The organism is Tardiphaga sp. 866_E4_N1_4, from assembly GCF_052076075.1.
GTDB lineage: Bacteria > Pseudomonadota > Alphaproteobacteria > Rhizobiales > Xanthobacteraceae > Tardiphaga > Tardiphaga robiniae.
This window is the reverse complement of record NZ_CP197242.1, coordinates 6,079,655-6,136,380: the sequence shown is the minus strand read 5'-3', so window position 1 is coordinate 6,136,380 and position 56,726 is coordinate 6,079,655. Positions and strand designations below refer to the sequence as shown.

Genomic DNA, 56,726 nt, shown 5'->3' with positions numbered 1-56,726 from the left:
GCTGCGGCCCGTAGGTCGCCAGTATCGTTTGATAGACGAGTATCCCGATTGCGAAGGTGCTTATCAGCACGATCGAGTCACCGTCCGGCCCGTCGAGGACGGGCCGGACCGCAATCCGGTCAACAATTAGTGCGAGCAGGACTACCGCTACGACCGCCGCCGGGAGGGACAGGAGGTAAGGAAGGCCGAAATAGGAGGTCAGGATGGCGGCGACAAAGCCGCCGATCATATAGAATTCGCCGTGCGAGAAATTAATCACGTGCAGCACGCCGAATATCAGCGTCAGGCCCAGCGCCAGTAACGCATACGCCATCCCGACCGAAAGGCCGTTCGCCATCTGTTGGAAGATAAGAGTGCTCACGCTAATTCCCCGTCCTTACGATCGCGCGTCAGGATTTCACTTCCACGACCTTGCCATCGCGCACTTCGACCCGGACGACGCTGTCGCCGGAGGCCTGGCCTGAGGCGTCGAACCGCACGGTGCCTCGCGGGGTTTCCCAAGTGCCTGCACGGATGGTCTCGGCGACCTTATTCGTATCCTTGTCACTGCCCGTCGCTTTGATCGCGTTAGCGGTGACCCAGACCGTCTCGAAGCCCAGGACCTCGACCTTGCCGGGCGTCTCGCCATACTTCTTCTCGTATGCGGCCACGAACTTTTGGTTGAGCTCGTTCTTGAGCGTCGGGCTGTAAACGTCCTCCGAAAACACGCCTTCCGCTGCCGCGCCGCCGATCTTGGGGGTGTCGTTGTTGAGCAAACCAGGCGTGATACAGCGCTTGGGATTGTATCCGAGGTCCTTCATGCCACGCAGGATGTTGCCCGACTGCTCCGGATTGCTCGCGACGATGCAGACCAGATCCGCCCCCGATCCGCGCAGGTTGCTCGCCATCGCCGAGAAGTCACTCTGCGTCATGGAGAAGAGGTCCGAATAGACCAGCTTGTCGCCGAATAGGGCCTTGAAGTTCGCGACGTTCAGCCTGCCGTAATCGTTGTTCTCGGCGACAAGTGCCACCTTCGAAGGCGCGACAGTATCAACGAGATATCGATCGAACGATTTTGCATCCATTGCCGAGGTCGTGTTCAGGCGGAAGATGTTTCCACCGCCTTGCTTGGTCACATCAGGATGCTTCGGCACCGCCAGCATGAGGAGCGCATCCTCCGACTTAATCACCGGAATTACGGCCAACGCGACCGTGCTGCTGATCTCGCCGACGACGAACTTCACATCATCCTGTGTCAGCAGCTTCTGGACGGCCGAAACACCTTCGACCGGTGCGTAATTTGTGTCGTAGGCGACCAGCGAAACCGGGCGGCCCAGGATGCCACCCGCCGCATTCAACATGTCGACAGCGATATTACTGCCCTGCACGCCTTGCTTTCCGATTACGGATTTCGTCGGATAGATCACGCCGATCTTCACAGGCTTTCCGGACTGTGCGCACGCTTTCATCGGGTAACCTGCCGTCAGAAAGGCACCGACAGCCAACGCAGCAAGCCCTCTACGAGAAACTACCATTTCAATCTCCCTAAACATTCTTATTGCGGGACGCTCTTCGCTCCCGTGTCGCTCGATTTACTAGTCGTCAAAAATCGCAACGGCTCGTGTCCAACCCGCCGAAGCGGCGCGAATTTTCACCGGGAAACAGGCAATGCGAAAACCGGATGGCGGCAGCTTCTCGAGGTTATGGAGCTTCTCGATGTGGCAGTATGCGCGCTCGCGTCCAGCCTTGTGGCCTTCCCACACCAGACCGTAATCCTGTGTCTCTGCGACGCGCTTGGCCGTATATTCGAACGGCGCATCCCAGCTCCAGGCATCCGTACCGGTGATCTTGACCCCTCGCTCGGTCAAGAACAACGTCGCCTCCCGTCCTACACCACAACCGGCTGACACGTAGTCAGCCTGTCCGAGACACTCACCCGCGCGCGTATTGACTACAACAATGTCCAAGGGCTGAAGGTCGTGACCGATGCGCCGCAGTTCGGTTTCAACATCGTCCACTGTGGCAACGTAGCCGTCGGCCAGCGACCTGAAGTCGAGCTTCACCCCACGCTGGAAGCACCATTCGAGCGGCACCTCGTCGATGGTGAGAGACTTCTCTCCACCATCCTTCAGCGCATGGTTCATTGTTGGATGAAAATGATAAGGCGCATCGAGATGCGTCCCGTTGTGCGTGGTGAGCTCAACCTTCTCCATCGCCCAAGCAGCCCCGTCTGGAAGCTTGCTGTTGTCGAGGTCGGGAAAGAACGCCTGCATCCGGTCGATCGTCATCGAATGATCGAGATATGCGATGCGCGGCCGCGCGAACGGGGGGTCACTCGCCACATCGTTCTCGATAGGCACCGATATATCCAACACCCGCATCTGGCCGTTTCCCGTGTTTCCCTGCCCTCCCCATTACTCATGCTAGACCGCCCCGTCAAGCGCTTGCTTGAAACAGTTGCTTGACTGAATTGGTATGTTCGGCGATGGTCGGTCATGAGCACGAAAACAAATGAACTTACCGCCCAGCTGCCTGCCGACACGGCCGACAGACTTCTCGATGCTGCCGAGAGGCTCTTTGCAGAACGGGGCTTCAACGGCGTATCGACCCGGGCAATCACGGAAGCAGCCGGGGTGAACAATGCTGCTGCGCACTATCACTTTGGCTCGAAGGCTGCTCTCATCTCTGCGGTCTTCGAAAGGCGTCTGGGTCCAATCAACCGCCACCGAGAAGAACTGATTGCTGAGGTGCTGAACGCTGGCGGCTCCGCCCCGGATATCTCGACGATCCTGAAGGCGTTCATCGGTCCCACGCTGGGAATCGGCAACTCACCTGGAGAACAGAGTTTCAAAATTCTGGCAGCACGCTCCTCGATGGATCCATCACCAGAAGTCAGAAAAACAGTGTTCAGTTTCTACCACTCCGTCGGAAAGGCTTTCATCGACGCAGTCACCAAGGCTTGCTCGCATATCGATCGGAAAGAACTTGCCTGGCGCCTCGCCTGTGTCTACGGCGCAATGCTGTACATCCGCGGCGACAACGGCCGCATCCAGGAGATTCTGGGGGATGACATCTCATTTTCCGATCCGGACGAAGCCCTCGAACACGTGATTCCGTTTCTCACCGCCGGGCTGTCGCTGCCCCCTGTGAAATCCGCACATCCTACAAAGCCAGTCCGAACTCCGAAGAAGCCACGCTAGGAAAGCGCAGTTGGCGGTCTCCGCCCCTATCAGGGACTCATCATGCATCCTAACGATCCTTCACTGCGATCCTTCATCGACGTCTCGCCCGATTCAGACTTTTCGATCCAGAATCTCCCTTACGGAGTCTTCTCAACAGAAACCTCGCCCTCGCCGCGGGTGTGCGTTGCTATTGGCGATTTCGTTCTCGATCTCCACGCACTGCAAACCGCAGGCTTGATCGGCCCCGTTGACGTCTTTTCCGAACCGACGATCAACGCTTTCATGAGATTGGGTCCCGGCATCTGGTCTGCGACGCGAGCCCGGATCAGCGAACTTTTGCGCCACGATAATCCTGTCCTTCGTGACGACGCGAGCCTGAGAGCCCGCGCCCTCTTCGCCCGCAACGAGGCAAGATTACATCTTCCAATCCGGGTGTCCGGCTTCACCGACTTCTATTCATCGCGCGAGCACGCCACCAATGTCGGTATGATGTTCCGCGACAAGGAGAACGCGCTGTCACCCAACTGGCTACATATTCCGATCGGCTACAATGGCAGAGCATCGACAGTCGTTGTGAGCGGGACCGAAATCAGGCGGCCAAATGGCCAGACGAAACGTCCTTCCGCCTCGGCACCGAGCCACGGCCCCTGCCTACGGCTGGACTTCGAACTCGAGATTGGAACGGTGATCGGACAACCGTCCGCCATGGGCACCACTTTGAGTGAACAACAGGCTGAGGCGATGATATTCGGCTTCGTCCTACTTAACGACTGGAGCGCGCGCGACATCCAGCAGTGGGAGTATGTGCCGCTCGGTCCATTCCAGGCGAAGGCATTCGCCACTTCAGTGGGACCGTGGGTGGTGACTCGGGAAGCGCTGGAGCCATTTCGTGTTCGTGGACCAACGCAGTCCCCCGAGCCACTTCCATATCTGCATCAAAACGGTGCCAACAACTATGATATTGCTCTCGACGTGACGCTTCGAGGATCCGAAATGAAGGATCCTGCAAATATCTGCAGCACGAACTTCAAACACATGTATTGGTCACCCATCCAGCAGCTTGTGCATCACGCGTCCTCCGGATGTGCCATGGAAGTCGGCGACTTGCTCGGCTCCGGCACGATCAGCGGTCCCGGCCCTAACGAGCGTGGCAGTATGTTGGAACTCAGTTGGAACGGCACCGCCCCCATCAAACTTGCCCCTTCGGTCGAGCGATCTTTCCTTGTTGACGGAGATTCGCTCACCATCCGGGGACATTGCTCCGGCGAGGGCTATAGGATCGGGTTTGGCGAAGTTGAAGGCACCATTGTTCCAAGTATGTAGGGTGAGGATGGGCCGTTGGCCGGGTATCCATTCGACAATTTACTACAATGCATACCGAGCCAGCAATACCGCTGTCACCAAATTGACACCGGATGGGAACATTCGAAGTCGGTGATTTTGCTTCCCGCGGTGTTTATGCACTAGCTGAGAACTCAGCTTTATCTACCCGGATAATGTCTCCGAGCGTGCTGTAAACGGGCCCGGCAAGCCGCGCGAGCGGACGGAGACTCTCGGTATCGATCTTGCCGTTCTTGAACAGATTATCGCGGATATGAAAAAGCTTGATCTCACCGACGATGAACTGTGAACCGGATCGACCGAAATTGACAGCTTGATCCAAAACACACTCGAGACTGATCGGCGAAGAAGCGATGCGACGCGGTGCCACGATGTCTGATGCTTCGCTGGGGATTCCGAGCACGTTCATCTCATCGATGTCCACGGGAAAATCAGCCGCGGACTGGTGCATCGGATTGAGCAAGCTCTCATCGACGATATTGACGACAAACTGTCCGGTCGCCTGGATATTCGCCGCTGTGTCTTTTAGAGCACCATTCCGCAATCCGCAATTAAACCCGATCATCGGTGGGTCCGCCGAGACAAATGTAAAGCAGCTGAACGGAGCCACATTCGATTGGCCTGCCGACGATATAGTCGAAACCCAGGCGATTGGCCTGGGCACAACGACGCCCGTGAGAAGCTTATATGCGGTGGCTTTGGTCAGACTTTCGGATTTGATCTTCACCTCGTTGCCTCCCTGGCTGCGGTCAGTTCTTCTGACCTGTCTTCGCCTTCGCAATGAGTTTCTCGAAAAGACTCTTGACGATCTCGATATCGCCTTCGCCGGTGAAGAAATGATCCGAGGCAGCGCCGCACTGAGGTGCCGCCTTATATCCTGCACCGTTCACTTCCTCGAGCGCCGCCCGGATGAAACCGACGACGTCGAAGGGCAACGGGCTGTCGGTCGAGATCACGCGCAACGGGCCGAACTTCTGGCGAGGTTCGACGCCGCCGCAGATCGCCGCCCAGGTGTCAAGATCGATGGTTAGGCAAAATCCCGTCTGGTCGCGGATCACGCAGGCATAGTGCGATTCACTGGCCTCGATGGCATGCAAGGCGAGGGAAAGTTGCTCGGGGGCAAGATCGATCAACCAGTACGACTCTGGCCATACCTTGACAGTTTGCTCCGCCCAAACGGAAACGGGATCGCGTGGCATCTTTACCTCAGATCATTGCGGTTGAAGGGAACGGATTGGAAACGGAGCGGATCGGCCTGGGATGCCCGAGCAGCTCGGGAGAATTGACGGCTCCGCGAAGCGCGTAAGCGAAATGCAAAACAGCCTCGTCGAGCAACGCCGCACTCTCTGGGGCGATCTTCAGAACGTCTTCTTCAATCTGAAGATGGGTCGCATTAACGAATACAGCCTGAACGATATGGCGCGCGCCCATCGATTGCAGAACGGGCCGGAGCGCATAGTCCAACGCCAGCACATGAGCCGGACTCCCCCCTGTGGCGAGAGGCAAAACGACCTTTCCAGCCAAGCCAAACTGCGGGAGAACGTCGAGAAACGACTTCAAAAGGCCAGAGAACGACGCCTTAAAAATCGGCGTCGCGATAACGACCCCTTCCGCACCCTGCATGAACTCAACCGCTTGCTTGAAAGAGGGATTCTCGGATTCTCCACGCAATAGAGACGCAGGATCGAGCTGAGCCAGCCGGATGTGCTGTGCAGGATCGGTGCGACCGAGCCGGTGAAGCACATGATCGACAAGGCTCGCGGTTTTCGAGACCGGCGATGGACTCCCCGAGACACCAACGATCGACGCACTGCTTGGAAGTCCAGGATATGAGAAGGTCATCAGGAAGCCCTCCGTTTGGTAATGCTAGCCGATTTCCCCGCCCCTTCCCAAAACACGACGCGACGGTGTGCGATCCGCACAACAAGGCTCGCAAGAGATCCCATAAACGCAAGCGTCAGGATGCACACAAACATGGTCGGCACATCAAAGTTGAGCGAAGACGCCTGGATAAGACTGCCAAGACCTTGCTGGGCCGCAACGAACTCGCCGACCACGGCTCCGAGTAGCGCGAGTACTAGACCCACCTGCAATCCGGCAAATATCGCGCCTGCCGCCGACGGCAGTTTGACGTCCAGAAAGATCTTCCATCTCGGCGCCGAAAAGGCCCGATACAGATCGACGAGGTCGCCTCGCGCAGCCTGCATTCCTGTCAGCGCGTTAACGAAGACGGGAAAGAAGCAAATCAGCGCGACAAGGACGACTTTCGATGCGAGGCCAAAACCGAACCAGACGATCAACAGGGGCGCAAGCGCCACCTTTGGCATCGACTGCAGAGCGACGACGAATGGATACACGCACCGCTCAACGGTCCGCGACTCCGCCACAACACAGGCAAAGATCAGAGCGACGGCGCTCCCCAAAACAAATCCCAGCACCATCTCGAGCGCTGTTGCTGTCAGATGCGGCATGATCGTTCCGGTCGAGAACAGTATCCATGCCGCAGTAGCCACCGCGCCGGGTTTCGGAATGAGATAGGACGGAACCATCGCTGTCGCCGTGATCAACTCCCAAGCACCGAGGAAAGCGACCAAGGTCAGAAGCGGGCTCAACCAATTATTGAGACGTTCGTTCATGGAAAACCTACCGGAGTTTGCCATCGACGCGGAAAAACTCGCGGAGATGAGAGTAAATTTCAGCAAAGCGCGGAGACGTCACAACATTCGATAGACGCGGTCGCTCAAGATCGACGTCAAGAACTTCGACGACTCGACCGGGTCGATCCGAGAGAACGATGATCTTGTCTGCCAGCATCACCGCTTCCTGGATCGAATGCGTGATGAAGAGAACCGATTTACGCGTTTCCATCCAGATGGTCTGCAGTTCGGCAGCCATCCGTTCGCGTGTCATGGCATCCAGGGCGGAGAACGGCTCGTCCATCAACAGCAGTTGTGGATCGTTGATCAGGCCCCGCACGATACCGACGCGCTGTTGCATGCCGCCGGACAACTCATTCGGATAGCGGTCGCTAAATTGCTCGAGACCGGCGAGCCGAAGCAGCGACATCGCGCGATCTCGATGGTCCGACGTCGATTTTCCGAGCGCGCGAATGGGAACGAGAACGTTCTGCAGCACGTTTTTCCAAGGTAGCAAGGTCGCTTGTTGGAACACGATACCGACTTCGGCCTGCGGCCCCCGGATCGGTTTGCCGTTCAACATGACCTCGCCTTCACTCGGCGACAGCAAGCCCGACACGATCTTCAGCAACGTTGATTTTCCGCACCCGGAGGGGCCGAGGACGGCGACGAATTGATTTTCGCCTACGGTCATATCGAGACCGTCGAGTGCCTTCACTTCTCCGCTGCTGCCGAGATATGTGACACCAAGCCGATCAATCGTGAGCTTCGGCGTGACGGCGGCGGGACATGTTTCAACCACGCGTATTGAACGGGCCATCACTTGAGCGCTTTCGCTTGGGCTTCGACTTCCTTGATGTCGAAGCGGTTGTAGGCGGGCACGAGGGCGTTGGTGAAAAGGGTGTCAAGCGGAATGGCGGTGTTGGTGACCTCATTTCCCGCCTTCAGCGCCGCGATGAGTTGGTTCCAATCATCTTCGCTGAACGCGCCAAATTTGTCAGTCGTGCCTCGTCCCGAAGGCAGCAAGTTCTTCATGCGAACTTCGAGGACCTGGACCTCAGCCTTCAGATTGTCTTCCTCCGTACCGGTCTTGGGCTTCAACTCCGGATAGTTCGCCCAATACGAGCGAACACAGGCAGGAAGGTTTGCGTTGCAGGCAACGATTCCTTTTGCCAGGGCACGACCGAAGCCTTCAAGTTGCGTTGCATTCTTCGTCAGCTTTTCTTCGGTGACCTGAATGCCGTGGCTGGACAGGTTCTGCGTCTTCGGGGGGACTTCGAGACGGCGAATAACCGTGCCGGACTGTTCAAGCCTGACATGCGCAGTATCGAAGAGATTCAGAACATCAATCTGCCCGCTTCGGAGTGCTTCGAATGCAGCGACGCCCGTGCCGACAGCCTGGAGCTTGACGTCGGACCACGCAACGCCTGCATCGCTCAGAATGGCGCGGGTCATGAAAATATTGCCGGAGCCTAATGCTAGCTCACCGATCGTCTTGCCCTTGAGATCGGAAAGGCTCTTGATCGGACTGTTCGCCGGGACGACAAATTCCCAAATGGATCGCGGCAGGAAGTTGTAGACAAACCGAAGTGGAAAGTTTGGCTTTCCCGGCTGTCTAGAGATCACCAGCGGCTCGAGGCTCGAATAGGCGGCATCGATCTTCCCGGCGAGAAGTTGCGGTACGATAACCCCCGATCCCGTCAGTACCTGGACCTGTACATCCAGCTTTTCTGCGTCGAAGTAACCGAGCTGCCGGGCCAAACTGATCGGAGCAACGCCGGAATTGATCGCCGATGGCCATGCGAAGACGAAGTTGTCCTTTGCTTGTGCCGAATACGATATCGACAGCGACGCCGCGGCGATCACGGTCGTCCGGAACAAGCGCTGAAAGTTCAATCTGATCATGAGCCAGGCCTTTCGGGGTTGCAGAAAACTTCGAACTTTCGGCTTCGGCGACTATTGCGCCAGCGCCGCACTCCAAGGTGTCATGGTGTCGGCAATCGCCACCGTGTCGGTGCGCGTTTTCACAATTACGCTAGGACAAGCAAAATTCAGGGGCACCGGGCCGTGCTCGACGACGTCGAGCGCATCGTCGTTGGCGTTTCGGAGAGCCTCGATGATCTCAACGGACAGTCGCCGATCCGCTGCGACCCGGTCCGGACCGGAGACATCGATGCGTGGCTGGTGGGCTGCCGCGTCGAGATCCATGCCGAATTCGAGGATATGCGAAAGCATTTGATAAACGCTGGCAAGAATCCGTCGTCCACCCGATGATCCTACCGCAAGCAAGCGTCCATCATTCCCCACGTGAATAACTGGGAGCATGTTGGTCAGTGGTCGTTTTCCGCCTGCAACGGAATTCAGAAGTCCCGGCCGTGGGTCGAACCACATCGCACCGTTGTTCATCAGTATCCCGGTGCCCGGCAGAACAAGTCGGCTTCCCATCGTCCCCAGCAAAGTCGACGTGAGCGAAACGACCATGCCATCATTGTCGATGGCGGAAAGATGCGTCGTACAGGTTCCTGCGGCGGGTTCGAGGGGCTGCTCATCACCTCGGAGTCGCGCCGCATAGGCGTCACGCATGGAGGCGGCCAGAGCCACATACCAGGCTCCATCAGGCTTCTCACCGCGCATAGCCGGAGCCATGCTTTCCATGACGCGTTGAAGCGTTGGAGCTGCCGTTAGATTTCCCGGAAGGAATAGCTTGCCGTCGGCCCATTCAACATGGGACGCCGCTGATAGCCGCGCTTCGCAATCATGCAGGTCTTTTCCCGAGATCAAACCGCCAACGGCTTCCATGTCCCGAACGATGGCCTCGGCAAGCCCGCCGCGATAGAAGTCATCGTACCCGAAGACCCGTATCCGCTCAATCGTATCCGCAAGGTTTCCTTGCGGCAGGAAACTCGGGACGCCCTGCTCCGGCGGGATTGGTACTGTCCCGTTGGGAAGATAGATGCGGGCGCTCTCTTCATAGTTTCGGAGAATTGCCGCCGACTGTGCGATCTTGATGGTCGCATACCAATCTCTCGGCATGCCTCGCCGGGCAGCGTCAACCGCAGGCTTGAGAAGTTCTTCGCGGTTGATACGACCATATGTGCGATGTAACAGGCCATAGCCCGCCACGGCGCTCGGCACACAGAAGCTGAGCGGCCCGTTCACATTGGCGGCCCCCTCCACCTCTGGCCAAGCAAAGATGTCCGCAGACAAGCGGCCGGTGGTCGGAAAATGCGCAGGCGTCAGCGCCGCGGGGGCAACAGGTCCGAAATCCAGCACGTTCACCCGACCATCGATGTCTCGGATCAGGCCGAAACCAATTCCGCCAAGTCCGCTATTCCACGGCTCGACCGAGGCCAATACGAAAGCGGCAGCGACCGCCGCGTCGGCTGCGGTACCGCCCGCGTCGAGAACGGCGACGCCGACCTCCGACGCGATGCGGCTTTGGGTCACCACAGCGCCGCGCGACCCACGCGCGGATTGCTTGCGCACGACCGCGCCCTGCGAGACGTGCGGGCCGAGTTGGAAGTCAAATGCAGGCGCTGTGGTGTGTGACATCGAAATCAGGCCGCTGCTGAGCCGTAGAGCGATGCTACCGGTGCGGGAGTTGACTTCTTGTGTTCTGACCAGGAATGCAATTCTGGGAGAACGTGCTTACCCAGCATTTCCAGCGCGGCCTTGTTGGCGTCGTGTCCCATGCCGTCGACGCGCCATAACACGTCGTCGATGCCCATTTCGTACAGGCGGCGACAGCTCGCGATGACGTCGTCCGGATTCCCCGCCATGATGTAGGGGGCGGATTCGATGAGGTAGTCGAGATTACGCATATTGGAGCGGATACGCTCGATCTGCGCGAAGTACTCGTAATTGTCGGACCTCTTCGCCAGCTTCGTCATCCAGTCCATGATGACCTCGATGAAACGAAGGGTGTTCTCCTCCGTAGCAGCACGAGCGACCGCACGGTCGGCATGACAGTTAACGCCCACGGAGAACAGTGCCTGGCGTCGCGTGATGCTTCCCGCGACAGGTTCAGCACGCTCTGCACCTTTGTTGTAGGCGTCGATGCACGTCTGGACGTAGTCCCAACCGAGGATGCTCAGGCCCGACATCACGCCGACGCCCATGGCGCCCGCCTCCTCGTGAGAGTCGATGCTGGTCGCGGAGAGATGAACCGGAATCGGACGATGGCTAGCCTCAACCGGTGAAACACGACGCTTCGGAATCTTGTACAGGTCGCTCTGATACTCGATCGCGCCAGTCTTCATGATCTGACCGAAAATGTTTAGATGCTCATCGCGATATTCACGCGTCAGAGCTGGGTTCACACCAAATCCGTCGAGCGTGTATGGATTGTTGGAGCGCGCACCACCGAGTTCAGCACGGCCATTCGATAGGATGTTCAATGTCCCCATCTGTTCAGCAACGCGAATGGGATGGTTGAACGGAAGGAAATTGACCGAAGCGATCCTCAGACGAATCCGGCTGGTACGCGCAGCGACATACGCCAAAAGGATTTCAGGGGCCGTGGTGATTGCCTCGCCATTGGCGAAATGCTGCTCGGATGCCGAGTAGCCATCGAAGCCGACAGCCTCTGCAAGCACAGCCTCTTCCACGCATTCGGCGTAGCGAACCGGCCAAGTGACGCCCTCGGGGCAGATTGCTTCATGAAACAAATAGGCCCGCATGGGCACCTCCATTATTGACGGCTTATTGTTCCTATTATAGGATCGCCGTTCCTTATTATAACGTTATGTCGTTTGACCTACGTCGCCAAGCAAAATATTTAGGCGTGCACCGCACAAAGGCGATGCATTTGACTGCTCGTCCCTGAGGAGAAGGTATGACCGCCTCGACCAGCGCATCCGATCGAAAGACATCGAGTAGCCTTTTGCTGACCAAAGGGCTCCGTTTGCTACGGCACGTTTCCAAGTCCGGCGAAGTCGGCGTACGGGAAATCGCACGCAATCTGTCGCTTAGTCCGACGGTCGCGCATCGCTTGGTCACTTCCCTCTACGAAGAGGGATTCCTCGAGCGAAACGAGGAGAGCGGCCGCTATAGGGTTGGAGCTCAAGCGTTCGAAGTCGGTCGCGCGTTTCTGCGCACGGCGCGGATTGAAACGTGCGCACCGCCGATCATGCGCCGCGTCGTTGCCGAGGGAGCCTTCAATGCCTTCTTGGGGGTCATGCGCGGATCGAATGTCGTATACCTCAGTGCGATGCAGGACAACGGACCAATCAACAAGCTCATGTTGCCAGGATCAGAGGCTCCGCTTCATGCCACAGCTATGGGCAAGATTCTTCTTTCCGAACTTGCGGATGAAGAGATCCTGCAACGCGTTTACTTCTATCAGCGGAGCAAAATAGGCGCTGATCAAACGATCGACACCACTGCCCTGCTGCAGGAGATCAACCTGGCTCGCAAGAGCGGGTATTCAACCGCGGATGATGAAGCGTTTCGCGGTGTTATTTCAGTGGGCGTTCCGGTCCGCGACTTCTCCCGGAAAGTAATCGCTTCATTGAGTCTGTCCACTCAGCGGGAACTGATGACAACCTCGCGCCACAGAATTCTGGTCGAAACCGCGCTGCAGTGTGGAGCCGACATTTCCCACGCATTGGGCGACAGGGATAGCTAAGGAACACAATAGCCCGCGGCTCACCGCTTATCAAAAGATGCGAGTTGGCGATACTGACCGTTATTATCACGCCACTCAATTCTCCATGTGAAGCTGGCGGCAACGCGTGCCGCCTTGCCGTACTGGCATTCACTCCGCGCTGCTCGCTAAGCGGCTCAGTGGGTTATCCGGCCGCCACCCGGTAAGTTGAACGTGATCTTCTGCCCACGGAGGGGAAGTCGGTCACGATCGATTGCGGCGGTCGTGCAGATCGGTCTTAACGCTTGGCTGCTGCCTTGGGCGCGGTACTCACCTTCGGTGTCGCAGCTTCGTTGGAAATCGCCTCTTCATTTCTATAGATAAGCACCAGAGCGATCGTCAGGCAGACTAGTGCTGCGACTACGACATTCAAAGCGAGCTTAAAGGATTGCATATAGGTTCCCATCGAGTAGCGGGTCGTCGATCATTAGGTGCCTGTTGCTAGGTGCGTTGGTTTAATTGCGCGATCGACGGTGACCATTGGACAGGTTGTCCGACGCCCCGATCGCGACTCCGTGGACCGTCTAAGCGGGGGAGATCCTCGCGCCCGTTCGCACCCAAAGGTGGGTCAAGAAGAGCGCGACGACGAGCATAGGAATGATTGCCAGGTTCAGCTCCGCCCACCCAAAGGTCTCGAGGATTGGTCCGGCGGCCAGCGTAGCGATCGCAGTGAGAAAGCCGCGGATCAACTCCGCCATGCCCTGCACAGATGCCCGCTCATGCGGGAGATGCGACGCTGCGAGAAGAGTCGTCCCGCCGACAAACATGAAATTCCATCCGACGCCGAGGCAAAGCAGAGCGACGTAGAAAGCAGGCAAGCTGGCAGAAAACGCCGCCACGACGCCGCACGCGGCACTCAGGATCATTCCGGCGTATAGAACCGCTGGCATACCGAACCGCGCGATCAGACGGCCGGCCACGAAGGATGGCGCATACATTCCAACTAGGTGCCATTGAATGATGTTCGCGCCATCGTCGATGGAATGATTGCAGGCAACCGCAGCAAGGGGAGCCGCGGTCATGACAAACATCATGACCACGCCGCCGATGACGTTGTTGGCAAGAGCGGCAAGGGAGATGGGCCGGGAGAAGATCAGGATAAGGCTGCGGGATGAAGTTGCGGCGTTGGGAACCGGGAAATGTTCGTTTGGAACGTCGCGGTAGGTGATACCCAGCAGAAAAGCGCTGCCGAGACACAAGATGAAGACGACAAGGTAGGACCCCGCGAACAAGGGAGGGAACCAGTCTTTACTCCACGCAGCGACGGCCGGTCCTATCACTGCAGCTATCACGCCGCCCGCTAGTACCAGCGAGATGACCCGCGCCTTGTCGTCGGCATCAACGGCATCCGCAGCGGCTAGGCGATAGAACGAGGCGAAGGACTGAAAGATGCCGACGCCGGCGGTTCCGACGCAGAACAGCCAGAAGTTGGCGTGGATGACGGCCCAAACCGATACCAGCCCGCCGATGGCGCCCACGATCGCTCCGAATGTAAAGCCGGCGCGACGTCCGACGCGCTCCATCATCAGTGAGGCGAACAGGGATGTGACCGCGCCGGCGACGGTAATCATGGCGAACGGAAGCGTGGCAAGGGATTTATCTGGCGCAAGCTGATATCCGGTCAAGCCGGTGAGCGTCAGGTCGATCGCAAGCGCCGCTGTGAAAAGCCCCTGCGCAACTGTGAGCACCATCGGATTTCGGTGTCCGCCCCGCACGGAGACTGGCGTCAAGGCTGGATCCTGATCATCGACGTGCACGGTCATCTTGTTTTCCGGCAAAGGGTGGACAAAATTGAACCACCCGTTTTGCTGGTGTAACCCGGTCACGCATTTCGGCGAATGACGAACATCCCGCGAATCCAGCCATCATAGTGCTTCCGCTATTCGCTCAATGCAGGCCGCCATCATGCGACCGGGGATAGGTCCCCTCCGGGGTCAGGCCCGGCGCGTGACGAAAACGGTAAAGTTTCAGGCGTCCGTCATCACCGGTTGAGCCGGCGTTCGCCACTTCTGTGGGATGTTGGCGGTGACGTCATGTGCGTTCATTCGGCGCATGCTCTGCGGCGGATGGCCGAATATGCGCAGGAACGCCCGTCTCATCCGTTCCGGATCCACGAAGCCGACATTGCGGGCTATTACCTCGAGCGGCTCGCTGCCGTTCTCTACTCGATCACGGGCCACTTCCGCGCGGACGCGCTCGACCGCCTTGGCGGGCGTCTCTCCGGTTTCCGACAGGAATGCTCGTCCGAACTGACGAGGGCTGAGGCAGGCCACGTCCGCCAATCTGTCGATGGACAATGGCTCGGTAAGATGCTCTCGGATGTAGGTGAGGACGTTCCGGATGCGATCCGAACCTGGCTCCATGTCCAGAAGCGCCGAAAACTGCGATTGTCCTCCGGGTCGACGATGATAGACGACAAGCAACTGCGCCGCCGCCCGCGCGATGTCGGCACCGGCATCCTCTTCGATCATCGCAAGCGCTAGGTCCAGCCCAGCGCTGACGCCCGCCGATGTCCAGATATCGCCGTCCTTGATGAATATCCGATCGCTATCGACCCGCACGTTCGGATAAGACCGTTGAAGCTGAGCCGCATGCTTCCAGTGAGTCGTGGCGCAGCGTCCTTCCAGCAGACCGGCAGCGGCGAGGACGAAGGCACCGGTGCAGACGCTTGCGGTACGGCGCGCGTTCGTGGCTCCAATCCTCGCTACATCAATCAGGTCGTCGCACTGTTCAAAACTCGTACTCGGCACGCCACCCCCGACGACGAGAAAAGTGTCGTACCGGCGAGGAGAGTACGCTTCCGTGGATACGCTGATCCCAACAGCGCTCGACACCAATCCGCCTTCCTGAGATATCAAATTCACGCTGTATATCTCGCGGCCGCTTGCCCGATTGACCATGTGAAAAGCGTCAGCAGGTCCGCTCATGTCGAGCAGCTGAAAATGCGGGTAGACGAGAATACCGACTTGGCGCGTCATCTTTAACAACCTTACTACGCCGATGTTGATACCGCGGCGCAAACGGATAATCCCTTATTTTACGCCTTCCGGTAAACATTCTCGGCGATCACATAAACCGGCGGATGGCCTTATTTGAGGGATATGTGGCGTGATATGAGGCGCAACGCCGGTTCGGTACAAAAAAACTATTGAGAACGGAACGCTTGACTTCGGGAAAAGAGCTTCAGGAGAGCTTCTGATCATGTCCGGTGGCTTCTGGCTAGGAAGATCCCGCAGGTGCGATGGCAAGCTTGGCTGTCGGCAAGAGCCATGCTCAGGTCAGGACAACTAGGACGTTCCCTTTTAGCGAGGTGGCGAGAGCTCGTTGACGCGGCATCCGGAAACGCGTTGCACTAGCCGCCATTCAGGAAGCCCAGCGTCGTAGTCGCCAATCATACATGCTGGCCGCCATTGATGTGGATTTCGGCACCATTCACGTATGAGCCGGTTTCCGTACATAGCACATACACGAGCTTGGCAACCTCGTCAGGAGTGCCCAGGCGATGCATCGGAATCTGCTGGTCGACGATAGTCTGCGTGCCCGGCGAAAGGATCGATGTATCTATCTCGCCCGGGGCGATCGCGTTGACGCGAACGCCGAGTGGACCGAAGTCGAACGCCATCTCTCGCGTCAGTGCAGCGAGCGCCGCTTTGGAGGTAGCGTAGGCTGCGCCTGCGAAAGGATGCACGCGCGATCCAGCAATCGAGGTCACGTTGACCACCGAGCCCTTAGCGACCTTCAGCTGCTCCATCAGCCCACGCGCCATCATGATCGGCGCGAAGAAGTTGACGTTGAACACATGGGACCAGGAGGCGACGTCGGTGCCGATCGCGCCCATCCGCTCGCCGCCTTCACTCTTGGGCGAAATCGCCGCATTGTTCACGAGCGCATGCAGCGCGCCACCGTTGAGGCGTTCCTTGATGTCCTCGATCGCGCGCACGGTATCGTCATGATCGCCGAGATCGACCTGGATGTGATCTTCCGGGCCTGCATCCCAAGGGCAGACTTCCGGGAACGGATGCCGCGAGCAGGTCAGCACGCGCCAGCCGGCACTCGAAAAACGCATGACCGTTGCATGGCCGATGCCGCGGCTGGCGCCGGTCAGCAGCATGGTGCGCTTAGGTACGTTCGATCCATGACTTGTCATGACGGTCTCGCTTCGTGTTCGATGGCGGAAATGGTCCGTCCCCCCTGATCAAATTGTCTCCGCCGATGATTCGTTCGTCACGCAGCCCCGAGGCGCTGTCGGCGCGCGCTCCGGACCGCTAAAGCGAATAGAGCGAGACTAGGCGGGAAGCTCTGGAAATATTGTCTCTCACCTGCGCAAGACTTTTTAGGAAAGTCTCCAGAGCGTCTGCGTCGAGATCTACGAACATAAAGTCCCTTATCGAACCGCGCTCTCCCGAAATGGCTTCGATCCGGTCCCGCGCGACTTGGGAAAGCGACATCAGAATTACCCGCGCATCGGTCGACGATTGGACCCGAAGTACGAGCCCCTTCGCTTCGAGAAGCTTCGATTGCGTCGTCACGAACGATGCATCGACCGCCATGCATTTCGACACATCGCGGACGGAGACGCCCTCCCCCTCACCACGGTCTTCCAGGACCGACATCAAAATCCACTGCGGCACGCTGACCTTCAGCTTCCCGGCCAGGTAGGCCCGTATCTCCGCGAGGTGCGCGTCGATCGTGATCATGTCCCAGCAGAAGCGTTCGGCACCCGGCGAGTGAGCGGCGGGCCCTTTTATGTTCACGCCTGCTTTCGGCATCATCGTCTGAAACGCGGTGGCGGAACTGCTGTCCTTGCCCCGCTGGTTGATAATCGGCTTGTCCGCGATCGAAGCGGACGGCGATCGACGAGCTTTCATCACCCGACCTTTTCGACGAATACGCGGATCGTTCCGCCGCAAGTGAGGCCGACCTTCCACGCCGTTTCGTCCGCTACGCCGAACTCGAGCAGGCGAGGCGTTTGGCTCTCGATGACCTCGAGCGCTTCGGCAACGACCGCACCTTCGACGCAGCCGCCAGATACCGAACCGAGAAACGTCCCCTCGTCGTTGATGACGAGGTTCGAGCCGGCAGGTCGGGGAGCCGATCCCCACGTCTCGACCACGGTCGCTATGGCGACCCCATGACCTGCAACGATCCATTCTTCAGCCGTCTTCAGGATATCTTGCTGCATACTCTATTCTCGCCATCTCGTGTATCGAGCTTAGATGAGACGCCGACCAGCGTTCGGCGGCAGACGTTACATCGCAAAGGTCGGATCCGAGAAACGTACCGACCTCTAAAAAACGACTTGCGCTACTGGTCGCATCACGTCTTCGCCCTATCGTGCAGAAGCGCCTTGTCCGCCCTTCGGAGGATCCAGACGACCTCCCTCGGCGTCGATCATCATCATTTCATCGACGCACATCCTGCTTTTATCGACGCAGATATTGAGGATGTCTCGATACAGATTGTCGTCGAACTTGCCGAAGTATTTTACGGGAACGTTCTCGCTGGGACGTTCCAGATCGAGGTAAGTACCACGGTCGAGCACAGCCGGCGCAGCCTTAGCTTGCGCGATCCATTCATCGAAAGCGCCGGTTTCTATCGCATGGAATTTGAAACGCATGCCGGAGAAGCCAGCGCCACTATAGTTCGCGGAGAATCCGTTAAAAGAGCCCGGCTTGTTCACGACCGCGTGCAGCTTCGTCTCCATTCCCGCCATTGCGTAGATCTGGCCTGCCAACGCCGGGACGTAGAACGAGTTCATGATCGACGATGCGGTGATCTTGAAAGCGATCTCCCGGTTCAACGGAGCCGTGAGTTCGTTAACGGTGGCGATTCCATACTCGGGATAAAAGAAGAGCCATTTCCAATCCAGAGCGACGACTTGAACGACGAGCGGCTGCGCTGCCGGGTCGACAGGATGGTCCGGGGCGATGCGTCCGATTCGGCGATACGGGTCGAGTAGATGCGTACCGACCATCGTAAGCGCACCTAGACAGATCGCAATCAGCAGCGGCACGGACCAGATCGCCAATTCAAGCTTAGCCGAATGATGCCAATCCGGCTCGTAGCGGGCTCCCGTGCTCGACGCCCTATAACGGTATGCGAATAGGACGACCATCGCCATGACGGGAAGCACGACCACGAGCATCAGCACGGCCGAAAAGAACGTGAGATCCCGTTCCTGGACGGCGACGTCGCCTGCGGGACTCAACACGACGAAGTCGCATCCTGCCAACAGAAGCGAGGCGGGCAGCAGCGATAGGCGAAGCAGGTTTCGCATGATCGGTTCTCTCATGAAGCTGCCGACGGCGTAACCGGCGCCGGCGAAAAGATCTCGTACGCCGGCGGCCGTCCGGCAGATGCGACTACTCGGCCGGGACCGCCACCGCGTCGGAGCGCCGCCGTCGTGACAGCAGATCGCCCAACGAACGGCAAACGACGTAGAAGATCGGCGTGAAGATCAGACCGAAGCCGGTGACGCCGATCATTCCGAAGAAGACGGCTGTTCCCAGGGCTTGGCGCAGTTCGGCGCCAGCGCCCCTGGCTACGAGTAACGGCACGGCGCCCAGGACGAACGCGAAGCTGGTCATCAGGATCGGCCGCAAGCGAGTTTTGGAGGCTTGCACAGCCGCATCGACCGGCCCGAGGCCGTCGCGTTCCTCCGCTTGCTTCGCGAATTCGATCACGAGGATGGCGTTTTTCGCGGCCATGGCGATCAGCACCACGAGACCGATCTGCGTGAGGACGTTGTTATCCATACCCCGCAGGTTCACGCCGGTCATCGCTGCGAGAACGCACATCGGTACGATCAGAATGATCGCGAGAGGCATCGTCAGGCTTTCGTACTGCGCCGCCAAAACGAGGAAGACGAGTACGACGGCGAGCACGAACACAAGACTTGCGGTATTTCCTGCGATCTGTTGTTGAAAAGCGATGGCCGTCCACTCGAAGCCGTAACCTGAAGGTAGCCGTTCGGCGGCGAGCTTTTCCATCGTCGCGAGCGAACGTCCGGTCGAGTAGCCGGGCGCCGTGTCGCCATCGACTTCCACCGCCGGGAACAGGTTGTATCGGACGACGCGATACGGCCCGGTCTCGTCTCTGAATGTCGCAACCGAACCGATCGGGACCATCGCGCCGCTCGCCGACCTTGTCTTGAGATTACCGATGTCGGCCTCGGTGCGGCGGCTCGATTGATCGGCTTGAACGATGACCTGGAACGTGCGGCCGAGCAGATTGAAGTCGTTGACGTAGGCCGAGCCAAGATACACCTGCAGCGTCTCGAACACACGCTCGGGCGGTACTCCGAGCATGTCCGCTTTCGGACGATCGATGTCCGCGTATACTCTCGGCGTGGCTGTGTTGAAGAACGTGAACACCTGCGCGAGGCCGGGCGTCGCGTTCGCCTGAGCGATGAGCTTGTCGGACTGCACCGCCAGTGCCTTATAGCCCTGCCCGCTCCTGTCCTGAACCATCATGCGATAACCGCCGGCCGATCCGATGCCGTCGATCAAAGGCGGCGGAATGACCAAGACCCTGGCTTCGTCGATGTCCGCGACCCTCTTGCGGGCCTCAGCGAGAACGCTGTTTGCCGACAGGTCCAACGTCTTCCGTTGATCAAATGGATTGAGGGGTACGAAAATCGTTGCGGAATTGGGCGCGCTCGAATCCGAAGCGGCATTGTACCCCGCAAGCATGATTGTGCCCCGCACACCCGGAACCGACAGGATGCGTTTGGAAACCTGCTGCAGGACAGCGTCTGAGCGGGCGAGCGATGCGCCTGGAGGAAGCTGGATGATCGTGATGAGATAACTCTGGTCCTGCGCGGGCACGAAGCCGGTCGGCGTCGTCCAAAGAACTGCGACCGTGGCCACGATCAGCGCGCCGTACGCGACCATCATGATCTTCCAGTTGGCGATCAGGCGCGCGGTGAGGCGCCCGTAGCCGTCGCTCAGGCGATCGAAACCTCGATTGAAGGCGCCGCCCGCGGCCCGCAACGCGCGTCCGGCCCATCCGCGCGGACGGGGCGAATGGTCGTGCCGGAGAAGGAGCGCGGCAAGCGCCGGAGATAACGTCAGCGAGACGATCAGCGATACGACGGTTGCGGCCGAAATCGTGAGCGCGAACTGCTTGTAGAAGGCGCCGGATAGCCCGGTCAGGAAGAAGGTCGGGACGAAGACCGCGCAGAGAACGAGCATGATGGCGACCAAAGCCCCGGATACTTCGTCCATTGACACGCGCGCGGCCTCGAGCGGAGCCAAGCCTCGTTCGAGGTTGCGCTCGACATTCTCGACTACGACGATGGCATCGTCGACCACGATACCAATCGCCAGGACGAGACCGAACAACGAGAGGCTGTTCAAGCTGTATCCTACGATCGCCATCGCGGCGAACGTACCCACCAGCGAAACAGGGATCGCGACAACGGGAATGATCGCCGCGCGCCAGTTCTGAAGGAATACGAAGATCACGATTACGACGAGCGCGGCCGCCTCGAAGAGCGTATCGCGTACGGCTTCGGTCGACTGAGCTATGAATTTCGTGGAATTCCACATGATCCGAAATTCGAGACCACGAGGGAATTTCTTGGCGGCCTCTTCCATTTCTCGTTCCACGGTCAAGCCGGTCTCCAGCGCGTTGGTGCCTGGCCGTTGGAAAATGCCGATCATGACCGAAGCGTCGCCGGACAGATAGGCGTTCGTTCCGTAGTCCGCGGCCCCTATTTCGACGCGCGCAATGTCCCGCACCCGCACCTGATGACCGTCGGCGTCGGTGCGGACGATGACGTCGGCAAACTGGCTCGGTTCGGTCAGGCGACCTTGTGTACGGACGTTCAGTTGGAATGCGTCGTTGTTGGCGGTGGGCGGCTGACCAAGGGCTCCCGAAGCCACCTGGACGTTCTGCGCCCGGAGCGCCGCAATGATTTCGCCGGCCGTGAGGTTTAATGCGGATGCCTTACCGGGGTCGATCCAAATGCGCATCGCGATCTCGCGGCTGCCGAAGATCCGGGCATCGCCGACGCCCTCGATGCGGCTGAGCCGGTCGCGGATCTGAGTGAGCGCGTAGTTCGAGATGTAACTTTGATCGAGGGAACCGTCCAAAGACACCAGATTGACCGCCATCAAGGCACTCGGCGCCGTCTTCCGCGTGGTTACGCCCAGACGTTGGACGGTTTCCGGCAGTCGCGGCAACGCGGTCGCGACCCTATTCTGCACGAGCATCTGCGCGGCGTCCAGATTGGTCCCGACTCTGAACACGACCGATATCACCACCCTCCCGTCGGCGGTGGATTGACTGGTCTGGTAGAGCATGTTGTCGACGCCGTTGATCTCCTGCTCGAGGGGCGATGCGACTGTCTCGGCGACCGTCTCCGCCGACGCGCCGGGATATGTAGCTGACACCGCGACCGTGGGTGGAATGATGTCGGGATATTGCGCGACCGGCAGCTTGAAGTAGGAGATGGCGCCCGCGATGGTGATCACGACGGCGATGACCGCAGCGAAGATCGGCCGGGTGATGAAGAACCGAGAAAAACGCATGCTTGACAGTCCTGATTGCCTGCGATCGCGCCGCTCAGCGGGCGAACGTGACCTCGCCGCTCGTGGCAAGCATTGGTGTACTGGGCGAAGACGTGACTGGCACGATCTCTCCGGCCTTTATCGCGACACTGGCTCCGGGCACGGCTGAAATAATCCCGCCGACGATGACGCGGTCGTTTGCGTCCAGACCGCTCTTGACGATACGAAGCCCGTCCACCACCGCCCCGAGCTGAACCGGTTTTGCGACCACCTTGCCATCGGACGCGACGGTCAGAACCGTTTTTCGAGCTTGATCGGTCTGTATCGCGAAGTCGGGCACGAGCAGCGCCGTTGACGCCGTGCCGTTGGCGAGTCGCATGTTGCCGAACATTCCGGGCGTCAGGAACATGTCCGGGTTCTTCAATACTGCGCGCGTACGGATGGTGCCGGAACGCGGATCTAGGCCGGTGTCGATGAAATCGAGTTGACCGCTCCAGCGATAGTTCGTTTCGTCCTGAAGGCGGACCTCGACCCGGGACGGTTCGGCACCCGATTGTTGAGCGCGCTTCGTTTTGAGGAAGACCGCTTCCGACGTATCGAAATTGAAGTATATTGGATCGAGAGCGTTGACGGTCGTGAGCAGCGTGCTGTTGGCCCCGTCGCCCGCCATGACTAGGTTGCCGGGATCGACGCGGCGGTCCGAAGCGCGACCTGCAATCGGGGCGCGCACGTCGGTGAATTCCATGTCCAGAACTCGAGACTGCACGCGCGCCTCGGCCGCGGCGACGGACGCCACGGCGGCTTGCATCTTTGCGCGGCGCCGATCGACTTCGCTCTTCGAGATCGCCGCATCGCTGAGCTGGTCGGCGCGCGCGACGTCGGTGCGTGCCAGCGCCAGATCGCTTTTGGCGCTCTCCAGCATGGCTTGAGCTTCTCCGAGAGCCGCCTCGAAGGGGCGCTTATCGATCGTGAAGAGCAGCTGTCCCTGCTTTACGATGGCTCCATCTGCGAAGTGAAGCGCGATGACCTGTCCGGAGACCCGCGGGCGCACGTCGACGCTCTTACTTGGCGCGAAGCGACCGACGTACGCGTCCCATTCGTTGACCGTGCGCGAAAGCGGCGGCGCAACCGATACCACCGGCAGTGGCGGAGCGGCTACAGCGGTTTGCGGGTCGCGGGACAGAAGCATGGCTGCGATCGGCACTCCAAGCATCGCCAACCCGATGACTCCCCCCCACATCAAGCGGCCGTTACGCGAACGCAGGGGCACGCGTGTTTCGAGGTCGTTCGTGAATGCGCTCATTTTATCCGATCGCTCAGTTTCAAAGACATGGAATGATCGAACGTCCGCCGCACTCGATCGCGGCATCGTCCTCGATCGAAGTTGCAGATCGCCCTACATCACGAGACGAGCGCCTCGTTCGGGTATTAGACATGCTCTCAACGTAGATCGGCGGCTGATTTGCGATTTTATTTGCGAGGGACATCGATTCCGTGACGTGAAGTAGAAAGGGTGCTTCGATCGTCTCGATCAGAGGCGGTCGGACGCGGCGGGTTGATCGCTACCTAGTTGGTCGCGAGGAGGGCGGCTATCGTAGGGACAATCGATCGCGGCATCGCACAAGTCCATGACAGAGATACCTCGAATCCAGTCATGATGATCATCAAGAGCGGCGGGCTCAGACATGAGGGTCGGCGCTCATACGCGAGACATGCAGACGCATTTATCGACGAGGTGAACTTCGTTCGCGTCACCCTGGGGCCGATGAGGCGACCACCGGATGCACTATCGTTGGATCAATTGCTGAATTTGGCGAGACACACTGCGGCAGAGCGGTGCAAGCTCTCATCGGATGAGACCTTTGCGCATATCGGTGCCAAGCCGAAGCGGCTTGCGAAATATCATCGATCTCGAAACTTTGATTGCTCACCGCCATGTCGAGGCAGAGGACGGCAATGCCGACCAGTAATGTTCTCCTGCGGGAGCGTAGTGCCGCCTTCCGAAATCGCATTATGCTTACCTCGTGCAACGCGGACATAAGTGATGCGCTTGTGCTTTCGGACTTTCTTGCAGTCCGCGTTATGCCGCAAACGACTGACTGCATCGGTTCGGCCGACGCAATGTCGCCGGCCCATCGGTTGCGTCTTTACATAGGCGCAAGTCGGCGAAGCACCGAGGTCATTCACCCCTCGAAAGCCGACATCTCCGAGCTGTGCCGGCGTAAAGGCATTGCGGCCTCGATGTATTACGGCTGGTCAATGGGCTCCTGGAGGCCGGAAAGCGCATCCTGATCATAGGCGTTCGCGTCACCCTGCCAGACGATCATCCTACACGACGAATAGTTATCGTTCCCAAAGACAGCGGCACCTCGATCCGTGTCGGCAGGCGCAATCCGTCTGTCCTGCCGGTCTTTGGGAAAGCGACCACGGCAATCGTTGGGCTGGTATTCCTCGACGGCCTGTGACCGGCGTTGGGTCGATGTACGGCGCGGCACTCTATCTCATCTGATTTGACGCTGCCCGCAATGATATCCACGTCGAAACGACTGCTACCGGTGAACACGCGCGCAACGCCTGCGCAAGGGTTCTCGCTCTGTGATAACCGTATAAGCTCTGAGGCTATTGCACTCATAGGATCGAGCACATTCTTCCTATGCATGATCTCGAGGGGAACGAGCTCACGCTTCTCCGGTTCGATGACAGCGGGTACGATCGAAACGGCGGCTATCTGACCAGAAGAGAAATTGACGGTGACTGTTCGGTTGGCGGCGCCAGAATTTCGGTGATATTGCCCCGATGGGCGTCATACCCTGTCACGAGGCACCAAAGACCGAGCAAGATACTTGCGGTGCGCACCGGATAACCAAGCACGATCATCACCCCGCCGGCGAATTCGCAAAACCCGACCAGATAGGCGAAGAACACGGCGTCGGGCAGACCGAGCGCTTTGAGGCCCGGGACGAGCTTGGCCTCGCCGCCCCGCAGCTTCAAGATTCCCCATACGATGAACGGCACGCCCAGAAACACCCGCGCGATGACAAGACCTTCATTGTGCATAGCGGCTTGTACCCCTCATCTGCTTCTCACTGTCCGAGACGCCTCGGCGTCCACGCTTCGAACCGACAGTGCCCGCCCTTCCGATTTCTCTACAGAGCGATAGCGCCACCTTTAAGTAGCGCCACCTTCAATATGCTATTCGTAAAGTTTGTCTTCGTTCCCTGGGCCAGTCCGGCAATCCTGACGGTGACCTGCTGACCTTCTTCGAATCCACCTACAACGCTGGCGCTACGGCCGCAGGTTGGGATTCCGGGCTGCTGGGCAGCGGCCATCCGGAATAAACCTCGACCTGGCACATACGCTTGCTCAGATCGCGCCAACCCAGTTGGGGCGGCGAGAGCATGGCTAGGATGGAGCCAAGACGAACTAGCAATCAAAATATGAGCTCCGTTCTTCGAGCTCGTCAGGCAACGGAAATCAAGCGAGCGAGGCCGAACGGCATCGGAAAAAGCAGATGCCGCTCGATGGACGTACAGCGCATTAGTCTCGGCGATGAAACAACGCGCAGCCGCGATCAGGACGCAAGTTTCGCGGCGACTTCGGCAACACGTTTACCCAGTAGGAACGCATTTTCGAGGTCGGCGGTACGTGGCGCTTCATCGGGCAGCGCATCAACCGGGCATACTGCCGCCGCTCCAGCGCTCCCCGCCGTCCAAGCCTCGTCGTCGGCACTGGGCGGCCGCAGGCTCGTCCCCACCCAGATGTTCGCATACTGCTGAGATAGCATGAACAGATATATGATGGTCGCTAATCCATCACCGTTCGCGGAGCTTGAACTTGTGAACCCGGCCGACACCCTATGTTTTCGCGGTTGTCCGGGCGCGAGCCTCGCAAAGCTGTCGGCGAACTTCTTGAATTGCCAAGCCGGACCTGCGGCATAAGTCGGAGACCCGTAAATGATCCCGTCCTGAACGACGAGATCCTCCAAGGCGGTCTGCTTCAGCTCTCCGTTCGCGTCGATACGTAACATCGAGATATCAGTGCCAAGCACAGACGACGCGCCTTGCTGCACGGCCTCGGCGAGCTTTGCTGTATGTCCATACCCGCTGAAGAAGACTACTGCGATTTTCGTCATGCCGCGCCTATGAACTGAAGGTCAATCCAAGTCTCTCATTTTTGAGCAGCGCTAGTCCGCTTGTCCGTCACGCAACGACTGGATCGCCGCCAACCAATCGTCCCACATCAGCGGGTCATTCGGGGCGCCGTCTCCCCACATCAGTCCCCCCAATATGAAGTCGATCTCGTCGTCCTGCTTCCCACGGCGCCGCAAGACGGATCTTAAGAAAAGTCGTACTGCCTCAAATCCTTCCATCACAGAAATGCTGTCTTGCTCATTCAGTCCATTCGATTCAGCACCCACCGATCGCTCCCTTAATTGTGTCGGCTTAAGGATAGCCGGAATTCGCCAAACTAAATCCCGCCGTCGTTATCCGCACTATTTTATCGTTCACTCCGCTGCCTCGTACAACTCGCCCACGTAGTCCCAGTTCACCAGATGATCGAGAAAGGCCTTGATGTAATCCGGCCTGCGGTTGCGATAATCGATATAATACGAGTGCTCCCATACATCACAACCGAGAATCGGAACGGCGCCTTTCACGAGGGGGTTTTCGCCGTTCGGTGACTTCATGACCTCGATTTTTCCGTCCTTCACCGCGAGCCAGCACCACCCTGAACCGAATTGGCCGGTACCAGCTGTCAGAAACTGCTCTTTCATCTGCTCTACCGACCCGAAGTCATCGATGACTTTTCTCTCGATCTTGGTCGGCATGGCGCCTCCGCCCTTCGGCTTCATCCAGCTCCAGAAGAGAGTATGGTTATAATCTTGAGCAGCGTTGTTGAATACCGGTGCATTCTTCTCGAAGGCCCCTTTGACGATATCTTCGAGCGCCTTTCCTTCCCACGCTGATCCCGCAACGAGCTTGTTGAGAGCGGCGACGTAGGCAGCATGGTGCTTGTCGTGATGGTATTCGAGCGTCTCCGCCGACATGAACGGCACAAGTGCGTCATAGGCGTAAGGAAGATCCGGAAGAGAAAACGTCATCATTACCTCCGACGATTTAACTTGTCTTACCGTGAGCAGGCAGCGCGTTCGGCTTCACATTTCGCTCGCGCCGGAAATCCATTTTTCTTATCGCTTCGGCGCCAATGATGTTCAGTTAGCAACGTGCATGCCAGAGCATGCGCCCATACATATCAGAGAGTTAGGGATTCATGAGTGCCGGCACTTGGACAAATTGTCGAAGAACATTTCGACAGATTGTCCATCGGGATGTGACCGTTAAAAAAATCGCTTCATCATCGAATCTCTGTCGGTAGCGCTAACTCCTGTCCCGTTTTTAACGACAGTTCGGCCACTTTTTTGAATGATCGTGCCATCAAATATTCATGGCCATATCTTCGTCGTGGACTTGCGCAGAAACGGATTCATTGGAAATAGCCTGTCGACACAAGCTGGATTGGTGTTTGGTGATATCGGCCTCCGTATCAGCACTGCTATGACGGGCTTATGCGGTGCCTTGCGGATACCGTATTACTTGCTACCATCCATCTTATCGTCCCGCCTACGTGATCCGTTTCCTGAAAGGCTTCGAATTGGTGGCTTCGATAACGACGCTCGAGCTGAGCCGTGGCAAGTCTCCGCAGTGCTTCGTCGTCTATGCGGCCTTGGGCAGCAATGTCGCCATTGCCATCGTCAAGGTGATCGCCGCTGCGGTCAGGGCGACGTGCAATTGCTGCGTGTCATGCCGGCACCCATTGCGTATTGCCGGCTCTGTGGCACGATAAAGCGAATTTCAGCAGTCGGTTTGTGTGCAAATGATCTTTGAACCAATTCGATTGATGCCAGAGGCGCCCGGGCAAACCCCGGCGAAGAACCGCACGATCTTTTCTCTCCTGGCGGCGGTTAGATGGGTCCAGCGTTACGTTGACAGCGAAGCCAAGACAACGCCGCGGTGGACGAAGCTGATCGCTATTCTTGATGAGGCGACTGTCGGGAAAATTGAGCCGCCCGAGGTTCGAACCGCGCTCCATGTCGCTTTGATGGCTGAAGGATGGGCGATGCCAGACGAGCTTGAGCAACCAGATATATTCACGTCTGGCCGAGCGGATTCCCCGTAACATCAGCCGGGGTCCACAGGTAGCGGCGCCACCTTCAAGTGGACGCCGGTTTCTGTCATAGTGCAGGCTTTACTGCTCGGAGAACGCTCATGTTGTTCCCTGTCGGTAGTCGATTGCTCGCAGCGATTCTTGCGCTGACATTTTGCACCAGCGCGAGCGCCGGCGATGTGCTCTTCGAAAATGTTCGAATCTTCGACGGGAGAAGCGCCACTCTTTCCGCTCCGTCACATGTGCTGGTCAAGGGCAATGTCATCGAGCGTATTTCTACGGCACCGATAGCGGCCGCAGACGCTCAGCGTGTCGCAGGAAACGGGCATACGCTGATGCCTGGCCTGATCGACAATCATTGGCATGCGATGTTGATACGGGTGACGCCGGCACAGGCTTTCGGTGACGTCGGCTACAACAATCTGCTGGCCGGCAGCGAAGCGACTGACACGCTCATGCGCGGCTTCACCACTGTTCGCGATGTTGGCGGGCCGGTGTTCGGCCTCAAGCGCGCCATCGACGAGGGCATCGTCAAGGGCCCACGCATCTATCCGTCCGGAGCCATGATCACTATCACGAGCGGGCATGGGGATTTCCGGCAGCTGACTGACCTGCCACGCACGATCGGCGGCATGCTCACCCGCATGGAGCAGGTCGGTGGCGCTATAGTTGCGGACAGCCCTGACGAGGTGCGCGTGCGCTCGCGCGAACAACTCATGCAGGGCGCCTCCCAGGTCAAGTTGACGGCGGGCGGCGGCGTGTCGTCACCTTTCAGTCCGGTCGACGTGACCACTTTCACCGAGGCCGAACTACGCGCCGCCGTTGAAGCGGCCGAGAACTGGGGCACATATGTCGCCGCGCACGCCTTCACTCCGGCTGCGATCCAGAGAGCCGTTGCCGCTGGCGTGAAGTGCATCGAACACGGCATGCTGATGGACGAGGCAACCGCCAGGCTACTTGCCGAGAAGGACATCTGGTTGAGCTTGCAGCCCCTCCCCGAGGGCTTGAGGCTTGGCTTTCCGGAGGGGTCCGTCCAGCGAGCCAAGGCGGATGAGGTCTGGCCCGGCATAGCCAGGTCCTACGAGTTTGCAAGGAAGTACAAGATCAAGACGGCGTGGGGCACCGACGTGCTGTTCTCGCGCGCGCTCGCGCAGCAACAGGGCGCAATTCTGGCCTCGCTCACGCGCTGGTACACGCCCGGCGAAGCGCTGGTCATGGCGACATCGACAAACGCCGAACTGCTGGCACTGTCCGGCAAGCGCAATCCCTATCCCGGCAAGCTCGGCGTCGTGGAACAGGGCGCGCTCGCGGATTTATTGCTTGTCGACGGCAATCCGCTGGACAACATCAACCTGATTGCCGATCCCGCGAATAACTTCAAAATCATCATGAAAGACGGCGTCATCTACAAGAACATTTTGAGCAAGTGAGCCTATGCGCAGCCTCCTCTTTCTTGTCGTCATAATGATCGGCCTCGCATCGCCTGTCCGTGCTGCGGAGGATGTAGCGGCGGCGCAGAAGATCATCAGCTCCCAAGCCGATGCGCTGGCGCGCGACGACGCTGTGACTGCCTATGGATTCGCGGCCCCCGGCATCCAGAGCATTTTCACCGATCCCGACAGCTTCATGGACATGGTGCGCAACGCCTATGCACCCATCTATCGCCATCGCAGCTTCGAATTCACCGAGAGCAATACGTCCGGTGGCACCCTCGAGCAGAAGGTCCATATCGTCGATGCCGATGGCGTGCCGTGGGATGCGCTCTATACGCTGGAGCCGCAGCCGGATGGCACCCTGAAGATCAGCGGCTGCATGCTGCTGAAAGTCGGCCAGGCTGTGTGACACCTCACAGCGGCATTCACATTCGCACCTCACATCATCTATAATAGGTCCTGCACGTCTCTCGTCCTACGGTTGCTTCCCGGGTGAATTTGTTGCGGTACCTGTCCCTCAGCACACTGTCTCCCATTGTCCTGGGCAGCCTGTTGGCGTGCGGGGTGTCGACCATCGCGATGACTGACACGCGTCGCCTATCCCTGATGCCCGATCCGCGCGGCGAGTTCATTCGGCTCTGCGCGCCCTTCATGGTGTCGCGCTACGCGCATCCCGAAGCGATCTGCGACTGCGTCCGCACCGCGCTGATCGGCGAGATCGGCGATCGCGATATTCTCGACGCTATCCTCTACGGGGTCACCGAGCGCGGCGTCCCCACGCTGAACGAGAACTGGCTGCCGCCGGACAAACGAAGCTTGATCCCGCGGACCATGACGGCGATTGCCGAGCCGACGCTGGACTGCATGTTCGGTAGCGGCCCGGCCAAACGCGCGCTCGAAAACGTACCGATCGATGGATTTCCGGCGATGCCACCGGTGCAGGATCTGACGCCTTAGGCGACCGATGCGCCCGAGGAGAAAATTAACCTGCGGCGCGCCCGCAGCATCAGCGCCGTGATGATGGTGACGTTGAGTGCATTCCAAGCGAGGCCGTTCATGAACGCTGCCGCGTAGGAGCCCGTAGCGTCGAAGATGACGCCCGACATCCAACCGCCAAGTGACATGCCTCCTACCGTGCCCAATATGACAATGCCGACACGCGTAGCCGCCTGCGATGCGGGCATCGCCTCGCGGATGATGATGGCATAGGCCGGCACCAGACCGCCCTGGAACAGGCCGAACATCGCCGAGATAATGTAAAGCGAGGCCAGGCTGTCGAAGAACAAATAGAACAGCAGTGCGAATCCCTGCAGCAATGAGCCAATCAGCAGTGTGCGGATGCCACCGATACGATCGGCCAGAAAACCCGAGCCAACACGGCTGACAATCCCGCAGGCCAGCATCAGCGACAACATCTCGGCGCCGCGCGTCACGCCGTAGCCGAGATCTCCGCAATAAGCGACGATATGCACCTGCGGCATCGCCATGGCGACACAGCAACCGATGCCGGCCACAAAGAGAAGCGTCGTCAGCGTGTTGTTGCTGAGCTGGAGATCGACCTTGGGCGGCGGCGCATTGACGTGACTACGTCGTGTGACCGTGCCCATCTGCGCGCGCAGAACCACAAGCATCAGGAGCATCAGGACGGTTGTGACGACCCCGACACTGATATGCGTCGAGCGCCAACCAAAAGTCAGAATGCCCCAGCTGACAATCGGCGGCCAGAGCGTGCCGCCGATATAGCTGCCGGTTGCAGCGACAGTCACCGCGATGCCGCGCCGGCGTTCGAACCAGTGCGACGCCTCCGCCATCAGCGGCCCGAAGGTTGCCGACGATCCTGCCCCGATCACCACGTGAATAAGATTGAACTGCCAGAGCGCCGTGGACTGCGACGCGAGAAGATAACCGGCCCCCATCAGGACGGTCGCAAGCGCAATCGTGGCCACGATGCCAAACCGGTCCGTGAGCCTGCCGGCCACCACGCCGCCGAGACCGAAGCCGACCATGGTCAGGGTAAAGGCCAGCGACGCCGCGCCGCGGCTGGCCGCGAAATCGGCCTGCACGGCCGGGAGCGCCACTACCACCGACCACATGCCGACTGACCCGAGCGAGCCGATGATCAAGGCAAGCGACAGCCGGATCCAGGCCTGACGGGAGTCAGGCAGGAACGGCGTCGAATCTGAGGTGGGGGTCGCGATGGTCACGGCGGCAACATCCTCGGCGTGTGCCCACGGGTCAAGCGATATGCCGAAGGATTAGGCATGCAGAAACAGTGCAACAGACCGTTTCGGCCAAAACTGGCTCCGGGCTTGTGGCAAAGCCGCTCAGTAACGCCTCGTTAACCCTTTGCTAACCATACACACGGCAAAAATTGCCGAGTGGAGTCGCGTCTCGTCAGCTGACCGGGGGAATGCCCGTGGATGCCAGTGCGGTGCCTCACTTGCGGATCGGCGGCCCTTCGGCCGCTGCGCAGACGTTCGGCAGTCGCGAACGACATTCGCGCGGGGAAGCGGCATCGATGACGGATTTGATCGCGGGTCAGGGCCTCGGAGCACCCAAGAGCGGCGGTTTCGACTTCGCCAGCATCAGGACGAACGTCTTGCGCGGCGATATCGGCCTCGCATTCGGCGTTCTGATCATCCTTGTCGTCCTGATCATGCCGCTGCCAGCCATCGTGATGGATCTGTTCCTCGCGATCTCCATCACCATGTCGGTGTTGATCCTGATGACGGCTCTGTTCACCCAGACGCCGCTGGAATTCTCGTCGTTCCCCACCGTGCTGCTGATCTCGACCATGTTGCGGCTGTCGCTGAACCTGGCGTCGACCCGCCTGATCCTGTCGCATGGCCACGAAGGCACCGCCGCGGCCGGCCACGTCATCGAGGCGTTCGGCAATTTCGTGATGGGTGGCAATTTCGTCATCGGCATCGTCGTGTTCGCGATCCTCGTGATCGTGAACTTCATCGTCATCACCAAGGGTTCGGGCCGTATCGCCGAAGTCGCGGCACGCTTCCAGCTGGACTCGATGCCCGGCAAGCAGATGGCGATCGACGCCGATCTGTCGGCTGGCCTGATCGACGAGGCCACCGCCAAGGCGCGCCGCAAGGATCTCGAAGACGAAAGTGGCTTCTTCGGCGCCATGGACGGTGCTTCCAAGTTCGTCCGCGGCGATGCCATTGCCGGCCTGCTCATCACCGCCATCAACGTCATCGGCGGGATCATCATCGGTGTCGCGCAGCAGGGCCTGTCGTTCTCGGAAGCCGGCCGCACCTATACACTGCTGACCGTCGGCGACGGCTTGGTCACCCAGGTTCCGGCGCTGATTGTCTCGACCGCCGCAGGCCTGCTCGTCTCGAAGGCGGGCATTACCGGCGCCGCCGACAAGACGCTGATCAAGCAATTCTCCGGCTATCCGCAGGCGCTCGGCATGTCGGCCGGCGTCATGCTGACGCTGGCGCTGCTGCCGGGCATTCCGATGCTGCCGTTCCTCGCGCTCGGCGGCGGCGCAGCCTATCTCGCCGTCACCGCCAACAAGCGCAACAAGGTTGCGCGTGCCGAAGTCGCGCATCAGGCCGCAGCACCGGCCGCCGCCGCCGCCGCACAAGCTGCCGCCGCGGACGAGCCGATCTCCGCATCGCTGAAGATCGACGACCTCAAGATCGAGCTGGGCTACGCGCTGCTGCCACTGGTCAATGGCCCGGACGGCACCGATCGCCTCACCGAGCAGATCAAGGCGCTGCGCAAGTCGCTCGCTGTCGAAATGGGTTTCGTGATGCCGTCGGTCCGAATTCTGGACAACGTGCAGCTCGAAGCCAACACCTACATCATCAAGATCAAGGAAGTAGACGCCGGCACCGGCCGCATCTGGCCGAACCAGTTCATGGTCATGGATCCCGGCGGCAACCAGGTCAACGTGCCGGGCATTCACACCACCGAGCCGACCTTCGGCCTGCCCGCGACCTGGGTCGATGCCGGCCTGAAGGAAGAAGCCTCGCTCAAGGGCTACACCGTGGTCGACGCCGCCACGGTCTTGTCGACGCATCTGACAGAGCTGCTGAAGGGCAATATGTCGGACCTCTTGTCCTACGGCGAAGTGCAGAAGCTGCTGAAGGACCTGCCGAAGGAACAAGGCGAACTGGTCAAGGATATCGTCCCGTCGCTCATCACCGTGTCGGGCATCCAGCGCGTGCTGCAATTGCTGCTCACCGAACGTATTTCGGTGCGCGATCTCTCGACCATCCTCGAAGGCATTGCCGACGCCCTCGCCTTCTCGCGCAACCCATCGACCATCGTCGAGCATGTACGTGCGCGCCTCGCGCGACAGATCTGCGCGCAGAACACGTCCTACAACGGCTACCTGCCGCTCATCGCACTGTCGGCGCAGTGGGAGCAGGCCTTCGCGGAATCGATCATCGGCACCGGCGAAGAACGCAGTCTCGCGATGCAGCCGTCGAAGCTGTCAGAGTTCATGACCACCGTGCGCGATCGTTTCGAACAGGCTGCGCGCGAAGGCGAAGCGCCGGTGCTGGTCACCTCGGCCTCGATCCGGCCGTTCGTGCGCTCGCTGGTGGAACGGTTCCGCGCACAAACCACCGTGCTGTCCCAGGCGGAAATCCACCCCCGTGCGCGCCTGAAGACCGTCGGAAGCGTCTGATTCGGCGGCAAGAGGCTAGCAACCTTGCCCGAAACCGATGTAAATTCGTCACAGACAAGAGATTTGCCAGAATGTCGCATCCCGAGGCCATTTCGGGGCGACGGCACGAATCACTCTCAACGCTCTGATAATAAATAATAATTTATGAATTTCAGGGCCAGGCCGGGTGCTTCAATCGCGCCGGATCACGTCTTATCACTGCCTTGTGATCGACTATTTGGAACTGAACGACCCAACACCACGTTTCCTATGCGTGATGAGTTGAACCTGCCGACGCGGACACGACACAAACGGTCGTAGGCAGAGTAAGACGGCAGGGAGCGTTTCCAATGAACCACTCGATTTACAGCGCGGATCGCATGACCCACCTCAAGGTGGTGATCGTTGCTCTGGTCGCCGGTATCTTCGTGGCAGGCTTCGGAATCTCGGCCCGCATGAATGCTGACGAAGGCTACAGCCAGACCGCCAGCGCTCGTGTGATCAAAGCAGGCCAGCCGGTTGCTGTCACCACTTCGAACGCCAGCATGGTCCGCTAAGAAATTCAGGAATTCGCGTGGCGATGTCCCCCAAGGTCGTCAGGTGAATACATAGAAGCTCCACTTCCCCCCGAGTGGACTTCTGAATGGAAAACGCCCGCTCCCCACGGGCGTTTTTCTTTTGTGGGGTGCTTTCTTGCTTCTCCCTCCCTCAAGCAGCGCAGCTGCGCAGTGGGAGGGATACTCTGCGCGCCAGCGCGCCACATCACAGATTCAAATTTCAAACAGCCACGCTCTCCCCTCTCGCGGCGCTTGCGCGTCCGAGGTGTGAGCAGTCCCCCTCAGATAGATGAGGGGTGGCAGCGCGCCGTGAGGCGCAAAGGGTGGTTTTTTATCGCGGTCCGCTCCACCGGAACGCCGGCAAGCTGCAACCGCGCAACGCCTCACGGCGCGCCACCGCGGCGATTTCTGTCCCCGGGACCGTTCTTCCGGGCAAAGGCGCAGAGCTCCGCACTCCGCTGATCCCGACGGTTTCCCGCCGTCACCAATGCCACGTCCAGCCAGCATGAGTGGCAGACCCCCGTAGTGGGGCCGGACGGTGACCCAAGGCCTCCCGAGTACGCGGGGTACGTCACCCCACACCCGCAGGCGCCGCATCCCTGTTCCACTTCAAGACGCCTCATGAAGCGCCCCTCGCGAACCGGATGAGCGGAGGATAATCCTGTTGAGGACATTGTCAAGAACAATAGGAAAAAATGTTTAAGCCCGATTCTTTCGATTGTCATTCCGGGGCGCGCTCTTGCGCGAGCCCGGAATCCATAACCACGATCGCGCGTATGGATTCCGGACCCGCCCCCAGCCGGCTACGCCTGTCGGGCGCGTCCCGGAATGACAGCCAGTGAGCTCAAAATCGCATTGCACCTAGCTTTGCGCGAACTACACTTTCCTCACCGAATCCCAACACCGATAATCGCAGCAATCGCGATGACGTATTACGTCTATCTGCTGGCCAGCCGAAAACACGGCACGCTATACATTGGCGTGACGAACGACCTTATACGGCGAGTCTACGAGCATCGTAGCAAGGTGGTTGACGGCTTCACGCGACGTTATGACGTCGACAAGCTCGTTTGGTTTGAGGTCTACGATGACGTCCTGTCGGCCATTGCGCGTGAGAAAGAACTCAAGAAATGGCGCCGCGACTGGAAGATCCGATTGATCGAAGAGCAAAATCCAAACTGGATGGATTTGTATCCGGTGCTTTCCGGCTGACGTGGAGTTTATGGATTCCGGGCCCGCGCAAGAGCGCGTCCCGGAATGACAATTGAGAGGTTTGCATTACAGCGGCTTTGCCGCTTTCATGCACCCCGGAATGACGAACATAGGACCAATGCCGGATGACAAGAGAGCCAAACGATCACCGTGCCGGCGGCACCGTTTCGATCAGCTTGCCGGTGAACACGATCGGGCCGGTGGCTGCACCGGTCGGCGAACCGCCTTCCGGCTCGACGGTCACGGCATAGGTGGCCTGATTGACGACATCGGGATCATAGGCAGCGAGTGCAGCGCGCGATGTGAAGTCGTTGCTGCCGATCACACCGAGCGAACGCGGACGCTGCAGCTTGTCGGACACAATCCAGAGCTCGTAGCTTTTGCCGGCCTGCGGTTCGGCGCCAACCTTGCGCACTGTAAAGTTTTTGGTCGCCGCATCGACAGTGAGGATGAATGCGGGTGACGCGGCGTCGGTCTGCAACAAGGCGACGTATTGCGACTGAGCTGCTGCGGGCGGCGCGACCGGCGCTGGCGCCTGCACCACCTGTTGCGCTGCCTTCGGGCGTAAACCCGCCGGCAGCAATTCGGGGCGATAGGCCTGTACGGCAATCAGCGCAACAAGCATGGCGGCAATCGCGGTCATGCCGGTGGCCACACCGCGCCAGCGTTTTGCCTGGACCGAGAAATCAATCACGTTCGAACGATCGAGCGTCGAGCGATCGATCGCAGGCTGCTCAGCAACGACCGCCGCTGCAGCGACCGGCTGCGGCGCTTCCGGATGCACGATCGCTTCTTGCGTACCGGCCAGACCGATCGCAACGCGGATTTTCTCCCAGACTTCAGGACGCGGCTCGACAAGGCCGACCATCTGATTCAAAACGCCGAGCTTGCGCTCCCACGCCTCGACCACAGCGGCAAAATCCTTGTCAACGGACATCATGGTCTCGACCTGCACGCGCTCTTCGGCACTGAGCGTGCCAAGCGCATATTCCGCGGCAAGCGCGATATGGTCTTCGCTATAGGCCATCATGTCAGTCCCAGACACTCCCGGATGTCCATCATACTGCGGCGCAGCCACGTCTTCACTGTATTGACCGGCGCTTCGAACTTCGTCGCGAGTTGTTCGCGGCTCCAACCATTGTAGTAAGCAAGCAGCACCAGTTTCTGCCGGTCCGGTTCAAGCCGGCCCACGCACTCCAACAAGCGCTTCAATTCTTCGGTCATTTCCTGTCGCGCGAGCGGGTCAGGTGTATCGGCTGCCACTTCCATTGCAGCCGGCTCTTCCTCGATAGACGTTTCGCTTCTCCTGCGAACGACATCGATAGCCCGGTTACGAGCGATCGACGCCATCCACGTGATCGGCGAGGCAACACCGGGATTGAATTGCCCGGCGCTGTTCCAGATCTTGACATAGGCCTCCTGGATGACTTCCTCGGCGAGATCCTGTCTGCGCAAGATACGGATCACGACGCCAAAGAGTTTCGCGCGCGTCGCTGCATAGAGTCGCTCGAAGGCGGCTTCATCCCCTTTGGCAACTGCGGCAAGAAGCCAGACCAGCTCAGCCGGCGTCAGCATTACGTCTCCCCAACCTCAATATACCTTTCGCCTTACGGAGGTGCCGCCCGGCGGTATTACCTGTCGTAACATAGATTATAGCAAGCGGGCCATGTCGCTGTTTATGCTGTGGATAGACCACAAACAGCAAACCCGGACCTCGCGGCCCGGGCTTGATGACTTCAATCTTTGAGGCTCGTTGGCTCGCCGCTTCTGCGGATCAGGCCACTGCGCCGATGCGGGCACGCATCAGGCCAATGCTGTCGAGGTCGGCCTGTTCGCGTGCGTTCTCTTCGTCGCGTGCACGGGCCTGATCGCGCTCGTCGAGCAGTTCGACCTTCTTGAGTTCTTCGAAAGCTTCACTCAGCAATGCCTTCGCGTCTTCGAGCTGCACGCGCAGCTCATCGGCCGAACGTGTCAGGTTCTCGCGACGTTGAATCGCAGCCTTCGCATAGGTCGGATAGGCAAAGTGAGTGGGATCCTGAATACCGGCGCGATCCTGTTCGGTCTGGATCTCGCGCTCGAGATCGACCGACATGCGCTGGAAATCCGCGATCATGCCTTCGATCTGATTGACCCGGCGGCGCTTCTCATCGACCTGGAACTTCTTCAGGCGGATCAGGGTGTCACGTGACTTCATCGACTCATACTCCCCAGAAGTCCCAGTCTCAACGCGGGACACAACCGGACAACCGCAAGGGGCGGACCGGCCGAAATTCGTCTCTGAGGGTCATGATGGCCTGACAAAGTTAGCGTTCCGTTTCCAAACCACCAACGATTTGTTGCAGTTGCTGATAGCCTTGGGCCAGTCCGCAGACTTCGTCCTTGCGTTGGCGCAGGAATGCCTCAAGCGGCTCATGGAGCCGGATCGCCTCGTCCACTTCCGGACTGGAACCGGCGCGATAGGCACCCAGCCGGATCAGCTCTTCCATATCCGAATAGGTCGCCATGATCTGCCGCGCCCTCGTGATCGTCGGTAAATAGGCTGGATCGCAGGACCGCGGCATGGTTCGCGACACCGACTTCAGAATATTGATAGCAGGATAGCGGCCGCGCTCGGCGATACCGCGTTGCATCACGATATGGCCATCGAGAATGCCGCGCACGGCGTCCGCAACGGGTTCGTTGTGATCGTCGCCGTCGACCAGCACCGTGAAGATGCCCGTGATGGAGCCTTCATCGGTGCCCGGCCCTGCCCGCTCCAGCAGTTTCGGCAGTTCGGTGAACACCGTCGGCGTATAACCTTTAGCGGTCGGCGGCTCGCCGACGGACAGGCCGATCTCGCGCTGCGCCATGGCGAAACGCGTGACGGAGTCCATCATGCACATGACGTCCTTGCCCTCATCGCGGAAGAACTCTGAGATCGACAGCGTCAGATAGGCCGCCTGGCGCCGCATCAGGGCAGGCTCGTCCGAAGTCGCCACGACCACGACGGCGCGTGCGAGACCTTCTTCGCCCAAGTCCTCCTGCAAGAACTCCTGCACTTCACGGCCACGTTCGCCGATCAGGCCGATGACCGACACGTCGGCATCGACATTGCGAGCCAGCATGGACAGCAGCACCGACTTGCCGACGCCGGAGCCCGCAAAGATGCCCATGCGTTGGCCGCGGCAGCAGGTCAGGAAGGTATTGAGCGAGCGCACCCCGAGATCGAGCGGCGCGCCGACGCGTTTGCGAGAATGGGCGGGCGGCGGAGACGCGCGATACGGCATCGGTGCCGGACCCTGCAGCAACGGCCCCTTGCCGTCGATCGGCTCGCCCATGGCGTTCACGACGCGGCCGAGCCAGGCGATCGAGGGCCGCACCTGGCTGGCGGCATTGGCGATCACCGCCCGGCAGCCGCGACGTACGCCTTCCAGTCCGGCAAAGGGCATCACCACGGCGTTGTCGCCACTGAAACCAATCACCTCGGCAGGGATGGAACGGCTGGTGCCGGTCTCGATGGTAATGCGGGCACCGACCGACATCGCGTGGATCGGCCCGGCCACCTCAACCATTAACCCGCGAACACCGACCACCCGGCCGTAAATATTGACGCCATCGAGGTCAGTAATCTGTTCCGCAAGGGCTTTCATTGCAAAACCCTTAAGTTTCGCTTCATTGCCGGCTCGGCCTTAACCCCGTGTTTACCCGCATCGTTAATCATTACGTCACTGTCTTGGATGACTGAGAGCATTCGCGCCATCAGAATGAAGGGGCGAGTCGATGGAGTCGGTTAGGTCCGGCTCTTAATGTGGAGCTTGAGCGGGTACGGGTACAAAAAGAGTCTTTGCTGCAACATCTTATGGCGATTCGACAAAAATTGCACGATTAGAGCTTGCGCTGAAGAATCAGGTTTTGTTAACCATATCCAGTCAGGATCCGAATCAGTTGTTCGTAGGCGTTTTTTGGTGCCGCAAGTATGGCGGCCGACCTGACGCCCGGAGCGGCGACTAAAGGGGACTGGCATGCGCGTTTTGCTAATTGAAGATGATAGCGCCGTTGCGCAGTCGATTGAGCTGATGCTCAAATCCGAGAGTTTCAACGTCTATACGACGGATCTCGGAGAAGAGGGCGTCGATCTCGGCAAGCTCTACGACTACGATATTATCCTGCTCGATCTCAATCTGCCGGACATGTCCGGTTACGATGTGCTCAAGCAGCTGCGGGTGTCCAAGATCAAGACCCCGATCCTCATTCTCTCGGGCCTCGCCGGCATCGAGGACAAGGTCAAGGGTCTCGGCGTCGGCGCCGACGACTACATGACCAAGCCCTTCCACAAGGACGAGCTGGTTGCCCGCATTCATGCGATCGTGCGCCGCTCCAAGGGCCACGCCCAGTCGGTCATCCAGACCGGCGACCTGGTGGTCAATCTCGATACCAAGACGGTGGAAGTCGGCGGTCAGCGCGTCCATCTGACGGGCAAGGAATACCAGATGCTGGAGCTGCTCTCGCTCCGCAAGGGCACCACCCTCACCAAGGAAATGTTCCTCAACCACCTCTATGGCGGTATGGACGAGCCCGAACTGAAGATCATCGACGTTTTCATCTGCAAGCTGCGCAAGAAGCTGGCGAATGCTTCCGAAGGCCGCAACTTCATCGAAACCGTCTGGGGCCGTGGCTATGTGCTCCGCGAGCCGCACGAAGAAGAGATCCGCATCCCGGCCTGAGTTTCAAGCCGGCTTAAGCGTCACTCCCCGAAAGTTCTCACGAAACCCCGCCGAAAGGCGGGGTTTTTGTTTGCGTGGATGAACCCACCCTTTGCTTACAGCGACGAATGCCATAGGCGAATACCAAGCAATCATGTTTGGCGCACATTTCGGGGGCGGAATGGTTCTGCAATCTCTGGTCGGGCTGCCGGCCTTTCTGGTCTATTTCTGCACCGGCATTGTCGCCGTGATGCTCTACCTGTTCGTCTATCTGCGCGTGACCGCACATGACGAGTTCGCACTGATCCGCAAGGATTGCGCGCCGGCTGCGATCGCACTCGGGCTCAGCCTGCTCGGCTTCGTGCTGCCGGTGGCTAGCGCGATCGTCCACTCCGCCAATGTCATCGACTGCCTGATCTGGGCGATCATCGCGCTGATCGTGCAGATCGCCGTCTATTTCATTCTCCGCATTCCGGTGCCGCAATTGTCGGATCGCATCGCCAATGGCGAGATGGCCCCGGCCCTCTGGCTCGGCCTCGCCTCTCTTGCCGCCGGCGTGCTCAACGCGGCGTCCATGGTGTATTCGCCATGACAAGCGAGCCCGCGAAAAACTTCGGCAAGCGCCGACCCGTACAGCCGATGCATGAGGAAGCCCCGTCGCGCAAACGCTCCAACCACGTGGCGCTCTTGCTCATGGGCACCATGGCCTTGGGCGGCGGCGCTTATGCGCTGATGCCGAGCGAACATTGCGACCCGAACCGCGCGGCCATCGCCGGCCAGCAGCAGGAGTGTCAGCAGCGCAGTTCATCGTCATCCTCCGGCGGCCATGGCTATTCAGGGGGCAGCAGCAGTTCTTCGGGACGCAGCAACTTCGCCAGCACCGGATCATCATCCAGCGGCGGATATGATAGCTCGTCATCCAGCAGCAGCCACGTCACCCATGGTGGCTTCGGCTCCTTCGCATCGCATTTCTCCGGCGGCGGCTAGTTTCTCATGCAACGCATCGCATGCTCCGAGCGCGACGATTGGCAGGCCACAGCGGCCGCGACGGGCTTCGTATTTCATACCGAGGCCGGCGACCGCTATTGGGACGAGCGCGCCTACTACGCCTTCACGCTGGATGAGATCGAGCGTCAGATCGAGGCCCCGACTGCCGAACTCAACGCGATGTGCCGCGAGCTGGTGAGCCGTGCGGTCAAGGATGAGCGCTATCTGCGGCTGCTGAAGATCCCGCAGGCCTACTGGACCTTCATCGCAGCAAGCTGGCAACGGAGCGATCCCAGCCTCTACGGCCGCTTCGATTTCCAGTTCGACGGCAAAGGTCCGGCAAAGCTGCTCGAATACAATGCGGACACGCCAACCTCACTGTTCGAGGCCGCGGTGTTTCAATGGACCTGGCTCGAACAGGCGATCGAGCGCCAGATCATCCCGAAGCGGGCCGATCAATACAACTCGCTGCATGAGCGGCTCATCGAGGCCTGGCGCAAGATCGGCGCCGACAAAGCCATTCATCTCGCAGCCGCCATGGACAATGCCGAGGACCGCGGCACAGTGCAGTATCTCGCTGATGTCGCGCAGCAAGGCGGGCTCACACCGGCGCTGATCGACATCAAGGACATCGGTTACGCCGACAGCGGGCACTTTGTCGATCTCAAGGACCAGCCGATCGACCTGATGTTCAAGCTTTATCCGTGGGAGTGGATGTTCCGCGAGGCATTCGGTGGCCGTCTGAAAGGCGCATCGACGCGCTGGATCGAGCCACCGTGGAAGGCCATTCTGTCCAACAAGGGCATCCTGCCGCTGCTATGGGCGATGTTTCCGAACCACCCGAACCTGCTGCCGGCCTATTTCGACGACGATGCCGCAGCGGCTGAGCTCGGCACATCCTATGTGCGCAAGCCGCTCTATTCGCGCGAAGGCGCCAATGTCACGCTGGTGAGCGCCGGCAGCGCCATCGATGCACAGCCCGGTCCCTATGGCGAAGAAGGTTTCATCCGGCAGATGCTGATGTCGCTGCCGAACTTTGCGGATCAGTATCCGGTGCTGGGCAGCTGGCTGGTCGATGAGGTGCCATGCGGGCTCTCGATCCGCGAGGATGAGAATCCGATCACCGGCAACATGTCGCGCTTCATTCCGCACGCGATCCTGTGACGGCGCTCAGCGCGCCGGCGAAGCAGCAGCCTTCAGACCCACAGGTGTCATGCTCGGCACGATCGACGGTGCGGCACGCAAAACGTTCGGGCGGTACAGACCACGCTTGTCGGCATGCGGCTTGAACGCGTCGGTCAGACCGACAACGGTCTCTGCGGCGCCCAGCGCCAGGAAGCCATCAGGCTCCGTGCACTTGGCAAGGCGGCCAAAGATCTGCGTCTTCATCTCCTGATCGAAATAGATCAGCACGTTGCGGCAGAAGACGATGTCGAACTTGCCCATGCTGGAGAAGTCCTGCAGCAGATTGAGCGGCTTGTACTGGATCATCGACCGGATCTCCGGATTGATCTGCCACATCTCGCCGGTCTGCTTGAAGTATTTGACCAGCAGCTGGATCGGCAATCCGCGCTGGACTTCGAACTGGGTGTAGATGCCCGACTTCGACTTCTCGAGCACCTGCTGCGAGATGTCGGTCCCGATGATCTCGATCCGCCATCCGGCGAGCTGGGCGCTCATTTCCTTGATGGTCATCGCGATCGAATACGGCTCCTGACCGGTGGACGCAGCCGCACACCAGATCCGCAGGCTCTTGCGGGCGGCACGTGCCTGGATCATCTCCGGCAGCACGACGTCACGAAGATGGTCGAACGGGACCTTGTCGCGGAAGAAGAAGGTTTCGTTAGTGGTCATCGCCTCGACCACATCGGACGCAACCGTGGACGAGCCGTTCTTGATCTTCTGGACCAGCTCTTCAATGCCCGACAGGTTGGCCTTGCGCGCGAGCGGCATCAGCCGGCTTTCGACCAGATACTGCTTGTCAGCAGACAGATCGAGACCCGAGCGCTCCTTCAGGAACTTGCGCAGGAAATCATAGTCTGCCGGTGTCATGATCGATCTCCCGAGAAAAGACGAACCACTTTCGAACCGATTTGATTGAGCGGCAGGATAGCCGAGCAGATGCCCGCATTGGCAGCAGCGCCGGGCATACCCCACACCACGCTCGATGCTTCGTCCTGCGCGATGACATTGCCGCCAGCCGCGACGATATCCTTGCCGCCGCGCATGCCGTCCGAACCCATGCCTGTCAACACAACGGCGAGAATGGCGCCGTGCCAGACGTCGATGGCAGACGTGAACAGCGGATCGACAGCAGGCTTGCAGAAATTCACCGGCGGACCGTCATCAAGCGCGATGGCGATGTTGGCACCCTGCTTGACGGCGCGCATATGCTTGCCGCCCGGCGCAAGGTAGATCTGACCGGCCTTGACGATCTCACCATCGACACCTTCGCGAGCCGGACGCTTGCTGGCCCGGGCGAGATGTTCGGCGAGAATGGTCGTAAAGGTCGGCGGCATATGCTGCGTGATGAGCACCGGCACCTTGTCGATCACGGCGCCGATTTCGGCAACCAGCGTCATCAGGGCCTGCGGACCACCAGTGGACGAACCGATCAGCAGCGCGCGTGGCATCGTGGCGCTGAAAGGACGCTTCACGAGTTGCGCCTGCGCGGCGACTGATGTCACGGACTTGAAAGACGGTGCAGCCTCACGCGCCGCGGGAGCTGGCACGATCGACGGCGTCGTCGCCGACTTCAGGCGGCGAACCTTCGCGCCAAGATGACGGATCTTCTGCAACAGGTCGTGCTTGAAGATGTCGGCTGCGGAAATCTCCCGGGTACTCTCCGGTTTCGGAATGTAGTCGGCGGCGCCGAGCGACATCGCCTTGAAGCTGATCTCCGCATTGCGGCGGGTCAGCGTCGACGCCATGATGATAATGAGATTCCGCTTCTTCGCCAGCAGCTGCGGCAGCGCCGAAATGCCATCGAGCTCCGGCATTTCAATATCGAGAATCGCAACGTCGGGATTGATGCGCTCGATCTGGTTGACGGCATCGAGACCAGTGCGAAGCGACGCCGCGACGGCCATGTCAGGCTCGGCCTCGATCCAGCGCGAGATCAGGCCGCGAATGACGACGGAGTCGTCCACCACCATGACTCGCAGTGGCTCATACCGCGAATCGACAACAGGAGGACTTATCACATCAACACTCATGAACTCACCGGACGCAACACAACGCGACAAATGCACTGACAAAACAAATGCACAAACAAAAAGGCGGGCGCCGGAAGTGGAATACGCAATTCCGGCGTAGAACTTAGATCAGGCCGACTTCCTGAAACTTCGCCGACACGATTTCCTTGTCGAACGGTTTCATGATGTATTCGTTCGCGCCGGCATGCAGCGCGCGCGCGATGTGGGCCACATCGTTTTCGGTCGTGCAGAACACGACCTTTGGAACGTCACCGCCAGGCATGCGGCGCAGGTTACGGAGGAACTCGTAGCCATCCATCACCGGCATGTTCCAATCAAGCAGAACGGCGTCCGGCAGGTTCTGCTTGCAGATTTCGAGCGCTTTCTCGCCGTCTTCAGCTTCGGTAATCTCGAAATCGAGACCTTCGAGAATCCGACGGGCGACCTTACGGATGACACTGGAGTCATCGACAACCAGACATGTCTTCATGTGAGCCTCATTTTCACCGCGGACAAAATTGTCCAAGTGCTGGTCTTAGGCGGCCAGCTTGTCAGGCGAGATTTCAAGGATGCGATCAACGTCGAGTACGACCATCAGTTGCCCATCGAGACGATGGACGCCATCGGCCATCTTGGCCATGCGCGGATCCAGATTGACCGGATTCACCTCACGGCTCTCATCGGCGAGCTTCAGGACTTCACCGATCGAATCGATCAGCAGGCCATAGGATTCACCGCGGAGATCGACGCCCACAGCCATCGGCGGCTTGCCGTCATCGTTCTTCGGCAGGCCAAGGCGCGAACGCATGTCGATCGCGGTCACAATTCGACCGCGCAGATTGAGCACGCCGGCGACGTCGCTGGAGGACAGCGGCACGCGGGTCAGACGTTCGGGCATGAACACGTCCTGCACGCGCGAGATCGGCATGCCGAACAGCTGTCCACCGATCATGGTGGTCACGTATTCGGTGATCGCGCCGTCAGCGCTCGGAGCCTTGGTGGTGGTGGTCGTAGTGGTGGTGGTCATTGCGATTTCCCTCACGCAGCCTGGCGAACTTCAGTGGTCTGTTCTTTGAGCGCCGCAATCAGGCCGGGGCGATCGAACTTGGCGACGTAATCATGGAAACCTGCGAGGCGACCGCGCTCGATGGCAGCCGGGGAGATCATGGCCGAGAGAGCAATGATCGGCGTGTGGCTGAGTTTCTGATCCGCACGGATGGTCTCGGCGAATTCGAAGCCGTTCATATCCGGCATTTCGATATCGGTGAGGATTACGTCGACCTCCTGACCCGAGCGCAGGAATGACAAACCTTCCTGGGCGTTGGTGGCGACGCGTACCTTGTAGCCGGCAGCCTTGAGCACGGGCGAGAGCATGTTGCGGAAGAACGCGGAGTCGTCGACCAGCAGCACCGATTGGGCGGTTGCCGAGACACGCATTTCCTTACGCGAGAACCAATCGGCGAAAGCCATCGGCAGGAAGTGACCGACGTCGATCACTTCGGTCGCGAGACCCTTGATGACAGCGGAGCCGAGGATTCCCTCGCGACCGCTGGCCACTTCGATATGCAGGCGCTCTTCGACGATATCGACGATTTCGTCGACGACGAGACCCATCGAGCGACCGTCGTCTGCGAAAACGAGGATTGGCTGGGTACCCGACGTACGGACGGTCACGCCTTCCATCTGCACCAGCGGCATCAGTTGATCGCGGTACTGGACCATGTAGCGGCCGTTCGACAGCTCGACCTTGTCAACGCCCACTTCTTCGAGGCGCGTGACGAGACCGAGCGGCACCGCCTTGGGCTGTGCGGAGCCGGCGCGGAACACCAGCAGCGACGTCAGCTGTTCTGCATTCATCGCGCGCATTGCGGCGTTCTCGTCAGCGATCTCGTGAGCGTTGGATGCCAGAGCACCAAGCTCCTGCGCGATGCCGTTCGGATCGACAATCATGATCACCGCGCCATCGCCCAGGATGGTGTTGCCGGAGAACATACCGATGTGACGGAGCTTGGTGGACATCGGCTTGACGACGATTTCTTCGGTGTGGAAGACGCCATCGACGACGATGCCGAAGGTCTGGTTGCCCACCTGGGTCACGACGATGAAGCCGTTCTCCGGATCGGCCGACGAGCCGTCATCGATCTGCAGCAGCTTCTTCAGATGCATCAGCGGCAGCAGCTTGTTGCGCAGGCGGAGCACCGGGGTGTCCTTGATGCGCTCGATGCGATGTTCGGAGTTGGCGCGTGCACGCACCAGTTCGACGACCGCGAGCTGCGGGATCGCAAAGCGATCACCACCGGCTTCGACGATCAGCGCGGACACGATGGCCAGCGTGAGCGGGATCTTGATGGTGACGCTGGAGCCTTCGCCGGCCACAGACTTGATGTCGATGGTGCCGCCGATCTGATCGATATTGGTGCGCACCACGTCCATGCCGACGCCGCGGCCGGAGACGCTGGTAACTGCAGCTGCAGTCGAGAAGCCCGGTGCGAAGATGAACTTGTGGATCTGGGCTTCCGACATCTTCTCGATATCGGCTTCGGTGGCCAGACCGTTCGAGATCGCCTTCGCCTTGATCCGCTCGGTGTTGAGGCCGCGGCCGTTGTCGGCGATGCAGATCAGGATGTGGCCGCCCTCGTGATAGGCGGACAGACGGATGGTGCCCTGCTCCGGCTTGCCTTCGGCAGCGCGCTCAGCCGGCGTTTCGAGGCCGTGATCCGCCGAGTTGCGCACCATGTGGGTGAGCGGATCCTTGATAAGGTCGAGCACCTGGCGATCGAGTTCGGTATCGGCGCCGTGCATCTCGAGTTCGATCTGCTTGCCGAGTTCGCCGGCCAGATCGCGCACGATACGCGGCAGCTTCTGCCAGGCATTGCCGATCGGCTGCATGCGCGTTTTCATGACACCGTCCTGCAGTTCGGCGGTCACGGTGGACAGGCGCTGCAGCGGCACCTTGAATTCGGTGTCTTCATGACGACGGCTGATTTCCAGCAGCTGGTTGCGGGTCAGCACCAGCTCCGAGACCATGGTCATCAGATGTTCGAGCGTGTCGACATTCACGCGGATCGACTGGTTCGCGACCTTGTCAGCTTCTGGCTGGTCGACCTCGACTGCAGTCTTCTTGGCAGCGGGCTTCGGAGCAGCAGCCTTCGGCGCGGCGGGCTTTTCAGCAACCGGAGCCGGCGGCGCGACGGGCGCTGCAGGCGCAGGCGCAGCAGCTGCTACGGGCGGTGCCACTTCGATGGCGGTTTCCTGGAAGGCGCGCTCAAGCTCTTCGAGCGAGACTTCGCCGGGACGCAGCTCACGCTCCAGGGTCGGAACGACCAACGGGGCCGACTCGGCCACGACAGGCGCTTCCGGTGCGATCGGAGGAGCAGATTCCGTCATCGATTCCATGCCTTTTTCGACCATGTGATGCAGTTCGCCAATCAGATCTTCGTCGACGCCTTCCGGCTCCACTTCCGTGGCTTCGAGCTGACTGAGAATTTCCTTGATGCGATCGATCGTGGTCAGGATGAGCGTAACCGCCTCTCCGGTAACCGGCATTCCATCGCGGAATTTGCCCATCAATGTCTCGGCGGCGTGGGCCAGGGCTTCGAGACGGGGCAGTCCGAGAAATCCGCACGTGCCTTTGATGGTGTGAACCAGGCGAAAAATATTATCGAGAATTTTCGCGTTATTCGGGTCCTGTTCGAAGCGGACCAGCTGATTGTCAACCGTATCCAGACTCTCGTTGGTTTCCGTCAAAAACTCGCGGAGAAGATCATCCATGAAAATAGGCCTTCACACTCCAGGCTCGCGACTTTCGCTACGCCTTTCGAAGTCTGGCTACTTTCCCCGCAAAGCGTTTAATATTAGTTGAGCATTCCCAAAAACAATGAATGCGACATTTAGCTATATGCTCGCACACGTACGAGCCCGCCAAACGGCGGACTCGTAAAGAGTTCATTAAGAGTTGAATGAGTTTGCGATCAGATCGCGGTGACGACGATGGCGTCGCCTTCGGGCACCAAGGTCACCTTGAGGCCGCAAGCCTGCGCCAGCAGCCGCGTGTAGTAAGGCTGCACGGCATGGGCATCGATGCTGCCAACTTGTTCCGAGGCCAGCATATCGACGATGGCCTGCGGCAGGCGCGCGTTGAGGCCTGCGGCCGTGATCTTGAAACCCTGCGGCTCACCTTCGCCGATGCCATCGATCTTGAGCACGCCGCCGCGCGGAATCGTCTGCTGCGCGATTACCAGCATGTTGAGCAGCAGCTTGACCTTGTTCTTCGGCAGCAGAAGCCGCGGCAGATTCCATTCGATCTTGGTCTTGGCGTCTTCAAGATGACCGCGCGACATGGTCTGCGCGTCGCCGAGATCGATCTGCGCGCCCGCCGAGCCGGCGGCTCCGAAGGCGAGCCGGCAGAACTGCAAGCGGGCCGATGCGGTCTTGGCGCTCTTCCGGATCAGATCGAGCGCGAATTCCTTGTCTTCCGGCTTGGGATTGTCATCGAGCACTTCCAACCCGTTGACGATGGCGCCCACGGGGCTGATCAGGTCGTGGCAGACCCGCGAGCAGAGCAATGCCGCGAGTTCAAGGGCATCGGGGGCCGGACCTGGCGTGGGAGTGTCGGACATGAAATGCGCTCCTGGGGCCACACAGAATGAACGGCGAATCAAGCATTTGCTTTACGGTTAGATACACCGCAGATGGTGGCGCGACCACAACAAGGCTGGCACAGTCCACCGGTGCAACAGGCGCGTGTAGAAATGAACGGGGATGACATGCAGGGGATGAAGGCTAGTCGATGACGGATGATTCGCGACCTCGCATGGATGCCGCGCGGGCTGCCGTCCTGATGGAGCCGCTGACCGAGCTCGCCGCGCAGGCCGGCGCCGCCATCCTCAAGGTCAACCGCACTGTCATGACCGTGGATGGCAAGGCCGACGGCTCGCCCGTGACCGAAGCCGATCTCGCGGCCGACCATGTCATCGGCGAAGGACTGGCCCGGCTGTTTCCGGGAATCCCGTCGCTGTCCGAAGAGCGCCTGCACCTGGCGACACCGCCTTATGCCGGCACCCTGTTCCTGATCGACCCGCTCGACGGCACCAAGGAATTCGTCGCCGGCCGCCAGGAGTTCACTGTCAACATCGCCCTGATCGTCGATGGCGCACCATTGCTCGGCATCGTCGGCGCCCCCGCCCTCGGGCTGATCTGGCGCGGGCTGGTCGGGCGCGGCGCAGAACGTGTCGAACTCGCACCAGACCTGTCCATCCGCAAGGTCACATCGATCCGGACCCGCGCAGCGCCCGCTGCGGGCGCAGCGTGGACCGCTGCGGTCAGCCGTTCCCATGGCGACCAGCGAACCGAGGCTTTCATCGCCAGCCGCCCCGGCGCTGTCAGACAGGAGTTCGGCTCGGCGCTGAAATTCTGCCGCGTGGCCGAGGGCCAGGCCGACATCTATCCGCGGCTGGCGCCAACCTGCGAATGGGATGTGGCTGCGGGCCATGCCGTGGTGGTGGCTGCAGGCGGCAAGGTGACCGACACCTTTGGCAAGGCGGTTCGCTTCGGCGGCAACCGGGAAGACTTCATCGTGCCGGAATTCATCGCCTGGGGTGACCCCGCCGCGAGCGCGCGCGGCTGAACCCGCATTATTTCGCCAGGATATCCTGCACGCCTGGCCAGCGCTTGCGCGCGCCGGGCAGATATTTGGCCGGTGCCGCAGCAAAGGCATCGCGGGTTTCCTCCCGGCCGAACAGGTAAAGGCGTTCGCCCGTAATGAGCCACAAACGCGGATTGCCGGCGAAGGCGACCCCGCGGGCGACATCGACGGGATCATAGCCACCGAATTGCGGACCGTAGATGTCCGGATGAGCGGCAAAAGAGGCGCGGTTGCCCTCATTGCGGAAGCGCCAGACGGTGCCCTCTTCCGACATTTCGAAGTCCGGCTGACCCAGCGTCGGGCGGCCTTCGGTGAAATAGGCCACCGGATCGAAACCGCTGATTGCGAGACCCGTATATCGGTCAGTGACCACGCGCTCGCTGGTCGCAGCCTGCGCGCCCGTCGGGACCAGAGCGGCCGCCAGCAGCAGAATCAAGGCAATTCCACGGCTCCAGCCTGACAATTCCCGCCGTTGTGCCGTCATAGTTGATACCGATAGTATAGGGAGTCGGGGACAATGACTGCAGAGTTAAACCGTGCTTCTCAGCATCCGGTTAAAGCCGCGGTCGCAAATTTGAAATACCAGGGGTTCTTTTCATGACCTTCGCATCACGCCTGGCAGCGGTCGCGCTAGCCACGTTCACGCTCGCCTTCTCGCCGGCTTCTGCGCAGCAACCACCGCGCGGCCAGGCCGCACCGGACACCTATCGGTCCGAAGAACTCATGACGGCCGGACACCGGTTTTTCGGCAATGTCTCGCGCGGCCTCGCTTCGGTGATCGAAAAGGCCGTCAGCCAGTGGGGCCTGCCGAACGGCTATATTCTCGGTGAGGAAGGCAGCGGCGCGATTGTGGCAGGCCTGCGTTACGGCGAAGGTACGCTCTATACGAAGAATGCCGGCGATCTGCGCGTCTACTGGCAGGGCCCTTCGGTCGGCTTCGACTGGGGCGGCGACGGCGCCCGCACCATGACGCTGGTCTATAACCTGCCCGCCACCCAGGCGATCTATCAGCGCTTCGCCGGTATCGACGGTTCCGCCTACATTATCGGCGGCTTCGGCATGACGGCACTGACGGCCAACAACGTCGTGCTGGTGCCGATCCGTTCGGGTCTCGGCCTGCGGCTCGGCGCCAATATCGGCTATCTCAAATATACCCCCAGCGCGACCTGGAACCCGTTCTAACCTCTTCGATCGGAAAGGCGTGCGATCAAGCGCTTCTGAACGGCTGAATAAAGGTTAACGAGGCGTTACGCTGTCTTTGCCGGCGGTGCCATGGCATGCTAACCGCTGCATTTTGAGAGCGTGGGAGCATTCGTCATGGTTGAACCGATCATGTATCTGGCGATCGGTTTTCTGATCTCGATGCTCTGCGGCCTGATGATCATGCCGCTGGTGCATAACCGCGCCGTCCGCCTCACCACCCGCCGGCTCGAAGCCGCGACGCCGCTGTCGATGGCGGAAATCCAGGCCGACAAGGACCAGCTGCGCGCGGAATTCGCGATGGCGGCACGCCGGCTGGAAATGAGCGTCGACCAGCTCAAGAACAAGACCACCAGCCAGCTCGCCGAACTCGGCAAGAAGTCCGACGCCATCAACCGCATGAAGCTTGAACTCGGCGAAAAGAACGCCACGATCTTCGCGCTGGAAGCCCGTGAAGCCGCCGTGAAGGAAAAGCTCGGCCTCACCGAGGCCGACTTCACCAGCAAGACGGAAGCGTTGCGCGCCGCCGAAAAGGCCCTGAGCGACAAGCAGAGCGAACTCGCCAAGCTGAACCACGACCTCTCGGATCGCTCCATGGTGGCCGACACCCGCCAGGTCGAGCTCATCGCCGTGCGTGCGCAGGTCGAGGAATTGAAGGGCCGTGTCGGCGATGCCGAAAAGGAATTCGCCAATACGCAGCACCGGCTGGAGCTGCAGCGCGGCGAGTCCGACACCGCAACGCGTGAACTCACTGAGGCGCGCGCGCGCGTCGAGAATCTCAGCCAGCGCGTGACTGATCTCGATCAGCAGCTCACTATTCAGGTCCGCGAAGCCGAACAGCTCGGCGCCCGCGTCACCGATCTCGAGAGCCAGCTCTCGACCCAGACCAAGATCCTCGCCGAGCGCGATTTCGAGAACAGCCAGTTGCGCCAAGCCAATGAAGCCGCCGAACAGATCGCGCGCGACCTGCGCGTCGAGCTCGCCGCCATGAACGGCGCCAAGGGATCGCCCGTCATCGAGAAGCTGCGCGCCGAGAAGGCCGCGGTGGAGACCGAGCTCGCCGCCGCCCGCGAGGAGCGCGCCAAGCTGCAGCGCGACCTCAACGGCGTCCATCAGCAGGCCGAGAGCGCATGGGCCACCGAGCGGATGGAAAACGCGCTGCTGCGCGAGCGCATCAACGACATCGCCGCCGAAGTGGCCAAAATGGCGATGACACTGGAAGGGCCGAATTCGCCCATCGAGGCAATTCTGGCCGCTGAACCGGCCCCAACAGCTCAGCCGCGCCCCGCCAATGACGCAGGTTTCGCCCCCAACAGCACCCTCGCCGACCGGATCCGGGCGCTGCAGTCCCACGCCTCCCGCGCCCCGCAGCCGGGCTAAATCGCGGGCCTAGAACCCGGATTGGCCGTCCGGCCGGACGGGGAGACTTATTGTGCTGACTTGCGGCAGGGTTTGCTTGACACCCCCGCCCCCTATTCCCTAAATCGCGCCATTGACGTCAGTCCCCGCCGGGCCATTACCGCCCGGCCTTTTGGTCTGTACGGCATCCCGGGCGCATAGCTCAGCGGGAGAGCGTTCCCTTCACACGGGAGAGGTCCAAGGTTCGATCCCTTGTGCGCCCACCATTATTCAAGCACATTCAAGTACTTAGCGGCCTTATTCCCTCGAAGTGTGCCCCGGAAAAGCTGGGGCACAGCAGGGGCACACTCGTTTCGGCGCTTGATCATCGTCATGGATTGCCGGCGCAGCTCTCTAGCCGCCAAGTTAGACTTTCGTGAAATCGGGCTTTCGCTTCTCTGCAAAGGCAGAGAAGGCCTCGCGAGCTTCCGCGCTCTGAAGCCGCTCTTTGAAAAGAGCGCTCTCTTCAGCGATCCTTTCAACCATTTCCTGCTGCTCCCGCATCAAAAGCTTTGTATGGCGAAGTGCGCCTGTCGGACGCTGCGTCAAAGTCAGGGCGGCGGTCGCCGCCCTCGCACGAACATCGCCGATAGGGACGACGGCATTGGCAAGTCCGCATTGAAGTGCGGTTACCGCATCCATCGGCTCTCCCAACGCGAACATGGCATACGCCCTCACGTGCCCGATCCGCGAAGGGAGCAACCAACTCGACGCGGCTTCGGGCACCAGCGCCAGGTTGACGAAAGGCGTGATCAGGCGCGCATTCTCCGCCAGGTAGACCAGATCGCAATGCAGGAGCATCGTGGTTCCGACACCAACGGCGTTTCCCTGGACGGCCGCGACGAGCGGCTTGGTCGCCTTTGCTAAATTGCCGATAAAGCGAAACGCGGGGCTGTCAGTGGTTTCGTTTGCCGTGGACTGGGCGGCAAAGTCCGCCAAGTCGTTGCCGGAGGTGAAGCTGTCGCCGTCGCCCTGAAACAGAACGACCTTGACGGCAGGATCCCTTTCGGCGCGTTCGAGGCCTTCCGACATCGCGTCGTACATCGCTCCGGTCAGCGCGTTCTTCTTCTCGGGACGCGAGATCGTGAGCGTCATCACGCCATCGACGACATCCGTCTTCAAATGATCCGTCATGCCATCGTCCTCAGCTTGCGGCGCGCAGGGGTTCGCAGGCAGAGGCGTTAAGAAAACCGGTCAAGCGCTGGCGGATGATGCTTTCGGCGTCCGCCATGATGCGATCGATCAGTTCCTTGACGGTCGGGATGTCGTTGATGAGGCCCGCAACCATGCCGCAGCTCCAGGCGCCGGCGTCCATGTCACCGTCGACCATGACTTTCGGATACACCCCCGCCACTTCATTGATGATGTCGCCGATGACCAATGAGTCGCCCTTAGCTTGTTCGGTTGCGATCAGCCGCTCGACTCCGGCGTTATTGAGAACGCGCTCGGTATTCCTCAGCGAGCGCATCACTAGACGCGTATCGAGTTCCGACGCCTTGACGATCGCATCCTTGACGTTCTGATGGACGGGCGCCTCTTTGGTTGCCACGAACCGGGTGCCCATGTTCATGCCCGCAGCGCCCATCGCGAGCGCCGCAACCAGACTACGCGCGTCGGCCATCCCTCCCGATGCAACGAACGGGATCTTCAGTTCTTCGGCAGCGCGCGGCAGCAGAATCATGTTTGGCATGTCGTCTTCGCCGGGATGACCACCGCATTCGAATCCGTCGACGCTGACGGCGTCGCAACCGATCTTCTCCGCCTTCAACGAATGGCGGACGGATGTGCATTTGTGGATGACTTTGATGCCCGCCTCCTTCAGGGCCGGCATGTACTGCTCAGGACTTCGGCCAGCGGTTTCGACGGCCTTGATGCCACCTTCCTTGATCGCGGCGATGTATTCCGGATATGGCGGGGCGTCGAACGTCGGCAGAAATGTGAGGTTCACGCCGAACGGCTTGTCGGTCATGTCGTGACAGCGCGCGATTTCCTTCGCGAGGTTCTCGGGCGTTCTTTGAGTCAATCCGGTGATGATGCCGAGGCCACCGGCATTCGAGACGGCCGCGGCGAGTTCGGCAAAGCCCACATAGTGCATGCCGCCTTGAATGATGGGATGTTCGATCCCGAACAGGTCTGTGATCGCGGTTCTCATGATCGTCTCCGACTCTCGCTGTTTAGGTTTCTTATTATCAGTGAACGATTTCGAGCAAACCCGCGGCGCCCATGCCGCCGCCTACGCACATCGTGACCACCGCGTACTTCGCCTTGCGACGACGCCCCTCGATCAGCGCATGACCCGTCAGCCGCGCGCCGGTCATGCCATAGGGGTGACCGACAGCGATGGAGCCGCCGTTGACGTTGAGCTTCTCGGGATCAATGCCGAGCGTGTCGCGGCAGTAGATAACCTGGACCGCGAATGCCTCGTTCAATTCCCAAAGGTCGATGTCGTCGATCGTGAGACCATGGCGCTTGAGAAGGCGAGGCACTGCGAAGATCGGGCCGATTCCCATCTCGTCGGGCTCGCAGCCCGCCGACACAAAGCCGCGGAAGATGCCAAGCGGCTTTAGGCCCTTTTGGGCGGCGAGCTTGTCGCTCATGATAACGGTGGCGCTGGCACCGTCCGATAGCTGGCTCGCGTTGCCGCCAGTGATGGAGTAGCCCGGCCCTTTCGCCGGCTTGACTTTGGCCAGTCCCTCGGCGGTCGTGTCAGGACGCGGGCCCTCGTCCGCCGAGAGCGTGATCTCGTTGTAGGAGATGGCGCCGGTCTCCTTGTTAGTCACGACCATCGTCGTCTTGATCGGCGCCAGTTCGTCATTGAAGCGGCCGGCCTGCTGCGCGGCTGCGGTGCGGCGCTGACTTTCGAGACTGTATTCGTCCTGCGCGTCCCGAGAGATGTTGTAGCGTTTTGCGACGTTTTCGGCCGTATCCAGCATTGCGATGTAAGCGTCGCCTTTGATCGCCAGCAGCTCTGGGTCAACCGCGTGCGACTGGTTCATATGTTCGTTCTGGACGAGGCTGATGGATTCACCGCCTCCGCCGACCGCGACCTCTACGCCGTCGAAGATCACCGACCGGGCGGCAAGCGCGATCGCCTGGAGCCCCGACGCACACTGTCTGTCGATGGTGGTGCCGGCGACCGTGACAGGAAGACCGGCGCGAAGCAGAGCCTTGCGGGCGATGTTCGATCCCGTCGTGCCCTGCTGCATGGCGCACCCCATCACCACGTCCTCCACCTCTCCGCCTATGATGTTCGCGCGGATGAGCGCCGCCGAAATGGCGTGTCCCATCATGGTCGCACCTTCGGTATTGTTGAGCGCGCCCTTATAG

Annotated in this window: 54 protein-coding genes, 1 tRNA gene and 1 pseudogene (2 of these 56 running past the window's edge); 18 read left to right on the top strand and 38 right to left on the bottom strand. The window is 59.9% G+C overall.

Annotated elements, in window-relative coordinates; all coding sequences use genetic code 11:
* The 3 genes in view from AB8B20_RS29480 to AB8B20_RS29470 are tightly spaced (at most 60 nt apart) and all read right to left on the bottom strand, a layout consistent with a single transcriptional unit that may run on beyond the window.
* Positions 1-361, bottom strand: partial view of a branched-chain amino acid ABC transporter permease gene (locus tag AB8B20_RS29480; protein ID WP_439070690.1) — the 5' end (the start) only. It extends 509 nt beyond the left edge of the window; 361 of the gene's 870 nt are visible here — the first part of the coding sequence; it begins with the start codon at positions 359-361; its stop codon lies off the left edge, out of view.
* Positions 362-389: 28 nt separating this feature from the next.
* Positions 390-1,514: an ABC transporter substrate-binding protein gene (locus AB8B20_RS29475; protein ID WP_439070689.1), complete on the bottom strand. Its 1,125-nt coding sequence runs from the start codon at positions 1,512-1,514 to the stop codon at positions 390-392.
* 60 nt (positions 1,515-1,574) lie between these two features.
* The gene (locus AB8B20_RS29470; RefSeq protein WP_439070688.1) at positions 1,575-2,360 is read right to left on the bottom strand and encodes a cyclase family protein; all 786 of its coding nucleotides are present in this window, start codon (positions 2,358-2,360) and stop codon (positions 1,575-1,577) included.
* A gap of 114 nt (positions 2,361-2,474) precedes the next feature.
* On the opposite strand from AB8B20_RS29470, the gene AB8B20_RS29465 reads away from it, so the two are divergent.
* Both AB8B20_RS29465 and fahA read left to right on the top strand, forming a co-directional pair.
* A complete protein-coding gene (locus AB8B20_RS29465; protein ID WP_439070687.1) occupies positions 2,475-3,179 on the top strand; it encodes a TetR/AcrR family transcriptional regulator in 705 nt (234 codons plus the stop codon).
* A 42-nt stretch (positions 3,180-3,221) separates the two neighbouring features.
* Positions 3,222-4,484: a fumarylacetoacetase gene (gene fahA / locus AB8B20_RS29460; RefSeq protein WP_439070686.1), complete on the top strand. Its 1,263-nt coding sequence runs from the start codon at positions 3,222-3,224 to the stop codon at positions 4,482-4,484.
* Between the two features lie 133 nt (positions 4,485-4,617).
* On the opposite strand, the gene AB8B20_RS29455 is transcribed toward fahA, so the two are convergent.
* The 8 genes from AB8B20_RS29455 to AB8B20_RS29420 all read right to left on the bottom strand — a co-directional run bounded on the left by AB8B20_RS29455 (position 4,618) and on the right by AB8B20_RS29420 (position 11,817).
* Positions 4,618-5,229, bottom strand: a complete 612-nt coding sequence (locus AB8B20_RS29455) for a flavin reductase family protein (protein WP_439070685.1) — start codon at positions 5,227-5,229, stop codon at positions 4,618-4,620.
* Between the two features lie 22 nt (positions 5,230-5,251).
* Positions 5,252-5,701 carry a hypothetical protein gene (locus AB8B20_RS29450; RefSeq protein ID WP_439070684.1) on the bottom strand — a complete coding sequence of 150 codons (450 nt, stop codon included), beginning with the start codon at positions 5,699-5,701 and terminating at the stop codon, positions 5,252-5,254.
* A gap of 7 nt (positions 5,702-5,708) precedes the next feature.
* A complete protein-coding gene (gene ssuE / locus AB8B20_RS29445) occupies positions 5,709-6,344 on the bottom strand; it encodes an NADPH-dependent FMN reductase (RefSeq protein WP_439070683.1) in 636 nt (211 codons plus the stop codon).
* The gene (locus tag AB8B20_RS29440; protein ID WP_439070682.1) at positions 6,344-7,138 is read right to left on the bottom strand and encodes an ABC transporter permease; all 795 of its coding nucleotides are present in this window, start codon (positions 7,136-7,138) and stop codon (positions 6,344-6,346) included. The genes ssuE and AB8B20_RS29440 overlap by 1 nt, the downstream gene beginning before the upstream one ends.
* A gap of 7 nt (positions 7,139-7,145) precedes the next feature.
* On the bottom strand, positions 7,146-7,856 hold the full coding sequence (locus tag AB8B20_RS29435; RefSeq protein WP_439070681.1) for an ABC transporter ATP-binding protein: 711 nt from the start codon (positions 7,854-7,856) through the stop codon (positions 7,146-7,148).
* A gap of 101 nt (positions 7,857-7,957) precedes the next feature.
* Positions 7,958-9,043, bottom strand: a complete 1,086-nt coding sequence (locus AB8B20_RS29430) for an ABC transporter substrate-binding protein (RefSeq protein WP_439070680.1) — start codon at positions 9,041-9,043, stop codon at positions 7,958-7,960.
* A gap of 51 nt (positions 9,044-9,094) precedes the next feature.
* The gene (locus AB8B20_RS29425; protein WP_439070679.1) at positions 9,095-10,585 is read right to left on the bottom strand and encodes a gamma-glutamyltransferase; all 1,491 of its coding nucleotides are present in this window, start codon (positions 10,583-10,585) and stop codon (positions 9,095-9,097) included.
* Positions 10,586-10,695: 110 nt separating this feature from the next.
* Positions 10,696-11,817 carry an LLM class flavin-dependent oxidoreductase gene (locus tag AB8B20_RS29420; RefSeq protein WP_439070678.1) on the bottom strand — a complete coding sequence of 374 codons (1,122 nt, stop codon included), beginning with the start codon at positions 11,815-11,817 and terminating at the stop codon, positions 10,696-10,698.
* 155 nt (positions 11,818-11,972) lie between these two features.
* Here AB8B20_RS29420 and AB8B20_RS29415 point away from each other — a divergent pair, with 155 nt between their 5' ends.
* Positions 11,973-12,764 carry an IclR family transcriptional regulator gene (locus AB8B20_RS29415; protein WP_439070677.1) on the top strand — a complete coding sequence of 264 codons (792 nt, stop codon included), beginning with the start codon at positions 11,973-11,975 and terminating at the stop codon, positions 12,762-12,764.
* A gap of 542 nt (positions 12,765-13,306) precedes the next feature.
* Here the strand turns inward: AB8B20_RS29415 and AB8B20_RS29410 are convergent.
* From AB8B20_RS29410 to AB8B20_RS29370, 9 genes and pseudogenes are all read right to left on the bottom strand, one after another.
* Entirely contained in the window at positions 13,307-14,545 is a 1,239-nt protein-coding gene (locus AB8B20_RS29410) for an MFS transporter (protein WP_439070676.1), read from the bottom strand.
* Positions 14,546-14,749: 204 nt separating this feature from the next.
* Entirely contained in the window at positions 14,750-15,760 is a 1,011-nt protein-coding gene (locus AB8B20_RS29405; protein ID WP_439070675.1) for a GlxA family transcriptional regulator, read from the bottom strand.
* Between the two features lie 413 nt (positions 15,761-16,173).
* The gene (locus tag AB8B20_RS29400) at positions 16,174-16,929 is read right to left on the bottom strand and encodes an SDR family NAD(P)-dependent oxidoreductase (RefSeq protein ID WP_439070674.1); all 756 of its coding nucleotides are present in this window, start codon (positions 16,927-16,929) and stop codon (positions 16,174-16,176) included.
* A gap of 118 nt (positions 16,930-17,047) precedes the next feature.
* Positions 17,048-17,650 (bottom strand): MarR family winged helix-turn-helix transcriptional regulator, encoded by a 603-nt coding sequence (locus AB8B20_RS29395; protein WP_439070673.1) that lies wholly within the window; start codon positions 17,648-17,650, stop codon positions 17,048-17,050.
* Positions 17,650-17,964 (bottom strand): XdhC family protein, encoded by a 315-nt coding sequence (locus AB8B20_RS29390; protein ID WP_439070672.1) that lies wholly within the window; start codon positions 17,962-17,964, stop codon positions 17,650-17,652. The genes AB8B20_RS29395 and AB8B20_RS29390 overlap by 1 nt, the downstream gene beginning before the upstream one ends.
* Positions 17,965-18,153: 189 nt before the next feature.
* A pseudogene (gene cyoA, locus AB8B20_RS29385) lies at positions 18,154-19,059 on the bottom strand (ubiquinol oxidase subunit II); the annotation flags it as partial.
* A gap of 85 nt (positions 19,060-19,144) precedes the next feature.
* Positions 19,145-22,315, bottom strand: a complete 3,171-nt coding sequence (locus AB8B20_RS29380) for an efflux RND transporter permease subunit (RefSeq protein ID WP_439070671.1) — start codon at positions 22,313-22,315, stop codon at positions 19,145-19,147.
* A gap of 34 nt (positions 22,316-22,349) precedes the next feature.
* Positions 22,350-23,597, bottom strand: coding sequence for an efflux RND transporter periplasmic adaptor subunit (locus tag AB8B20_RS29375; RefSeq protein ID WP_439070670.1), 1,248 nt, complete (start codon positions 23,595-23,597; stop codon positions 22,350-22,352).
* Positions 23,598-25,018: 1,421 nt separating this feature from the next.
* Complete coding sequence (locus AB8B20_RS29370) at positions 25,019-25,351, bottom strand: DoxX family protein (protein WP_439070669.1); 333 nt, start codon at positions 25,349-25,351, stop codon at positions 25,019-25,021.
* Positions 25,352-25,488: 137 nt separating this feature from the next.
* Here AB8B20_RS29370 and AB8B20_RS29365 point away from each other — a divergent pair, with 137 nt between their 5' ends.
* Positions 25,489-25,632: a DUF5996 family protein gene (locus AB8B20_RS29365; RefSeq protein WP_439072974.1), complete on the top strand. Its 144-nt coding sequence runs from the start codon at positions 25,489-25,491 to the stop codon at positions 25,630-25,632.
* A 233-nt stretch (positions 25,633-25,865) separates the two neighbouring features.
* Here AB8B20_RS29365 and AB8B20_RS29360 read toward each other — a convergent pair whose 3' ends face one another.
* From AB8B20_RS29360 to AB8B20_RS29350, 3 genes are all read right to left on the bottom strand, one after another.
* Positions 25,866-26,426, bottom strand: a complete 561-nt coding sequence (locus AB8B20_RS29360) for a flavodoxin family protein (RefSeq protein WP_439070668.1) — start codon at positions 26,424-26,426, stop codon at positions 25,866-25,868.
* 51 nt (positions 26,427-26,477) lie between these two features.
* Positions 26,478-26,711 carry a hypothetical protein gene (locus AB8B20_RS29355; protein ID WP_439070667.1) on the bottom strand — a complete coding sequence of 78 codons (234 nt, stop codon included), beginning with the start codon at positions 26,709-26,711 and terminating at the stop codon, positions 26,478-26,480.
* Positions 26,712-26,798: 87 nt separating this feature from the next.
* The gene (locus AB8B20_RS29350; protein ID WP_439070666.1) at positions 26,799-27,395 is read right to left on the bottom strand and encodes a superoxide dismutase; all 597 of its coding nucleotides are present in this window, start codon (positions 27,393-27,395) and stop codon (positions 26,799-26,801) included.
* Between the two features lie 1,189 nt (positions 27,396-28,584).
* Between AB8B20_RS29350 and AB8B20_RS29345 the strand changes: the two genes are divergently transcribed.
* From AB8B20_RS29345 to AB8B20_RS29335, 3 genes are all read left to right on the top strand, one after another.
* Positions 28,585-29,889: an amidohydrolase family protein gene (locus AB8B20_RS29345; RefSeq protein WP_439072973.1), complete on the top strand. Its 1,305-nt coding sequence runs from the start codon at positions 28,585-28,587 to the stop codon at positions 29,887-29,889.
* 4 nt (positions 29,890-29,893) lie between these two features.
* Complete coding sequence (locus AB8B20_RS29340) at positions 29,894-30,301, top strand: DUF4864 domain-containing protein (protein ID WP_439070665.1); 408 nt, start codon at positions 29,894-29,896, stop codon at positions 30,299-30,301.
* A 170-nt stretch (positions 30,302-30,471) separates the two neighbouring features.
* A complete protein-coding gene (locus AB8B20_RS29335; RefSeq protein WP_439070664.1) occupies positions 30,472-30,849 on the top strand; it encodes a hypothetical protein in 378 nt (125 codons plus the stop codon).
* On the opposite strand, the gene AB8B20_RS29330 is transcribed toward AB8B20_RS29335, so the two are convergent.
* A complete protein-coding gene (locus AB8B20_RS29330; protein WP_439070663.1) occupies positions 30,846-32,096 on the bottom strand; it encodes an MFS transporter in 1,251 nt (416 codons plus the stop codon). The genes AB8B20_RS29335 and AB8B20_RS29330 overlap by 4 nt on opposite strands.
* A 212-nt stretch (positions 32,097-32,308) precedes the next feature.
* Between AB8B20_RS29330 and flhA the strand changes: the two genes are divergently transcribed.
* The 3 genes from flhA (at position 32,309) to AB8B20_RS29315 (ending at position 36,294) form a co-directional block, all read left to right on the top strand.
* Positions 32,309-34,546, top strand: a complete 2,238-nt coding sequence (gene flhA / locus AB8B20_RS29325) for a flagellar biosynthesis protein FlhA (RefSeq protein WP_089267512.1) — start codon at positions 32,309-32,311, stop codon at positions 34,544-34,546.
* A gap of 329 nt (positions 34,547-34,875) precedes the next feature.
* A complete protein-coding gene (locus AB8B20_RS29320; RefSeq protein WP_068737106.1) occupies positions 34,876-35,082 on the top strand; it encodes a hypothetical protein in 207 nt (68 codons plus the stop codon).
* Between the two features lie 924 nt (positions 35,083-36,006).
* Complete coding sequence (locus tag AB8B20_RS29315) at positions 36,007-36,294, top strand: GIY-YIG nuclease family protein (RefSeq protein ID WP_439070662.1); 288 nt, start codon at positions 36,007-36,009, stop codon at positions 36,292-36,294.
* Positions 36,295-36,439: 145 nt separating this feature from the next.
* Here the strand turns inward: AB8B20_RS29315 and AB8B20_RS29310 are convergent, their stop codons facing one another.
* From AB8B20_RS29310 to fliI, 4 genes are all read right to left on the bottom strand, one after another.
* Complete coding sequence (locus AB8B20_RS29310; protein ID WP_231081175.1) at positions 36,440-37,321, bottom strand: anti-sigma factor; 882 nt, start codon at positions 37,319-37,321, stop codon at positions 36,440-36,442.
* On the bottom strand, positions 37,321-37,869 hold the full coding sequence (locus tag AB8B20_RS29305) for a sigma-70 family RNA polymerase sigma factor (RefSeq protein WP_439070661.1): 549 nt from the start codon (positions 37,867-37,869) through the stop codon (positions 37,321-37,323). The genes AB8B20_RS29310 and AB8B20_RS29305 overlap by 1 nt, the downstream gene beginning before the upstream one ends.
* Before the next feature lie 199 nt (positions 37,870-38,068).
* Entirely contained in the window at positions 38,069-38,488 is a 420-nt protein-coding gene (gene fliJ / locus AB8B20_RS29300; protein WP_068737112.1) for a flagellar export protein FliJ, read from the bottom strand.
* A gap of 109 nt (positions 38,489-38,597) precedes the next feature.
* Positions 38,598-39,923: a flagellar protein export ATPase FliI gene (fliI, locus tag AB8B20_RS29295; RefSeq protein ID WP_089267515.1), complete on the bottom strand. Its 1,326-nt coding sequence runs from the start codon at positions 39,921-39,923 to the stop codon at positions 38,598-38,600.
* A 372-nt stretch (positions 39,924-40,295) separates the two neighbouring features.
* Between fliI and ctrA the strand changes: the two genes are divergently transcribed.
* The 4 genes from ctrA (at position 40,296) to AB8B20_RS29275 (ending at position 43,127) form a co-directional block, all read left to right on the top strand.
* Positions 40,296-40,997, top strand: coding sequence for a response regulator transcription factor CtrA (gene ctrA / locus AB8B20_RS29290; RefSeq protein WP_068737116.1), 702 nt, complete (start codon positions 40,296-40,298; stop codon positions 40,995-40,997).
* A 160-nt stretch (positions 40,998-41,157) separates the two neighbouring features.
* Positions 41,158-41,568, top strand: coding sequence for a DUF350 domain-containing protein (locus tag AB8B20_RS29285; protein WP_089267516.1), 411 nt, complete (start codon positions 41,158-41,160; stop codon positions 41,566-41,568).
* Positions 41,565-41,963, top strand: a complete 399-nt coding sequence (locus AB8B20_RS29280; protein ID WP_439070660.1) for a hypothetical protein — start codon at positions 41,565-41,567, stop codon at positions 41,961-41,963. The genes AB8B20_RS29285 and AB8B20_RS29280 overlap by 4 nt, the downstream gene beginning before the upstream one ends.
* Before the next feature lie 6 nt (positions 41,964-41,969).
* Entirely contained in the window at positions 41,970-43,127 is a 1,158-nt protein-coding gene (locus AB8B20_RS29275) for a glutathionylspermidine synthase family protein (RefSeq protein ID WP_439070659.1), read from the top strand.
* A 6-nt stretch (positions 43,128-43,133) separates the two neighbouring features.
* Here AB8B20_RS29275 and AB8B20_RS29270 read toward each other — a convergent pair whose 3' ends face one another.
* The 6 genes from AB8B20_RS29270 to chpT form a co-directional block, all read right to left on the bottom strand.
* The gene (locus AB8B20_RS29270) at positions 43,134-44,015 is read right to left on the bottom strand and encodes a CheR family methyltransferase (RefSeq protein WP_439070658.1); all 882 of its coding nucleotides are present in this window, start codon (positions 44,013-44,015) and stop codon (positions 43,134-43,136) included.
* Positions 44,012-45,178: a protein-glutamate methylesterase/protein-glutamine glutaminase gene (locus tag AB8B20_RS29265; RefSeq protein WP_093760980.1), complete on the bottom strand. Its 1,167-nt coding sequence runs from the start codon at positions 45,176-45,178 to the stop codon at positions 44,012-44,014. The genes AB8B20_RS29270 and AB8B20_RS29265 overlap by 4 nt, the downstream gene beginning before the upstream one ends.
* A gap of 103 nt (positions 45,179-45,281) precedes the next feature.
* Positions 45,282-45,647, bottom strand: a complete 366-nt coding sequence (locus AB8B20_RS29260) for a response regulator (protein WP_068737128.1) — start codon at positions 45,645-45,647, stop codon at positions 45,282-45,284.
* A 45-nt stretch (positions 45,648-45,692) separates the two neighbouring features.
* On the bottom strand, positions 45,693-46,184 hold the full coding sequence (locus tag AB8B20_RS29255; protein ID WP_184514419.1) for a chemotaxis protein CheW: 492 nt from the start codon (positions 46,182-46,184) through the stop codon (positions 45,693-45,695).
* Positions 46,185-46,195: 11 nt separating this feature from the next.
* Positions 46,196-48,928 carry a hybrid sensor histidine kinase/response regulator gene (locus AB8B20_RS29250; protein ID WP_439070657.1) on the bottom strand — a complete coding sequence of 911 codons (2,733 nt, stop codon included), beginning with the start codon at positions 48,926-48,928 and terminating at the stop codon, positions 46,196-46,198.
* A gap of 200 nt (positions 48,929-49,128) precedes the next feature.
* A complete protein-coding gene (gene chpT / locus AB8B20_RS29245) occupies positions 49,129-49,776 on the bottom strand; it encodes a histidine phosphotransferase ChpT (protein WP_068737134.1) in 648 nt (215 codons plus the stop codon).
* 170 nt (positions 49,777-49,946) lie between these two features.
* On the opposite strand from chpT, the gene cysQ reads away from it, so the two are divergent.
* Positions 49,947-50,783 (top strand): 3'(2'),5'-bisphosphate nucleotidase CysQ, encoded by an 837-nt coding sequence (gene cysQ / locus AB8B20_RS29240; protein WP_439070656.1) that lies wholly within the window; start codon positions 49,947-49,949, stop codon positions 50,781-50,783.
* A 7-nt stretch (positions 50,784-50,790) separates the two neighbouring features.
* Here the strand turns inward: cysQ and AB8B20_RS29235 are convergent, their stop codons facing one another.
* Positions 50,791-51,285 carry a YHS domain-containing (seleno)protein gene (locus AB8B20_RS29235; RefSeq protein ID WP_199712043.1) on the bottom strand — a complete coding sequence of 165 codons (495 nt, stop codon included), beginning with the start codon at positions 51,283-51,285 and terminating at the stop codon, positions 50,791-50,793.
* Positions 51,286-51,398: 113 nt separating this feature from the next.
* Here AB8B20_RS29235 and AB8B20_RS29230 point away from each other — a divergent pair, with 113 nt between their 5' ends.
* From AB8B20_RS29230 to AB8B20_RS29220, 3 genes are all read left to right on the top strand, one after another.
* The gene (locus AB8B20_RS29230; protein WP_089267524.1) at positions 51,399-51,983 is read left to right on the top strand and encodes a DUF1134 domain-containing protein; all 585 of its coding nucleotides are present in this window, start codon (positions 51,399-51,401) and stop codon (positions 51,981-51,983) included.
* Between the two features lie 135 nt (positions 51,984-52,118).
* A complete protein-coding gene (locus tag AB8B20_RS29225; protein WP_231077695.1) occupies positions 52,119-53,381 on the top strand; it encodes a hypothetical protein in 1,263 nt (420 codons plus the stop codon).
* 170 nt (positions 53,382-53,551) lie between these two features.
* Positions 53,552-53,626, top strand: a tRNA-Val gene (locus AB8B20_RS29220).
* 139 nt (positions 53,627-53,765) lie between these two features.
* Here the strand turns inward: AB8B20_RS29220 and AB8B20_RS29215 are convergent.
* The 3 genes in view from AB8B20_RS29215 to AB8B20_RS29205 are tightly spaced (at most 37 nt apart) and all read right to left on the bottom strand, a layout consistent with a single transcriptional unit that may run on beyond the window.
* Positions 53,766-54,533 (bottom strand): enoyl-CoA hydratase, encoded by a 768-nt coding sequence (locus AB8B20_RS29215; protein ID WP_089267526.1) that lies wholly within the window; start codon positions 54,531-54,533, stop codon positions 53,766-53,768.
* A gap of 10 nt (positions 54,534-54,543) precedes the next feature.
* Positions 54,544-55,551, bottom strand: coding sequence for an NAD(P)H-dependent flavin oxidoreductase (locus AB8B20_RS29210; protein WP_439070655.1), 1,008 nt, complete (start codon positions 55,549-55,551; stop codon positions 54,544-54,546).
* A 37-nt stretch (positions 55,552-55,588) separates the two neighbouring features.
* Positions 55,589-56,726, bottom strand: partial view of an acetyl-CoA C-acyltransferase gene (locus AB8B20_RS29205; protein WP_439070654.1) — the 3' portion only. The gene runs 50 nt beyond the window's last position; the window shows 1,138 of its 1,188 coding nt (coding positions 51-1,188); the start codon falls outside the window, past its right edge; the stop codon is at positions 55,589-55,591.

Bases quoted from the DNA above. Each gene is read 5' to 3' on its own strand.
- AB8B20_RS29250 (WP_439070657.1), bottom strand. From the start codon at position 48,928: ATGGATGATCTTCTCCGCGAGTTTTTGACGGAAACCAACGAGAGTCTG.
- ssuE (WP_439070683.1), bottom strand. From the start codon at position 6,344: ATGACCTTCTCATATCCTGGACTTCCAAGCAGTGCGTCGATCGTTGGT.
- AB8B20_RS29410 (WP_439070676.1), bottom strand. From the start codon at position 14,545: ATGACCGTGCACGTCGATGATCAGGATCCAGCCTTGACGCCAGTCTCC.
- chpT (WP_068737134.1), bottom strand. From the start codon at position 49,776: ATGTCCGACACTCCCACGCCAGGTCCGGCCCCCGATGCCCTTGAACTC.
- AB8B20_RS29465 (WP_439070687.1), top strand. From the start codon at position 2,475: ATGAGCACGAAAACAAATGAACTTACCGCCCAGCTGCCTGCCGACACG.
- AB8B20_RS29335 (WP_439070664.1), top strand. From the start codon at position 30,472: ATGACTGACACGCGTCGCCTATCCCTGATGCCCGATCCGCGCGGCGAG.
- AB8B20_RS29310 (WP_231081175.1), bottom strand. From the start codon at position 37,321: ATGGCCTATAGCGAAGACCATATCGCGCTTGCCGCGGAATATGCGCTT.
- AB8B20_RS29400 (WP_439070674.1), bottom strand. From the start codon at position 16,929: ATGACAAGTCATGGATCGAACGTACCTAAGCGCACCATGCTGCTGACC.
- AB8B20_RS29210 (WP_439070655.1), bottom strand. From the start codon at position 55,551: ATGAGAACCGCGATCACAGACCTGTTCGGGATCGAACATCCCATCATT.
- AB8B20_RS29375 (WP_439070670.1), bottom strand. From the start codon at position 23,597: ATGAGCGCATTCACGAACGACCTCGAAACACGCGTGCCCCTGCGTTCG.
- fliJ (WP_068737112.1), bottom strand. From the start codon at position 38,488: ATGAAGTCACGTGACACCCTGATCCGCCTGAAGAAGTTCCAGGTCGAT.
- AB8B20_RS29340 (WP_439070665.1), top strand. From the start codon at position 29,894: ATGCGCAGCCTCCTCTTTCTTGTCGTCATAATGATCGGCCTCGCATCG.
- AB8B20_RS29440 (WP_439070682.1), bottom strand. From the start codon at position 7,138: ATGAACGAACGTCTCAATAATTGGTTGAGCCCGCTTCTGACCTTGGTC.
- AB8B20_RS29230 (WP_089267524.1), top strand. From the start codon at position 51,399: ATGACCTTCGCATCACGCCTGGCAGCGGTCGCGCTAGCCACGTTCACG.
- AB8B20_RS29430 (WP_439070680.1), bottom strand. From the start codon at position 9,043: ATGATCAGATTGAACTTTCAGCGCTTGTTCCGGACGACCGTGATCGCC.
- AB8B20_RS29405 (WP_439070675.1), bottom strand. From the start codon at position 15,760: ATGACGCGCCAAGTCGGTATTCTCGTCTACCCGCATTTTCAGCTGCTC.
- AB8B20_RS29395 (WP_439070673.1), bottom strand. From the start codon at position 17,650: ATGAAAGCTCGTCGATCGCCGTCCGCTTCGATCGCGGACAAGCCGATT.
- AB8B20_RS29350 (WP_439070666.1), bottom strand. From the start codon at position 27,395: ATGACGTTTTCTCTTCCGGATCTTCCTTACGCCTATGACGCACTTGTG.
- AB8B20_RS29225 (WP_231077695.1), top strand. From the start codon at position 52,119: ATGGTTGAACCGATCATGTATCTGGCGATCGGTTTTCTGATCTCGATG.
- ctrA (WP_068737116.1), top strand. From the start codon at position 40,296: ATGCGCGTTTTGCTAATTGAAGATGATAGCGCCGTTGCGCAGTCGATT.
- AB8B20_RS29235 (WP_199712043.1), bottom strand. From the start codon at position 51,285: ATGACGGCACAACGGCGGGAATTGTCAGGCTGGAGCCGTGGAATTGCC.
- AB8B20_RS29275 (WP_439070659.1), top strand. From the start codon at position 41,970: ATGCAACGCATCGCATGCTCCGAGCGCGACGATTGGCAGGCCACAGCG.
- AB8B20_RS29380 (WP_439070671.1), bottom strand. From the start codon at position 22,315: ATGCGTTTTTCTCGGTTCTTCATCACCCGGCCGATCTTCGCTGCGGTC.
- AB8B20_RS29390 (WP_439070672.1), bottom strand. From the start codon at position 17,964: ATGCAGCAAGATATCCTGAAGACGGCTGAAGAATGGATCGTTGCAGGT.
- AB8B20_RS29450 (WP_439070684.1), bottom strand. From the start codon at position 5,701: ATGCCACGCGATCCCGTTTCCGTTTGGGCGGAGCAAACTGTCAAGGTA.
- AB8B20_RS29285 (WP_089267516.1), top strand. From the start codon at position 41,158: ATGGTTCTGCAATCTCTGGTCGGGCTGCCGGCCTTTCTGGTCTATTTC.
- fliI (WP_089267515.1), bottom strand. From the start codon at position 39,923: ATGAAAGCCCTTGCGGAACAGATTACTGACCTCGATGGCGTCAATATT.
- AB8B20_RS29370 (WP_439070669.1), bottom strand. From the start codon at position 25,351: ATGCACAATGAAGGTCTTGTCATCGCGCGGGTGTTTCTGGGCGTGCCG.
- AB8B20_RS29260 (WP_068737128.1), bottom strand. From the start codon at position 45,647: ATGAAGACATGTCTGGTTGTCGATGACTCCAGTGTCATCCGTAAGGTC.
- AB8B20_RS29215 (WP_089267526.1), bottom strand. From the start codon at position 54,533: ATGACGGATCATTTGAAGACGGATGTCGTCGATGGCGTGATGACGCTC.
- cysQ (WP_439070656.1), top strand. From the start codon at position 49,947: ATGACGGATGATTCGCGACCTCGCATGGATGCCGCGCGGGCTGCCGTC.
- AB8B20_RS29470 (WP_439070688.1), bottom strand. From the start codon at position 2,360: ATGCGGGTGTTGGATATATCGGTGCCTATCGAGAACGATGTGGCGAGT.
- fahA (WP_439070686.1), top strand. From the start codon at position 3,222: ATGCATCCTAACGATCCTTCACTGCGATCCTTCATCGACGTCTCGCCC.
- AB8B20_RS29320 (WP_068737106.1), top strand. From the start codon at position 34,876: ATGAACCACTCGATTTACAGCGCGGATCGCATGACCCACCTCAAGGTG.
- AB8B20_RS29360 (WP_439070668.1), bottom strand. From the start codon at position 26,426: ATGACGAAAATCGCAGTAGTCTTCTTCAGCGGGTATGGACATACAGCA.
- AB8B20_RS29265 (WP_093760980.1), bottom strand. From the start codon at position 45,178: ATGAGTGTTGATGTGATAAGTCCTCCTGTTGTCGATTCGCGGTATGAG.
- AB8B20_RS29270 (WP_439070658.1), bottom strand. From the start codon at position 44,015: ATGACACCGGCAGACTATGATTTCCTGCGCAAGTTCCTGAAGGAGCGC.
- AB8B20_RS29420 (WP_439070678.1), bottom strand. From the start codon at position 11,817: ATGCGGGCCTATTTGTTTCATGAAGCAATCTGCCCCGAGGGCGTCACT.
- AB8B20_RS29280 (WP_439070660.1), top strand. From the start codon at position 41,565: ATGACAAGCGAGCCCGCGAAAAACTTCGGCAAGCGCCGACCCGTACAG.
- AB8B20_RS29315 (WP_439070662.1), top strand. From the start codon at position 36,007: ATGACGTATTACGTCTATCTGCTGGCCAGCCGAAAACACGGCACGCTA.
- AB8B20_RS29475 (WP_439070689.1), bottom strand. From the start codon at position 1,514: ATGGTAGTTTCTCGTAGAGGGCTTGCTGCGTTGGCTGTCGGTGCCTTT.
- AB8B20_RS29415 (WP_439070677.1), top strand. From the start codon at position 11,973: ATGACCGCCTCGACCAGCGCATCCGATCGAAAGACATCGAGTAGCCTT.
- AB8B20_RS29255 (WP_184514419.1), bottom strand. From the start codon at position 46,184: ATGACCACCACCACTACGACCACCACCACCAAGGCTCCGAGCGCTGAC.
- AB8B20_RS29305 (WP_439070661.1), bottom strand. From the start codon at position 37,869: ATGCTGACGCCGGCTGAGCTGGTCTGGCTTCTTGCCGCAGTTGCCAAA.